General features: G+C 39.9%; 48 protein-coding genes, 7 tRNA genes, 3 rRNA genes and 8 pseudogenes (2 of these 66 cut by a window edge). 11 read left to right on the forward strand and 55 right to left on the reverse strand.

From position 1 onward, the window contains the following. The 15 genes from MHH90_RS07970 to MHH90_RS08040 all read right to left on the reverse strand — a co-directional run. Positions 1 to 548: the 5' portion of a DUF1803 domain-containing protein gene (locus MHH90_RS07970; protein ID WP_011225520.1), read on the reverse strand. The gene continues 112 nt to the left of window position 1, outside the view; only the first 548 of its 660 coding nucleotides appear in the window; the start codon lies at positions 546 to 548; the stop codon falls past the left edge of the window. A gap of 53 nt (positions 549 to 601) precedes the next feature. Continuing rightward, positions 602 to 1,534 carry a manganese-dependent inorganic pyrophosphatase gene (locus MHH90_RS07975; protein ID WP_011680773.1) on the reverse strand — a complete coding sequence of 311 codons (933 nt, stop codon included), beginning with the start codon at positions 1,532 to 1,534 and terminating at the stop codon, positions 602 to 604. An 89-nt stretch (positions 1,535 to 1,623) separates the two neighbouring features. Further along, positions 1,624 to 1,695, reverse strand: a tRNA-Glu gene (locus MHH90_RS07980). Positions 1,696 to 1,702: 7 nt separating this feature from the next. Beyond that, a tRNA-Thr gene (locus MHH90_RS07985) sits at positions 1,703 to 1,775 on the reverse strand. Between the two features lie 15 nt (positions 1,776 to 1,790). Beyond that, a tRNA-Leu gene (locus MHH90_RS07990) sits at positions 1,791 to 1,872 on the reverse strand. A gap of 5 nt (positions 1,873 to 1,877) precedes the next feature. After that, positions 1,878 to 1,950: transfer RNA gene (locus MHH90_RS07995), tRNA-Lys, on the reverse strand. Positions 1,951 to 1,969: 19 nt separating this feature from the next. Then, positions 1,970 to 2,042, reverse strand: a tRNA-Asp gene (locus MHH90_RS08000). A gap of 2 nt (positions 2,043 to 2,044) precedes the next feature. Then, positions 2,045 to 2,117 (reverse strand) — tRNA-Val (locus MHH90_RS08005). 5 nt (positions 2,118 to 2,122) lie between these two features. Then, positions 2,123 to 2,238 (reverse strand): 5S ribosomal RNA (gene rrf, locus MHH90_RS08010). An 83-nt stretch (positions 2,239 to 2,321) separates the two neighbouring features. Continuing rightward, positions 2,322 to 5,221 (reverse strand): 23S ribosomal RNA (locus tag MHH90_RS08015). A gap of 146 nt (positions 5,222 to 5,367) precedes the next feature. After that, positions 5,368 to 5,440, reverse strand: a tRNA-Ala gene (locus MHH90_RS08020). Positions 5,441 to 5,494: 54 nt separating this feature from the next. Further along, positions 5,495 to 7,042 (reverse strand): 16S ribosomal RNA (locus MHH90_RS08025). Together the 16S, 23S and 5S rRNA genes with 7 tRNA genes alongside form the textbook arrangement of a ribosomal RNA operon. 402 nt (positions 7,043 to 7,444) lie before the next feature. Beyond that, positions 7,445 to 7,993, reverse strand: a complete 549-nt coding sequence (gene hpf, locus MHH90_RS08030; RefSeq protein ID WP_011680772.1) for a ribosome hibernation-promoting factor, HPF/YfiA family — start codon at positions 7,991 to 7,993, stop codon at positions 7,445 to 7,447. Between the two features lie 78 nt (positions 7,994 to 8,071). Continuing rightward, the gene (locus MHH90_RS08035) at positions 8,072 to 8,734 is read right to left on the reverse strand and encodes a ComF family protein (RefSeq protein ID WP_011680771.1); all 663 of its coding nucleotides are present in this window, start codon (positions 8,732 to 8,734) and stop codon (positions 8,072 to 8,074) included. Then, on the reverse strand, positions 8,715 to 10,034 hold the full coding sequence (locus tag MHH90_RS08040; RefSeq protein WP_011680770.1) for a DEAD/DEAH box helicase: 1,320 nt from the start codon (positions 10,032 to 10,034) through the stop codon (positions 8,715 to 8,717). The genes MHH90_RS08035 and MHH90_RS08040 overlap by 20 nt, the downstream gene beginning before the upstream one ends. Before the next feature lie 54 nt (positions 10,035 to 10,088). Here MHH90_RS08040 and MHH90_RS08045 point away from each other — a divergent pair, with 54 nt between their 5' ends. Together MHH90_RS08045 and cysK are read left to right on the forward strand one after the other, a co-directional pair. After that, positions 10,089 to 10,715, forward strand: a complete 627-nt coding sequence (locus MHH90_RS08045; RefSeq protein WP_011225515.1) for a YigZ family protein — start codon at positions 10,089 to 10,091, stop codon at positions 10,713 to 10,715. Positions 10,716 to 10,816: 101 nt separating this feature from the next. Then, entirely contained in the window at positions 10,817 to 11,743 is a 927-nt protein-coding gene (gene cysK / locus MHH90_RS08050; RefSeq protein ID WP_011680768.1) for a cysteine synthase A, read from the forward strand. A 166-nt stretch (positions 11,744 to 11,909) separates the two neighbouring features. Here the strand turns inward: cysK and MHH90_RS08055 are convergent. The 16 genes and pseudogenes from MHH90_RS08055 to MHH90_RS08130 all read right to left on the reverse strand — a co-directional run bounded on the left by MHH90_RS08055 (position 11,910) and on the right by MHH90_RS08130 (position 25,090). After that, a pseudogene (locus tag MHH90_RS08055) lies at positions 11,910 to 12,570 on the reverse strand (CBS and ACT domain-containing protein). Positions 12,571 to 12,705: 135 nt separating this feature from the next. Continuing rightward, a complete protein-coding gene (locus tag MHH90_RS08060; protein WP_011680767.1) occupies positions 12,706 to 13,416 on the reverse strand; it encodes an ABC transporter ATP-binding protein in 711 nt (236 codons plus the stop codon). Next, positions 13,416 to 14,180, reverse strand: coding sequence for an ABC transporter ATP-binding protein (locus MHH90_RS08065; protein ID WP_002949740.1), 765 nt, complete (start codon positions 14,178 to 14,180; stop codon positions 13,416 to 13,418). The genes MHH90_RS08060 and MHH90_RS08065 overlap by 1 nt, the downstream gene beginning before the upstream one ends. A gap of 2 nt (positions 14,181 to 14,182) precedes the next feature. Then, entirely contained in the window at positions 14,183 to 15,133 is a 951-nt protein-coding gene (locus MHH90_RS08070) for a branched-chain amino acid ABC transporter permease (RefSeq protein ID WP_011225510.1), read from the reverse strand. 3 nt (positions 15,134 to 15,136) lie between these two features. Then, the gene (locus MHH90_RS08075) at positions 15,137 to 16,021 is read right to left on the reverse strand and encodes a branched-chain amino acid ABC transporter permease (RefSeq protein WP_011225509.1); all 885 of its coding nucleotides are present in this window, start codon (positions 16,019 to 16,021) and stop codon (positions 15,137 to 15,139) included. A 43-nt stretch (positions 16,022 to 16,064) separates the two neighbouring features. After that, positions 16,065 to 17,240 (reverse strand): ABC transporter substrate-binding protein, encoded by a 1,176-nt coding sequence (locus tag MHH90_RS08080; RefSeq protein ID WP_087009689.1) that lies wholly within the window; start codon positions 17,238 to 17,240, stop codon positions 16,065 to 16,067. 156 nt (positions 17,241 to 17,396) lie between these two features. After that, on the reverse strand, positions 17,397 to 17,678 hold the full coding sequence (locus MHH90_RS08085; RefSeq protein WP_002949736.1) for a YlbG family protein: 282 nt from the start codon (positions 17,676 to 17,678) through the stop codon (positions 17,397 to 17,399). Next, entirely contained in the window at positions 17,671 to 18,120 is a 450-nt protein-coding gene (locus MHH90_RS08090) for a YlbF family regulator (protein WP_011680764.1), read from the reverse strand. Before MHH90_RS08090 ends, MHH90_RS08085 begins: the two co-directional genes overlap by 8 nt. Before the next feature lie 86 nt (positions 18,121 to 18,206). Continuing rightward, on the reverse strand, positions 18,207 to 18,797 hold the full coding sequence (locus tag MHH90_RS08095) for an ATP-dependent Clp protease proteolytic subunit (RefSeq protein WP_002949732.1): 591 nt from the start codon (positions 18,795 to 18,797) through the stop codon (positions 18,207 to 18,209). 137 nt (positions 18,798 to 18,934) lie between these two features. Then, complete coding sequence (gene upp / locus MHH90_RS08100; RefSeq protein ID WP_002946740.1) at positions 18,935 to 19,564, reverse strand: uracil phosphoribosyltransferase; 630 nt, start codon at positions 19,562 to 19,564, stop codon at positions 18,935 to 18,937. A 269-nt stretch (positions 19,565 to 19,833) separates the two neighbouring features. After that, positions 19,834 to 19,968, reverse strand: coding sequence for a hypothetical protein (locus tag MHH90_RS08105; protein WP_014607987.1), 135 nt, complete (start codon positions 19,966 to 19,968; stop codon positions 19,834 to 19,836). A 40-nt stretch (positions 19,969 to 20,008) separates the two neighbouring features. Continuing rightward, positions 20,009 to 20,176 carry a hypothetical protein gene (locus MHH90_RS08110; RefSeq protein ID WP_014607986.1) on the reverse strand — a complete coding sequence of 56 codons (168 nt, stop codon included), beginning with the start codon at positions 20,174 to 20,176 and terminating at the stop codon, positions 20,009 to 20,011. Positions 20,177 to 20,251: 75 nt separating this feature from the next. After that, positions 20,252 to 21,415, reverse strand: a complete 1,164-nt coding sequence (locus MHH90_RS08115; RefSeq protein WP_011680761.1) for a MalY/PatB family protein — start codon at positions 21,413 to 21,415, stop codon at positions 20,252 to 20,254. Positions 21,416 to 21,425: 10 nt separating this feature from the next. After that, the gene (locus MHH90_RS08120) at positions 21,426 to 22,520 is read right to left on the reverse strand and encodes a cystathionine gamma-synthase (RefSeq protein WP_064355975.1); all 1,095 of its coding nucleotides are present in this window, start codon (positions 22,518 to 22,520) and stop codon (positions 21,426 to 21,428) included. A 303-nt stretch (positions 22,521 to 22,823) separates the two neighbouring features. Then, positions 22,824 to 23,417, reverse strand: a pseudogene (locus MHH90_RS08125) (cation transporting ATPase C-terminal domain-containing protein); the annotation flags it as partial. 41 nt (positions 23,418 to 23,458) lie between these two features. Then, on the reverse strand, positions 23,459 to 25,090 hold the full coding sequence (locus MHH90_RS08130) for a putative polysaccharide biosynthesis protein (RefSeq protein WP_113870429.1): 1,632 nt from the start codon (positions 25,088 to 25,090) through the stop codon (positions 23,459 to 23,461). A gap of 94 nt (positions 25,091 to 25,184) precedes the next feature. Between MHH90_RS08130 and MHH90_RS08135 the strand changes: the two genes are divergently transcribed. After that, the gene (locus MHH90_RS08135; RefSeq protein WP_084828498.1) at positions 25,185 to 26,630 is read left to right on the forward strand and encodes a UDP-N-acetylmuramoyl-L-alanyl-D-glutamate--L-lysine ligase; all 1,446 of its coding nucleotides are present in this window, start codon (positions 25,185 to 25,187) and stop codon (positions 26,628 to 26,630) included. Between the two features lie 69 nt (positions 26,631 to 26,699). Here the strand turns inward: MHH90_RS08135 and MHH90_RS08140 are convergent. After that, positions 26,700 to 27,281: pseudogene (locus MHH90_RS08140) on the reverse strand (peptidoglycan bridge formation glycyltransferase FemA/FemB family protein); the annotation flags it as partial. A 90-nt stretch (positions 27,282 to 27,371) separates the two neighbouring features. Between MHH90_RS08140 and MHH90_RS08145 the strand changes: the two are divergent. Next, entirely contained in the window at positions 27,372 to 28,547 is a 1,176-nt protein-coding gene (locus MHH90_RS08145; protein WP_340725732.1) for an IS256-like element IS1191 family transposase, read from the forward strand. Positions 28,548 to 28,596: 49 nt separating this feature from the next. Here MHH90_RS08145 and MHH90_RS08150 read toward each other — a convergent pair. The 12 genes and pseudogenes from MHH90_RS08150 to MHH90_RS08205 all read right to left on the reverse strand — a co-directional run. After that, a pseudogene (locus MHH90_RS08150) lies at positions 28,597 to 29,256 on the reverse strand (peptidoglycan bridge formation glycyltransferase FemA/FemB family protein); the annotation flags it as partial. A gap of 289 nt (positions 29,257 to 29,545) precedes the next feature. Continuing rightward, positions 29,546 to 30,109, reverse strand: a pseudogene (locus MHH90_RS08155) (LOG family protein). Between the two features lie 64 nt (positions 30,110 to 30,173). After that, entirely contained in the window at positions 30,174 to 30,527 is a 354-nt protein-coding gene (rbfA, locus tag MHH90_RS08160) for a 30S ribosome-binding factor RbfA (RefSeq protein WP_002949692.1), read from the reverse strand. A gap of 92 nt (positions 30,528 to 30,619) precedes the next feature. After that, positions 30,620 to 33,451, reverse strand: coding sequence for a translation initiation factor IF-2 (infB, locus tag MHH90_RS08165; protein WP_340725880.1), 2,832 nt, complete (start codon positions 33,449 to 33,451; stop codon positions 30,620 to 30,622). A gap of 18 nt (positions 33,452 to 33,469) precedes the next feature. Continuing rightward, complete coding sequence (locus MHH90_RS08170) at positions 33,470 to 33,772, reverse strand: YlxQ-related RNA-binding protein (protein ID WP_002947460.1); 303 nt, start codon at positions 33,770 to 33,772, stop codon at positions 33,470 to 33,472. Further along, a complete protein-coding gene (rnpM, locus tag MHH90_RS08175; RefSeq protein WP_002947461.1) occupies positions 33,765 to 34,061 on the reverse strand; it encodes an RNase P modulator RnpM in 297 nt (98 codons plus the stop codon). The genes MHH90_RS08170 and rnpM overlap by 8 nt, the downstream gene beginning before the upstream one ends. A 20-nt stretch (positions 34,062 to 34,081) precedes the next feature. Beyond that, complete coding sequence (gene nusA, locus MHH90_RS08180; RefSeq protein WP_014621164.1) at positions 34,082 to 35,269, reverse strand: transcription termination factor NusA; 1,188 nt, start codon at positions 35,267 to 35,269, stop codon at positions 34,082 to 34,084. Positions 35,270 to 35,334: 65 nt separating this feature from the next. Continuing rightward, a complete protein-coding gene (gene rimP / locus MHH90_RS08185) occupies positions 35,335 to 35,808 on the reverse strand; it encodes a ribosome maturation factor RimP (protein ID WP_011680755.1) in 474 nt (157 codons plus the stop codon). 140 nt (positions 35,809 to 35,948) lie between these two features. Further along, a complete protein-coding gene (gene lytR, locus MHH90_RS08190) occupies positions 35,949 to 37,175 on the reverse strand; it encodes a glycopolymer--peptidoglycan transferase LytR (protein WP_023909411.1) in 1,227 nt (408 codons plus the stop codon). Between the two features lie 8 nt (positions 37,176 to 37,183). Then, on the reverse strand, positions 37,184 to 37,705 hold the full coding sequence (locus MHH90_RS08195) for a GNAT family N-acetyltransferase (RefSeq protein ID WP_011680754.1): 522 nt from the start codon (positions 37,703 to 37,705) through the stop codon (positions 37,184 to 37,186). After that, positions 37,698 to 38,141, reverse strand: a complete 444-nt coding sequence (gene tsaE, locus MHH90_RS08200; RefSeq protein WP_002949675.1) for a tRNA (adenosine(37)-N6)-threonylcarbamoyltransferase complex ATPase subunit type 1 TsaE — start codon at positions 38,139 to 38,141, stop codon at positions 37,698 to 37,700. The genes MHH90_RS08195 and tsaE overlap by 8 nt, the downstream gene beginning before the upstream one ends. A gap of 271 nt (positions 38,142 to 38,412) precedes the next feature. Then, positions 38,413 to 39,834, reverse strand: coding sequence for an NCS2 family permease (locus MHH90_RS08205; protein ID WP_014621163.1), 1,422 nt, complete (start codon positions 39,832 to 39,834; stop codon positions 38,413 to 38,415). Positions 39,835 to 40,042: 208 nt separating this feature from the next. On the opposite strand from MHH90_RS08205, the gene MHH90_RS08210 reads away from it, so the two are divergent. Further along, on the forward strand, positions 40,043 to 40,855 hold the full coding sequence (locus MHH90_RS08210; protein WP_011680752.1) for a Cof-type HAD-IIB family hydrolase: 813 nt from the start codon (positions 40,043 to 40,045) through the stop codon (positions 40,853 to 40,855). A gap of 44 nt (positions 40,856 to 40,899) precedes the next feature. Here MHH90_RS08210 and MHH90_RS08215 read toward each other — a convergent pair whose 3' ends face one another. Then, positions 40,900 to 41,631: a cyclase family protein gene (locus MHH90_RS08215; protein WP_011225491.1), complete on the reverse strand. Its 732-nt coding sequence runs from the start codon at positions 41,629 to 41,631 to the stop codon at positions 40,900 to 40,902. A gap of 376 nt (positions 41,632 to 42,007) precedes the next feature. Between MHH90_RS08215 and MHH90_RS08220 the strand changes: the two genes are divergently transcribed. The 5 genes from MHH90_RS08220 to serS all read left to right on the forward strand — a co-directional run bounded on the left by MHH90_RS08220 (position 42,008) and on the right by serS (position 46,760). Beyond that, positions 42,008 to 43,000 carry a PTS sugar transporter subunit IIB gene (locus MHH90_RS08220; protein WP_014607982.1) on the forward strand — a complete coding sequence of 331 codons (993 nt, stop codon included), beginning with the start codon at positions 42,008 to 42,010 and terminating at the stop codon, positions 42,998 to 43,000. Positions 43,001 to 43,067: 67 nt separating this feature from the next. Then, positions 43,068 to 43,895, forward strand: coding sequence for a PTS mannose/fructose/sorbose transporter subunit IIC (locus MHH90_RS08225; protein WP_014621162.1), 828 nt, complete (start codon positions 43,068 to 43,070; stop codon positions 43,893 to 43,895). Between the two features lie 14 nt (positions 43,896 to 43,909). Beyond that, positions 43,910 to 44,821: a PTS system mannose/fructose/sorbose family transporter subunit IID gene (locus tag MHH90_RS08230; protein WP_014607980.1), complete on the forward strand. Its 912-nt coding sequence runs from the start codon at positions 43,910 to 43,912 to the stop codon at positions 44,819 to 44,821. 78 nt (positions 44,822 to 44,899) lie between these two features. Then, positions 44,900 to 45,274 carry a DUF956 family protein gene (locus MHH90_RS08235; protein ID WP_340725881.1) on the forward strand — a complete coding sequence of 125 codons (375 nt, stop codon included), beginning with the start codon at positions 44,900 to 44,902 and terminating at the stop codon, positions 45,272 to 45,274. A gap of 208 nt (positions 45,275 to 45,482) precedes the next feature. Continuing rightward, positions 45,483 to 46,760 (forward strand): serine--tRNA ligase, encoded by a 1,278-nt coding sequence (serS, locus tag MHH90_RS08240; RefSeq protein ID WP_340725882.1) that lies wholly within the window; start codon positions 45,483 to 45,485, stop codon positions 46,758 to 46,760. A 317-nt stretch (positions 46,761 to 47,077) separates the two neighbouring features. Here the strand turns inward: serS and MHH90_RS08245 are convergent, their stop codons facing one another. Further along, positions 47,078 to 48,253: an IS256-like element IS1191 family transposase gene (locus MHH90_RS08245; RefSeq protein WP_340725732.1), complete on the reverse strand. Its 1,176-nt coding sequence runs from the start codon at positions 48,251 to 48,253 to the stop codon at positions 47,078 to 47,080. 399 nt (positions 48,254 to 48,652) lie between these two features. Beyond that, positions 48,653 to 48,827, reverse strand: a pseudogene (locus tag MHH90_RS08250) (HlyD family efflux transporter periplasmic adaptor subunit); the annotation flags it as partial. A 196-nt stretch (positions 48,828 to 49,023) separates the two neighbouring features. Between MHH90_RS08250 and MHH90_RS08255 the strand changes: the two are divergent. Then, positions 49,024 to 50,147 (forward strand): annotated as a pseudogene (locus MHH90_RS08255) (IS3 family transposase). Positions 50,148 to 50,156: 9 nt separating this feature from the next. Here MHH90_RS08255 and MHH90_RS08260 read toward each other — a convergent pair. The 8 genes and pseudogenes from MHH90_RS08260 to MHH90_RS08295 all read right to left on the reverse strand — a co-directional run. Further along, positions 50,157 to 50,651: an isochorismatase family protein gene (locus MHH90_RS08260; RefSeq protein ID WP_445330289.1), complete on the reverse strand. Its 495-nt coding sequence runs from the start codon at positions 50,649 to 50,651 to the stop codon at positions 50,157 to 50,159. Between the two features lie 87 nt (positions 50,652 to 50,738). After that, a pseudogene (locus tag MHH90_RS08265) lies at positions 50,739 to 51,398 on the reverse strand (HI_0552 family protein). A 63-nt stretch (positions 51,399 to 51,461) separates the two neighbouring features. Next, positions 51,462 to 52,772 (reverse strand): ribosome biogenesis GTPase Der, encoded by a 1,311-nt coding sequence (gene der / locus MHH90_RS08270; protein ID WP_011680741.1) that lies wholly within the window; start codon positions 52,770 to 52,772, stop codon positions 51,462 to 51,464. A gap of 105 nt (positions 52,773 to 52,877) precedes the next feature. Then, positions 52,878 to 53,780 carry a primosomal protein DnaI gene (gene dnaI / locus MHH90_RS08275; protein ID WP_011680740.1) on the reverse strand — a complete coding sequence of 301 codons (903 nt, stop codon included), beginning with the start codon at positions 53,778 to 53,780 and terminating at the stop codon, positions 52,878 to 52,880. Positions 53,781 to 53,783: 3 nt separating this feature from the next. After that, positions 53,784 to 54,959, reverse strand: a complete 1,176-nt coding sequence (locus tag MHH90_RS08280) for a DnaD domain protein (protein WP_180474498.1) — start codon at positions 54,957 to 54,959, stop codon at positions 53,784 to 53,786. Beyond that, positions 54,956 to 55,435 carry a transcriptional regulator NrdR gene (gene nrdR / locus MHH90_RS08285; RefSeq protein ID WP_002949642.1) on the reverse strand — a complete coding sequence of 160 codons (480 nt, stop codon included), beginning with the start codon at positions 55,433 to 55,435 and terminating at the stop codon, positions 54,956 to 54,958. The genes MHH90_RS08280 and nrdR overlap by 4 nt, the downstream gene beginning before the upstream one ends. 122 nt (positions 55,436 to 55,557) lie before the next feature. Beyond that, the gene (locus MHH90_RS08290) at positions 55,558 to 57,075 is read right to left on the reverse strand and encodes a HAMP domain-containing sensor histidine kinase (protein WP_084828485.1); all 1,518 of its coding nucleotides are present in this window, start codon (positions 57,073 to 57,075) and stop codon (positions 55,558 to 55,560) included. Continuing rightward, a protein-coding gene (locus tag MHH90_RS08295; protein ID WP_084828484.1) for a response regulator transcription factor crosses the window boundary here: on the reverse strand, positions 57,072 to 57,671 show its 3' portion. The gene runs 90 nt beyond the window's last position; only the last 600 of its 690 coding nucleotides appear in the window; the start codon falls outside the window, past its right edge — the gene reads right to left on this strand; it ends in the stop codon at positions 57,072 to 57,074. Before MHH90_RS08295 ends, MHH90_RS08290 begins: the two co-directional genes overlap by 4 nt.

Below are 57,671 nucleotides of genomic sequence, written 5' to 3' on the forward strand. Positions count from 1 at the left end.
AAAATATTCCTCCTCTTTTGAAGAGCGTACTCCCTTCTTACAAATTTTAAAAGAAATGTTGTGACATGCTTTAAGAAATATTCAGGATTAAGATCACCTAATAAGTTATATAATCTGTTTTGTTCTTCCGTTAATGAAAGATTTTCTCTTAACTTATAAAAATAATTTGAAATCGTAAGATCGTTTCTCGTGATACTTGTGTGTTCAATAATAATCACTTCATTAGTAGAGTTAGTCATCTCAGTAACAAATCTACGCTCTAATAGTTCTTGATAAGAAGGAGAATCACTTTCAATAAAGAAATGCTGGTATAAATCAATTGTAGAAGGATCTGAAACTAAAGAAATTAATAAACGGTAACGTTTCTCAGACCTCTCAATATAACCAACTTTAACAAACTCCTCAATCAATTTATCTATATTCTTTTGTAATGGAAACTGATTTTTTATTTCTCTCAAAGTTACAGGCTGATAGTGATATAGATAATTCAGCAATTCCATAAAAAAAGGCTGATTACTTAATTTATTTGGGTTAAATTGTATTATCATAACAAGTATTATACCATTAATCAGCACACTAAAAAAAGGCCTACAGAGCCTTTTTACACATTGAAACTTTCAGTCAATTGAGGAACAACTTGCTTCTTACGAGAAACTGCTCCTTTAAGGAAAGCATGGTTATTTTCTAAAACAAAGTTAAAAGCTTTTTCAATTTTATCAGTATTTGATCCGAGTGCGAGAATTTCTGAATTTGAGTTAAGAATATCAGTAATCATTAACACAAAGTCAGAGTACCCGTTACTTTTAATTGAGCTATTGATAGCTTCTTCAATTTCCGCTTGACGTGAAAGAACATCAGAAATATCAACAGTATTCACCTGAGCAACGCGAACTTGATTCCCATTCAATTCAAATGTTTTTGCATCAATATCAATGAGTTCTTCAGCTGATTTAGAAGAAAGATTAGTACCAGCCTTAAGCATGGCAAGACCATATTCTTCTAAATTGACTCCAGCAAGTCGAGCAAGTTCTTCAGCTACTGCAGGATCTGAAGCATGTGTCGTTGGTGATTTAAGTAAAAGAGTATCAGAAATCAAACCTGACAAAAGCAAACCAGCTACATCTTTAGGAATTTCAACATTATTTTCTTTAAACATGCGATAAACAATCGAAGAAGCTGAACCTACAGGTTCTAAACGCATCATTAATGGATTAGCCGTCTCAAAGTTAGCCACACGGTGGTGATCCACTACTTCAATAACTTCTACATCCTTAATATCTGAAATAGATTGTTGAAACTCATTATGGTCAGTAAGAATAACTTGATTTACCCCCTCAGACCGTGCTGACTCAACAACACGAGGAGCATTTACAGAAAAATAGTCAAGTACAAAAGCAGTCTCTTCATTTGGAGTACCCAAAGCAACAGCCTCAGCCTCAACACCAAGTTGACGTTTCAAATAAGCGTATCCATAAGACGAACCAATAGCATCAGAATCAGGATTTTGGTGACCAAACACAAAAATTTTAGACATAAATTCACCTCAAAAAATTTTACTATATAATATTATAACATATAAGAAAAAGAAACAAAATAAAAAGAGTAACCTAAGTTACTCAAATATAGTCCGTACGGGATTCGAACCCGTGTTACCGCCGTGAAAAGGCGGTGTCTTAACCCCTTGACCAACGGACCATCTTAATGCCGGCTACATGACTTGAACACGCGACCCTCTGATTACAAATCAGATGCTCTACCAACTGAGCTAAGCCGGCAAACTTTTTTTCTAATGCGGGTGAAGGGACTTGAACCCCCACGCCGTTAAGCGCCAGATCCTAAATCTGGTGCGTCTGCCAATTCCGCCACACCCGCATATATGACCCGTACTGGGCTCGAACCAGTGACCCATTGATTAAAAGTCAATTGCTCTACCAACTGAGCTAACGAGTCTCAAATATTTCTACTTGAACGGTCCCGACGGGAATCGAACCCGCGATCTTCGCCGTGACAGGGCGACGTGATAACCGCTACACCACGGGACCTATGGGAGTTAACGGGATCGAACCGCTGACCCTCTGCTTGTAAGGCAGATGCTCTCCCAGCTGAGCTAAACTCCCTATTTGCTAAGCGACTACCGTATCTAACAGGGGGCAACCCCCAACTACATCAGGCGTACTAGGGCTTAACTTCTGTGTTCGGCATGGGAACAGGTGTATCTCCTAGGCTATCGTCACTTAACTCTGAGTATTCTCAACTCAAAATTGAATATCTATACTGTATCAAGAAACCAAATCGTTGTCAATATATCTCAGTTACATTCGTTGGATAAGTCCTCGAGCTATTAGTATTAGTCCGCTACATGTGTCACCACACTTCCACTTCTAACCTATCAACCTGATCATCTCTCAGGGCTCTTACTGATATAAAATCATGGGAAATCTCATCTTGAGGTGGGCTTCACACTTAGATGCTTTCAGCGTTTATCCCTTCCCTACATAGCTACCCAGCGATGCTCTTGGCAGAACAACTGGTACACCAGCGGTAAGTCCACTCTGGTCCTCTCGTACTAGGAGCAGATCCTCTCAAATTTCCTACGCCCGCGACGGATAGGGACCGAACTGTCTCACGACGTTCTGAACCCAGCTCGCGTGCCGCTTTAATGGGCGAACAGCCCAACCCTTGGGACCGACTACAGCCCCAGGATGCGACGAGCCGACATCGAGGTGCCAAACCTCCCCGTCGATGTGAACTCTTGGGGGAGATAAGCCTGTTATCCCCAGGGTAGCTTTTATCCGTTGAGCGATGGCCCTTCCATACGGAACCACCGGATCACTAAGCCCGACTTTCGTCCCTGCTCGAGTTGTAGCTCTCGCAGTCAAGCTCCCTTATACCTTTACACTCTGCGAATGATTTCCAACCATTCTGAGGGAACCTTTGGGCGCCTCCGTTACCTTTTAGGAGGCGACCGCCCCAGTCAAACTGCCCGTCAGACACTGTCTCCGATAGGGATAACCTATCTGGGTTAGAGTAGCCATAACACAAGGGTAGTATCCCAACAACGCCTCACTCGAAACTGGCGTCCCGAGGTCATAGGCTCCTACCTATCCTGTACATGTGGTACAGATACTCAATATCAAACTGCAGTAAAGCTCCATGGGGTCTTTCCGTCCTGTCGCGGGTAACCTGCATCTTCACAGGTACTAAAATTTCACCGAGTCTCTCGTTGAGACAGTGCCCAAATCATTACGCCTTTCGTGCGGGTCGGAACTTACCCGACAAGGAATTTCGCTACCTTAGGACCGTTATAGTTACGGCCGCCGTTTACTGGGGCTTCAATTCATGCCTTCGCTTACGCTAAGCACTCCTCTTAACCTTCCAGCACCGGGCAGGCGTCACCCCCTATACATCATCTTACGATTTAGCAGAGAGCTGTGTTTTTGATAAACAGTTGCTTGGGCCTATTCACTGCGGCTGACCATCAGTCAGCGCCCCTTCTCCCGAAGTTACGGGGCCATTTTGCCGAGTTCCTTAACGAGAGTTCTCTCGCTCACCTGAGGCTACTCGCCTCGACTACCTGTGTCGGTTTGCGGTACGGGTAGAGTATAATTAACGCTAGAAGCTTTTCTCGGCAGTGTGACATCACTAACTTCGCTACTAAACTTCGCTCCCCATCACAGCTCAATGTTAAAGATATAAGCATTTGACTCATATCACACCTCACTGCTTGGCCAGACACTTCCAATCGTCTGGTTTAGTTAGCCTACTGCGTCCCTCCATCACTATATACTCTAGTACAGGAATATCAACCTGTTGTCCATCGGATACACCTTTCGGTCTCTCCTTAGGTCCCGACTAACCCAGGGCGGACGAGCCTTCCCCTGGAAACCTTAGTCTTACGGTGGACAGGATTCTCACCTGTCTTTCGCTACTCATACCGGCATTCTCACTTCTATGCGCTCCAGCACTCCTCACGGTACACCTTCTTCGCACATAGAACGCTCTCCTACCATACCTATAAAGGTATCCACAGCTTCGGTAATATGTTTTAGCCCCGGTACATTTTCGGCGCAGGGTCACTCGACTAGTGAGCTATTACGCACTCTTTGAATGAATAGCTGCTTCTAAGCTAACATCCTAGTTGTCTGTGCAACCCCACATCCTTTTCCACTTAACATATATTTTGGGACCTTAGCTGGTGGTCTGGGCTGTTTCCCTTTCGACTACGGATCTTAGCACTCGCAGTCTGACTGCCGATTATATCTCATTGGCATTCGGAGTTTATCTGAGATTGGTAATCCGGGATGGACCCCTCACCCAAACAGTGCTCTACCTCCAAGAGACTTAACATCGACGCTAGCCCTAAAGCTATTTCGGAGAGAACCAGCTATCTCCAAGTTCGTTTGGAATTTCTCCGCTACCCACAAGTCATCCAAGCACTTTTCAACGTGCCCTGGTTCGGTCCTCCAGTGAGTTTTACCTCACCTTCAACCTGCTCATGGGTAGGTCACATGGTTTCGGGTCTACGACATGATACTAATGCGCCCTATTAAGACTCGGTTTCCCTACGGCTCCGTCTCTTCAACTTAACCTCGCATCATATCGTAACTCGCCGGTTCATTCTACAAAAGGCACGCTCTCACCCATTAACGGGCTCGAACTTGTTGTAGGCACACGGTTTCAGGTTCTATTTCACTCCCCTCCCGGGGTGCTTTTCACCTTTCCCTCACGGTACTGGTTCACTATCGGTCACTAGAGAGTATTTAGGGTTGGGAGATGGTCCTCCCAGATTCCGACGAGATTTCTCGTGTCTCGCCGTACTCAGGATACTGCTAGGTATAAAGACTATTTCGAATACGAGGCTATTACTCTCTTTGGCCTACCTTCCCAGGTAGTTCTTCTATAATCTTTAAGTCCACGTTGCAGTCCTACAACCCCGAAGAGTAAACTCTTCGGTTTGCCCTCTTGCCGTTTCGCTCGCCGCTACTAAGGCAATCGCTTTTGCTTTCTCTTCCTACAGCTACTTAGATGTTTCAGTTCACTGCGTCTTCCTCTACATTACCTTAACAGTAATGAGTGACAGGCATTACCTGCCGGGTTCCCCCATTCGGACATCTCTGGATCATTGCTCACTTACAGCTCCCCAAAGCATTTCGTCGTTAGTCACGTCCTTCATCGGCTTCTAGTGCCAAGGCATCCACCGTGCGCCCTTATTAACTTAACCTTATTTTGGCCTTTCGACCTAACTCATTAAATATTCACAGCGTTTCGGTTTATTTTCTTGTTACTATCTATATGTAATTACTTACATATGGAATTTGATATAGATATTCAATTTTCAATGGACAATACTTGAATCTTTCGATTCAATGGAGCCTAGCGGGATCGAACCGCTGACCTCCTGCGTGCAAAGCAGGCGCTCTCCCAGCTGAGCTAAGGCCCCACAAGACCTCTCAAAACTAAATAAGAAACTCAAGTACATTCCGTTTTTCCTTAGAAAGGAGGTGATCCAGCCGCACCTTCCGATACGGCTACCTTGTTACGACTTCACCCCAATCATCTGTCCCACCTTAGGCGGCTGGCTCCAAAAGGTTACCTCACCGACTTCGGGTGTTACAAACTCTCGTGGTGTGACGGGCGGTGTGTACAAGGCCCGGGAACGTATTCACCGCGGCGTGCTGATCCGCGATTACTAGCGATTCCGACTTCATGTAGGCGAGTTGCAGCCTACAATCCGAACTGAGATTGGCTTTAAGAGATTAGCTCGCCGTCACCGACTCGCAACTCGTTGTACCAACCATTGTAGCACGTGTGTAGCCCAGGTCATAAGGGGCATGATGATTTGACGTCATCCCCACCTTCCTCCGGTTTATTACCGGCAGTCTCGCTAGAGTGCCCAACTGAATGATGGCAACTAACAATAGGGGTTGCGCTCGTTGCGGGACTTAACCCAACATCTCACGACACGAGCTGACGACAACCATGCACCACCTGTCACCGATGTACCGAAGTAACTTTCTATCTCTAGAAATAGCATCGGGATGTCAAGACCTGGTAAGGTTCTTCGCGTTGCTTCGAATTAAACCACATGCTCCACCGCTTGTGCGGGCCCCCGTCAATTCCTTTGAGTTTCAACCTTGCGGTCGTACTCCCCAGGCGGAGTGCTTAATGCGTTAGCTGCGGCACTGAATCCCGGAAAGGATCCAACACCTAGCACTCATCGTTTACGGCGTGGACTACCAGGGTATCTAATCCTGTTCGCTCCCCACGCTTTCGAGCCTCAGCGTCAGTTACAGACCAGAGAGCCGCTTTCGCCACCGGTGTTCCTCCATATATCTACGCATTTCACCGCTACACATGGAATTCCACTCTCCCCTTCTGCACTCAAGTTTGACAGTTTCCAAAGCGAACTATGGTTGAGCCACAGCCTTTAACTTCAGACTTATCAAACCGCCTGCGCTCGCTTTACGCCCAATAAATCCGGACAACGCTCGGGACCTACGTATTACCGCGGCTGCTGGCACGTAGTTAGCCGTCCCTTTCTGGTAAGCTACCGTCATAGTGTGAACTTTCCACTCTCACACCCGTTCTTGACTTACAACAGAGCTTTACGATCCGAAAACCTTCTTCACTCACGCGGCGTTGCTCGGTCAGGGTTGCCCCCATTGCCGAAGATTCCCTACTGCTGCCTCCCGTAGGAGTCTGGGCCGTGTCTCAGTCCCAGTGTGGCCGATCACCCTCTCAGGTCGGCTATGTATCGTCGCCTAGGTGAGCCATTACCTCACCTACTAGCTAATACAACGCAGGTCCATCTTGTAGTGGAACAATTGCCCCTTTCAAATAAATGACATGTGTCATCCATTGTTATGCGGTATTAGCTATCGTTTCCAATAGTTATCCCCCGCTACAAGGCAGGTTACCTACGCGTTACTCACCCGTTCGCAACTCATCCAAGAAGAGCAAGCTCCTCTCTTCAGCGTTCTACTTGCATGTATTAGGCACGCCGCCAGCGTTCGTCCTGAGCCAGGATCAAACTCTCATTAATACTTTAATAATTGTTCGAGCGTTAACTCATTACCGTCGTCTGACGATTTATTCTTGTAAATTGACAGGTTATAATTCTTCTATCATAACCCTGCACTTGGTTTCTTATTCAGTTCTCAAAGGTCTTTGCCTCTCTTGAGACAACTTCTATATTCTAGCAAAGACAGAATATCTTGTCAACACTTTTTTTGAAGTTTTTTCTCCTCTTCGTGCTGGCCGTCTCTCACGAAACAGCTTATTTATAATATCATCCCTTCTTAAACTTGTCAATAACTTTTTTAAAGTTTTGGAACCTTTACGAGTTAGAGACAAATCGCTTAAGACAACTTTTATATCTTAGCACCCTTTTGGATAGATGTCAAGAGGTTTTAAAAAAATAATAAGCAGGTTTATATCCTACTTATTATTTTGCTTCAATCAAGCCATAGTTACCATCTTCACGCTTATATAGTACGTTAGTTGTATGATCTTTGCTATCAGTATAGATAAAGAAATCGTGTCCCAACAACTCCATTTGAAGAATTGCTTCTTCAACATCCATTGGTTTCAACTCAATATTTTTAATTCTCACAACTTCAACAGCTGGTGCTTCTTCAACTTCTTCTTTATTGAATTCAGTCGAGAACATTTCACCGGTTGGAACTTTCTCACGATACTTACGTGCAATTTTTGTTTTATTTTTACGGATTTGTCTTGCAATCTTATCGACCACTAGGTCAATAGAACCATACATATCTAGTGAAACATCTTCTGCACGTAGTGTTACAGAACCTGTAGGGATAGTAACTTCTACTTTAGCTGTCTTTTCGCGATAAACCTTAAGATTTACTCGTGCATGTAGTTCTTGGTCTTCGTGGAAGTATTTTTCAACTTTGCTAAGTTTACTTTCAACATAGTCACGAAGTGCTTCAGTTACTTCGATGTTTTCACCACGGATACTATATTTAATCATAAAAGACCTCTTTCTCGCTTGTTAGCGTTTTCTTTATCTTTATTATATCCTTTTCATGAAAATTTGCAAGGTTTTTTATTATCTAGCTAAGGAAAATGTCAAAACTTCTTTGACATCTAAATCCTCTAATAGTTTGACCATTTGATACAGGGTAGATCCTGTTGTGTAAATATCATCGATTATGATGATCTTACTTGGTAGCTCAATACCTTTCTTCAAACTGAAAGAATTATCTTGACTTAACCGCTCTTCGCGTGTTCTCGAGGATTGCTTCTCGATCTCTCTTTTTTCAAAAATGTTTTTATAGGGGATTCCCTCTAGTAATCCTTTAACTTGATTGAATCCTCTCTCTTCCAGGCGTTCTTCCGACAAGGGGACAGGTACTAAGATATAACCTTTCTTTAAAAAAGACTTTAAATTGGCTTTAATTTCTTGTTGAAATATTTTTCTAAGACAATAATCTCCCATAAATTTATAGCGACTAAAATACTCTTTCATGTTTTCTTCATAACGATAAATGGCAAAATGTTTTGGAATATAGCCTTTTTTCGCCCAAATTTTGCAATCAAAGCAACTATTTCCATCTATTATTTTATAACAATTTGAACATCTCGCCTTCCCAAGCTTTTTAAATTGAGCTTTACAATCTTCACAAGAATACTCTCTTCTTTGTTTAAACATAATTAAATCACTTAATTGAGCTACTGGTTCAATCCATTCATTACATAGTAGACACTTCATTTTCAAACCCTCCTTTTTTATTCATTGCATTTATTTCTTTCCGACATTGCAACATTGATTTAGATAATCCTTCATGAAAGAAATAGAGTTTCCCTGTAGGTCTCTCGGGCGAACGCCCCACCCTACCACCAATCTGAATAAGACTCGAACTAGTATATAAGTGATGATTTGCCATACAAACAAAAACATCTACTTGTGGAAAGGTAACACCACGTTCGAGAATAGTTGTCGTCACTAAGATTGTCAATTCTTTTTTTCGGAATTTCTCTACGATGGTTGAACGCTCCTCGCTTTTTGATGAAACAAAGGCTATGTTTTCAGTAGGGAGATATTTTTTTAGGGTAATACTAAACTTTTCACCTAATGCTATATTGGGGAAAAAGATTAATAGAGGAAAATTTGATTTACGCTGCTTCTTAATCTGGTGAATTAGAGGCCTTGGAAGCTTCTCGCTCGTCAACGACTTTTGTAACCTTCCTTGCCAAAAGAAACGAGGAAGGACTAGAGGATTTCCGTGGAAACGACTAGCAAGGTGATGCTTTTCTATAGCTCCAAGGCGCACTTGCTCTTCTAAAGCTAATGTAGAAGTTGCTGTCAAGTAAATATACCGGCCTGTTTCCGTCTTTGCCTGTTTAACAGCATGATTTAACATGACATTCCCTACAAATGGAAAGGCATCAACTTCGTCAACAATAATCAAGTCAAAGCTATGATAAAATTTTAGTAATTGATGAGTGGTAGCTATAACGAGCGGACTACCATCATATGGTTCACTATCAGCATGAAGCAGAGAAATACTACAAGTAAAATCTTTCTGCATGCGTAGAAACAATTCTCGACAAACATCAACTCGGGGACTTGCGATGACGACACGATTTTTATTTTCAAGAACATAGGCAACAATATTATAAATCATCTCTGTCTTGCCAGCACCAGTCACTGCATGAACAAGACTGTGTTTTTGATTTTTATAAGTCTTTAAAAGCTTTTCCGAGACCTCATTTTGATAAGGAGTCAGTTTTCCTGACCATTTCAAGACAGGAAAATCTACTTCTGATTTTTCTGAGGGAAAGTAATAGAGTTCTTTTCCTTCTTGGTTTCGACCAAAGACAATACACGCTCTACAATAATACTGACCATTCGGTAATTGCCAATCTTCCTCTATTCGACTATAACATCTTTTACATCTAAGTTTTTTATCAACCTTTATCATACTTTCTAATTTTACAGCCTCTGAGAGATAATCCACTGGTAACTGTTCTTTCGTAAATAGTCGTCCATAATATTCTTTAGGTATCATATCTTTCTATTCGAAAATATGTTTGAATTCACCTTTTTATGATAAAATTTTTTTATGGATTACAAAACAATTGCCAACGATGGAATCGTTGAAGAAGAAATCAAAAAATCTCGTTTTATTTGTCACTTGAAACGCATTAGCAATGAAGAAGAAGGAAGGGAGTATATCGCTCAGATTAAGAAAGAGCATCACAAGGCCAATCACTCTTGCTCTGCAATGATTGTCGGAGAAGATGGTCAAATTAAGCGTTCTAGTGATGACGGTGAACCTTCTGGAACTGCTGGAGTGCCCATGCTCACCGTTCTAGAAAAACAAGGACTTACCAATGTCGTAGCAGTTGTGACTCGCTATTTTGGTGGGATCAAGTTAGGTGCTGGTGGCCTTATTCGCGCTTACTCAGGTAGTGTTGCCCATGCAATCGAAGAAATTGGTCGAGTTGATGTCAAGGAATTAACTGGGCTAACCGTAGAGTTAACCTACTCTCAATATCAAGTCTTCTCCAATTTCCTTGAAAAAGAAGGGATCCAAGAATTTGATACAACTTTCCTATCCGATGTTTCTACAACCTTGTTTGTTGAAGAGTCTGAGATTGAAAGACTTGGTCAAGAGCTTACTGAATTCTATCAAGGAAAAGTAAATTATAAAAAATCCGGTAAGAAAATTGTTGAGATTCCTATCTGATAGTCAAACATTATCACAGTGATAAAGAAGATGTATTTTACAAGTTAGGTCTACCGTCGTATACTTAAAACCATCAATTAAAGATTAAGAGGATTTTGAATATGACAATTTATAATTCAATTACCGAACTTGTTGGAAGAACACCAATTATTAAACTTAATTCTATTGTCCCAGAAGGATCAGCAGATGTTTATGTTAAACTCGAAGCATTTAATCCTGGTTCTTCAGTTAAAGACCGTATTGCTCTTCGTATGATTGAAGATGCTGAAAAAGCTGGAATAATTAAACCTGGTAATACTATTATTGAACCAACTTCTGGTAATACAGGTATCGGTCTTGCTTGGGTTGGCGCTGCTAAAGGTTACAAGGTAGTCATCGTAATGCCTGACACAATGAGTGTTGAACGTCGTAAAATCATCCAAGCCTACGGTGCTGAACTTATTTTGACTCCTGGTAGCGAAGGAATGAAAGGTGCTATCGCTAAGGCTAAAGAAGTTGCTGCTGAGCGCGATGGTTGGGTGCCACTCCAATTTGCTAACCCTTCAAATCCAGCTGCCCATGCTGATACAACTGGTCAAGAGATTCTTGAAGACTTTGGGGCAGATGGTTTGGATGCATTCGTAGCTGGTATCGGTACCGGTGGTACTATTTCGGGTGTTTCTAAAACTCTGAAAGCTGCTAATCCAAACATCAAAGTTTATGGTATTGAAGCTGACGAATCTGCTGTCTTGAACGGTGATAAACCAGGACCACACAAAATTCAAGGTATCTCAACTGGCTTTATCCCTGACACATTGAATACAAAATCATATGATAGCGTTATACGTATTCCTTCTGATGAGGCTATCTCAACATCACGTACATTGGGTAGCAAGGAAGGTTTCCTAGCTGGTATCTCATCAGGTGCTGCTATTGCTGCTGCTCTTAAAGTTGCTGCTGAACTCGGCGAAGGTAAAAAAGTATTGACACTTTTGCCTGATAATGGTGAACGTTACCTTTCTACAACACTTTATGATTTCCAAAACTAACAAAAACAGAAGCTGACATTTAATGTTCTAGCTTCTGTTTTTATTGTTAAAAACTTATAGCCAGCTGTGCTGATCGTTCCAATAGAAAAACAACCCGTTGCTAATATACTGACCTATGGGAGTAGGACACCGAAATAAACTCGTTTAGTCTTGACTCCTTTTCTTATTAGTCTAATTCTTTTGCTTCTGTTTCAGCAATTTCAGTAACTGTAACCCCTGCTTCTACAAAAACTTCTTTAAGGTATTCTGGTTCTACATCCCCTTCAACTTGTAGTTCGACGCAAAGCATGGTATCAGTTTTTGGTGCAACAATTGTACGTTCAATGTTGAGATTTTCACTAGAAATGAGGTTAGCAATTTTTTCCAAAACATGTGGATTATCTGGCACTTCAAGTCCAATACGGATTCCGTCTTGACCATATCCTGAGATTTCCAAAAAAAGCATGGAATACATCTTTATCTGTAATAATTCCAGAAATTTGGTCATTATCTACTACTGGAAGAACTCCAACCTTGTTTTGAAGCATTATGCAGATAGCATCCTCAAGGCTAGCATATTTGGAAACAGTAAGGACATTTTTAATCATGATATCTCCTACTTTTGTCTTGTTAAGGAGATAGTTCATTTCATAAATTGATAAACTTGTTGCTTTTGATGGTGGAGCCTCCGCCATTGTACCTTCTGTAATAAGACCAACCAGTTTGTCGTGTTCAATTACTGGCAAACGACGCAAACCTTTATCACGTATAATGTCTGCAGCAGTTGCAACTGTTGTTTCTGGTGAGACGTAAACCACACGTTTTGTCATAAAATCTTTTACTGCTATGTTTCATTTTCCTCCGAATGATTTCTTACTTGTATTATACCACACTAGTTGTAACCGATTGCATTATTTTGCTGAAAAATTAGTACCTTACAATCAGTCTGAGACTATAGAAAAAACGCCCTTGGGCGCTTTTTCTTATCCTCCAAGATAGGCTTTACGAACTTCGTCTGATGCAAGAAGTTCTTTACCAGTACCTGAAAGAACCACTTTTCCAGTTTCAAGAACGTAACCACGATCCGCAATTGATAATGCCTTATTGGCATTTTGTTCAATCAAAAGAACTGTAGTTCCTTGCGCCTTGATGTCTTCAATAATATCAAAGATTTCTTGAATAAAGATTGGAGCAAGCCCCATTGAAGGTTCATCCAAAAGCAAAAGTTTCGGACGACTCATGAGGGCACGACCCATCGCTAGCATCTGTTGCTCACCACCAGAAAGTGTTGCAGCGTCTTGATTCTTACGTTCTTCTAGACGTGGGAAACGTTGGAAGACTTTTTTCAATAGAGCTGCATTTTCTTCTTTATTTGTATGAAGGAAAGCGCCCATTTCAAGATTTTCCATTACAGTTAATCCTGCAAAGACGTGACGTCCTTCAGGCACTTGAGCCAAACCTTCTGCAACAATCTTTCGAGCAGGTATTTTGTGAATTTCATTTCCAAGGTAAGAAATCGTTCCTTCAGTCGGACGAATAAGACCCGAGATTGTACGAAGAATAGATGTTTTACCTGCTCCATTGGCTCCGATAAGAGTTACAACTTCACCTTCATTAACTTCAAAACTAACGTTTTTAACAGCTTCGATAGATCCATATTTAATTGAGAGATTTTCAACTTTTAACATAGCCATTATGCTTCACCTCCCAAGTAAGCTTCGATAACACGCTTGTTATTCTTAATTTCATCAGGGGTTCCTTCTGCAATCAAGCGTCCATATTCTAAAACATAGATACGCTCAGTGACATCCATGACCAAACTCATATCGTGCTCAATCAAGATAATTGTAATACCGAAATCTTTTTGAATTTGACGAATATGAGCAGTCAACTCAGCTGTTTCTTGTGGGTTCATACCAGCAGCTGGTTCATCAAGGAAAAGAATTTTAGGTTCCGTTGCAAGCGCACGAACAATCTCCAAGTGACGTTGTTGTCCATAAGCCAAGTTTTTCGCAAGCGTATCTGCCTCACCATCCAAGTTAAAGATAGCCAAGAGCTTCATAGCTTTGTCTTTCAACTCTTCCTCACTTGAATAGTACTTAGGCAAGCGCAAAAGAGATGCAAAGAAATTTGAAGGTTGCTTATTTGATAAACCAACAAGAACATTTTCAAGTACAGTCATGTCTTTGAAAAGGCGGATATTTTGGAAAGTACGTGACAAACCGAGTGACGCAATCTTGTAAGGTGCTTTACCGTTGAGAACTATACCATCAAGCGTTACAGTCCCTTCACTTGGCTCATAGACACCAGTCAAAAGGTTGAACAAGGTTGTTTTACCAGCACCGTTTGGCCCTATTAGCCCAACCAACTCACCTTCATTGAGTTCCATTGAAACATCACCAACAGCAGTCAAACCACCAAAGTTTTTAGTTAAATTTTTAACTTCAAGAAGTGCCATTTTTATTTGCCCTCCTTAGATTTATTGAAGAATTTTGAGAGATAGAGTTCTTTTGTTCCAAGAAGCCCACCTGGACGGAAGAGCATTACAAGAATCAAAGCCAATGCGTAAATAATCATACGAAGGTTTGAAACGTTTTGGAGGAACATGTTGATAATACCAAGAACAACAGCAGCAATGATAGTACCTGTAATTGATCCAAGACCTCCAAGAACGGCAATGATAAGGTAATCAATTGATTTCATAATTGCGAAGTCTTTTGGCACAACAGTCCCGATATAGCTGACATAAAGTGAACCAGCAATCGCTGAAATCATGGCACCGATAACGAATATAATAACCTTCAGTTTTGTAACATTGACACCCATTGACTCTGCAGCAATTTCATCTTCACGAATAGTAATTGCTTGGCGACCAGTTGCTGAACGCAAGAAATTGAGTACCAAGATTGTAATAATAACCACAAAGAAATAGATGACAGGCCAGCTTGTATAAGGAAGAATTCCAGTCAAACCAGCGGCACCATTGGTCAATTCACCACCATTAACGATAATGATACGGATAATTTCAGCCATACCAAGAGTTGCAATGGCAAGATAGTCACCTTTCAAACGAAGGGTAGGTATACCAAAAATAAGGGCAACGACAGCTGCGATGATGACACCTACAACCATGGAGAGATAGAAACCATCATAAGTTGGCATCATGCCAGTGATGATAGCTGATGAGTACGCACCGATTGCCATGAAACCGGCTTGTCCTAGTGTAAATTGTCCGGAGAAACCAAGAACTAAGTTAGTACCAAGTCCCATAAGGATTGAAATCCCAATCCCCATTAAGATTTGGATGTAGTAAAGATTCATGATACCTGAAAGTTCAAGACCTTTCAAGATAAGGAAGAGTCCAATGATAAGACCAAACCAAATAAGGTTTACTTTTAGATTTTTCTTCATGTCTTACACCTTCTCTTTCACATTTTTACCAAGAATACCCGCTGGACGAAGCAATAGGATAACTATCAAGACACCATAAACGATGGCATCACGGTAGCTTGATAAACCAATTGCAGTTGACAAAGTTTCCAAAATACCAATAACAAAACCACCGAGTGCTGCACCAGGAATAATACCGATACCACCAAGAACAGCGGCAACAAAAGCTTTAATACCTGGAGTCATCCCCATAAGAGGTTCAATTGAGTTATAGTAAAGACCAATGAGGACACCGGCAGCCCCTGCAAGTGATGATCCAAGAGCAAAAGTGAAGCTAATCGTATTATTAACACTAATACCCATCAACTCCGCTGCATCGCTATCAACAGACACAGCACGCATAGCTTTACCCATCTTAGTCTTCTTAACGATCAATTGAAGAGCAACCATAAGCACAAGAGCAACTACCAAAATGAGCAATTGCACATTTGTAACAGAGATTGAACCAAGATGATAAGTATGCACCTTGATTGATTGTGGGAATGAACGTGTATCTGCACCTACAAAGTAAACCATGATGTACTCAAGAAAGAATGACACACCAATGGCCGTAATCAAGGCAGAAATACGTGTCGAATTACGGAGTGGGCGATAAGCCAAGAACTCGATAACAACCCCTAAAATGGCACATACAATCATGGAAAACACAAGGGCAATCCAGAAGTTCATCTTCAAGCTGTTAATCGCATAGTAACCAACGAAGGCACCTATCATGTAGATGTCTCCATGGGCAAAGTTAATCAATTTGATAATCCCATAAACCATAGTATAACCAAGGGCAAGTAGTGCATAGATACTACCCAAGATGATACCATTGACTAGTTGTTGTGGAAGTTGTTCAAAAAACATATATAACCAAACTTTCTAGTTTATTTTTAGTAAAGATAAGAGCTTATTTTTCAATTTCAACGGCTTCCGCTGAAACCTCTTCACCATTATCTCTTTTAACCATAAGAGCTGCTTTAATAGGGTTATGATCCTTGTCAATTGTCATTTTACCAGTAACCCCAACAAAGTTTTTCAGATTTGCTAAGTTATCAGCAATATCTACTGATGTTTTTGCACCTTTCGATGCTTCTGCAACCATATAAACAGAATCGTAGGCTAGAGCCGCAAACATATTTGGTTCAATTTTGTAAGCTTTCTCATATGCTTTAATGAAACCAGATGCCTTGTCAGAAAGAGCAACATTTGTTGAATATCCTGATACATAGTAGACATTTGAAGCATTCTTTTTACCTGCAAGCTCAGTAAATTTCTCATCACTGAATCCGTCAGGTCCTAAAATTGGTTTATCAATTCCAAGGTCACGTGCTTGTTTTGTAATAATACCAGTCTCAGTATAGTAACCAGGCATTACAACCGCATCATAATCTAGGTCTTTAAATTTAGTCAAAGCTGACTGATAGTCCTTGTCACCTGAAGCAAAGGTAGCTTCAGTAACGATTTGACCTTTATATTTACGCTTGAATTCATCCGCAATTCCCTTTGCATAATCCGAAGCATTATCATAGTAGAGAACTACTTTCTTAGCATTCAAATTATTGTAAGAATAAGCCGCCAAAACTTCACCTTGGTAGCTATCTTTAAAGGTTGTACGAAAAACAAATTTCTTAACTCCGTTAGCATCTACCGTAAGGTCATCCTGTGTACCAGAAGGTGTTATCAAAGGAACCCCTGTTTTTTGTGACACGAGGCTAGCAGCAGCAACGGCTCCTGATGTCGATGGACCAACGATAGCATTTACATTACTCTGAATAGCCAAGTTCGTTGAAGATGTTGAAGCCTCAGCATTTTCAGATTTATTATCTTTTGTGACGAGCTCTATCTTTTTGCCGTCAACGCCACCTGCTTTGTTAATTTCATCAACAGCCAACTTAATACCATTCTGCTCAGACTTACCATAGGCCGCAACAGCACCTGTCAACTCCATGTTAACACCAATTTTGATTGTATCCCCAATCTTAGTACCTTTGGCATTAGCAGTCACATCAGGTGACTTGCCACAGGCAACCAAAAAAATGGAGGCAAAAAAGGCTAGCACAATAAGTGTGATCTTTTTATACATAAGATTTCTCCTTAATATTTTCTTAAAAAAGTCTACCTTATAGGTTACAGAATTATCAGAAAATTGTCAATCATATACAATTATGTTTTATCCCTGGTAATCGATTACATTGCTTTTAAACTAACGTTTAAGTTAAGAAAAAAACTTTTCTCCTAGCTAAAGAGAAAAGTTTTTTAAATGTTCAGGGACCGAGGTGTCGTAACGTTCCAGACTACCTACAAAATCCATATCAATATCAGAATAATAAGAAGGGAGAACTTTTTTGACTGCCTTCATTCCTTCAAGCTCTGTCAAGATGTCCTCAACCCTGTCTTGATCTACATAAAGGTGCACATAACGCATCTTATAAGAATGGTAGACAACATCGCCAAACTTGGCAATTTTACGTAAGTCTCTATTATAGTATAAATAAACAATAATACCTTGGCGCTTAATCACGACTCCTCTCCTCCTTTATGTTAGTGCCACCCTTTTTATGATGAGGTTTATGAGGGGCAAGAGGTAGGCCAGTATCAATGAAAATCTGATTTGAGATAGCTTGAGCAACCTCCTCTCCAAGTGAAGCTAGTATTATCTGCAAATCGAACTCCGCCTGACGATAGCCTATAACCACCTCGTTTAGATCAATTTGGCGCTTCATTCGTAAAACCTGACGTTTCAAGTCTCTCACATCTGCTCTAAAAGCCTCATACCCCTTAGCTTTATCATAACTTTCCTTTAATTCCTGAAATTCCAAGAGTAGCTCTTGAAGTTCTCTGGCATTTTTGAATCTCTGCTGTTTTAAACGGTAATTCTCTACTTCTGGCAATCTTAAAAAATGTAAAACAAGACTGTCTATTGCTTGATCAATAGCAAGTAGCTCCTCATTGATTATTAACATGTTTCCTATTATAACACAAAAAGCCAGATGAAACGGTTCTTATATAAACCGATTAGCATCTGACTTTTATCTTAGATAAGCTAGACTTATTTTAATTGGTTGTTGGTCATGATTTCATCAATGAAGCCATATTCAAGTGTTTCTTGGGCACTCATCCAATTATCACGTTCAGCATCGACATGAACCTTTTCAATTGGCTGACCAGAATTATCAGCCAAGATTTGCTCCAAGTTATTACGAGTCTTGAGCAAGTGTTCAGCAGCGATAGCCATATCTGTTTGTTGAGTACCACCACCAGTACCACCCATTGGTTGGTGAATCATGTATTCTGCATTTGGCAACATGAAACGTTTACCTTTGGTACCGCTTGAAGCGATAATTGTACCCATTGATGCTGCCATCCCCATAACGATGGTTTGAACATCAGACTTGATGAAGTTCATTGTATCAACAATGGCAAGGCCTGCTGAAACTGACCCACCAGGTGTATTAACATACAGATAGATATCTTTTGTATTGTCTTGAGCATCCAAGAACAAGAGTTGAGCGATAATTGAGTTTGCCATATTATCTTCTATAGGACCTGTTAACATGATAATACGATCCTTGAGCAAACGTGAGTAAATGTCATAAGAACGTTCACCACGTGATGTTTGTTCAATAACTACCGGAATCATATGAATTCTCCTTTTAATATTGTCTTGATGTTATTATATGATTTTAGTCAAATTAGGTCAAATAAAAAGTATATTCCTTATCACTCATTTAAAAAGAGTGCTAAATAAGCAAAAAAGGGAAAATTTCCCTTTTCAACTTATTTTGTACCAAACAGACGGTCACCTGCATCTCCAAGACCTGGAACAATATAGCCATTCTCATTAAGTCTCTCATCCAAAGATGCTGTGTATATATCAATATCTGGGTGAGCATCTTGCAATTTTTTTACACCTTCTGGTGCGGCAACTAAACATACAAACTTGATATTAGCTGCTCCACGTTTTTTAAGTGAATCCACCGCCAAAATTGCTGAACCACCAGTTGCAAGCATTGGGTCCATTACAAAAATCTGACGTTGATCAATATCTTCTGGCAATTTAACCAAGTACTCAACTGGCTCAAGTGTTTCTTCATCACGGTACATACCAATATGACCAACTTTTGCTGCAGGTACGAGGCTAAGGAAACCATCTACCATACCAATACCCGCACGAAGGATTGGAACAATTGCCAATTTTTTACCAGAAAGTTGTTTTTGAACTGTTTTTATAATTGGTGTTTGAATTTCAACCTCTTCAAGAGGAAGATCACGCGATACTTCATAACCCATAAGCATAGCGATTTCATTAACCAACTCACGGAAGTCCTTGGTAGACGTATCCTCACGACGTAAGATTGACAGTTTATGTTGAATCAATGGATGTGAAATAACTTGAAATTTACCCATAATAGTTTCTTCCTTTGCTTTATATTCACTCTATTATATCAAAAACACAAGAAAAACGCTTGCTTTACTTGCAAACGTTTTTGGAAAGGATCCAATTTTATTTTTTAGACAGATGAATCTTACCTGTTACTAAACCATAGCCAAGAAGTGCCGAGCTACCAATAGCCGCAAAGATAGCTGCCAAGATTGACAGTTGACAGCAACTTTAATGTGGTTGTCTTTACTTGTCTCATCAGACTTAGCTGATTTTGGAGTTTCTGTATCAGTAACTACCTTTTCTTCAATAGCATCACTGGAATAGATGGTCCAATTGAAACAATAGCTTCTGGTACTGTTGTCGCAATCTCTGTAGCTTGAGATACTTGACGACGGTCACCGACAGAACCCTCTGTTGAAAGTTTCACAGGAACCTCTACCTGATAATCATCTGATGAATTATTATCATTAGCTGAGCGGTCTACGAACTGGAAAACCTGTATTCGTCGGTGTTTCTGCTTTATCTTCTTTATCAGGTGATGGCTGATTATTATCTGCTGATTTAGAAGTCTTATCATCAGTAGAATGGTTTCCACCTGTTGGATTTACTGGAACTTCGAAGACGGTCTCAGACATCTGATATCGTCTAAGTAAAGTCTCAAAAGAAGAGTCTGCCTCAAATTTAAAGTGATGCCATTTGCATCACTTTTCTTATTTTCCAAAGACAGAAACCAAACGTTTCACACCTTCAGCAACAACTTTAGTTGGCGTAGCTACGTTAAATCGGAAATGTTTTTCTCCTTCGGAACCAAAAGTAATACCGTTATTTAGCACTACCTTCGCTTCTTCTTTAAGCAAACGTCCAAGTTCATTGTGATCTTGATCATAGGCTGAAAAATCAAGCCAGACCAAATAAGTGCCCTCAGGTTTCATAACTTCGATATTAGTCTTTTCACTAAGTTCCTTAGTTAAAAGGTCAATATTAGTTTCAAGAACTGTCTTCAATTCCTCTAACCAAGGTTGACCGTAGGTAAAGGCAGCTTGTGTTGTAATCAAACCAATAGTTGGAATTTCGTTTTGATTATTAGCCAATTGTTTTTGTTTAAAGGATTTACGCAAGTCTTCATTTTCAATAATGGTGAAACTGTTTTTGGTACCAGCAATATTAAAGGTTTTAGTCGCCGAACTAAGCACCAGGGTAAAATCCTTATAAGCGTTTGAAATCGTATTTAGAGAGATATGCTTATTCCCATATAAGGCCAAGTCTTGATGGATTTCATCAGATACCAAGAGAACACCATGTTTCTGGCAAAGGTCTGCTACCATGGTCAATTCTTCCTTAGTCCAGACACGACCACCTGGATTATGTGGACTACAGAAGACATAGAGTTTAACATCATTGTCTACGATATCACGTTCCAATTGCTCAAAATCAATTTCAAAATGCCCGTTAACCTTAACAAGACTATTCTCAATCAACTTGCGATTATTCAAGCGAACAGAACGAGCAAAAGATGGATAAACTGGTGTGTTGATAAGGACAGCATCGTCTTCTTTGGTAAAGGACTGAATAGCTGTTGAAATAGCTGGGACAACCCCTTCAATAAGGACAATACTCGCCTTATCAACTGAATAGCCATGTTGATTTTTTTCCCAATCTATGATGGATTGGTAGAGCTCATCACTTGGATAAGGGTAACCAAAGATATGCGTTTCAGCATAGTTAATCACCGCATCTCTAATTTCAGGAACAGGTAAGAAGTCCATATCAGCAACCCAAAGCTCAAGTAGTTCAGGATCACTTTCAGCTTCATGCCATTTCATAGTGTTTTGATTTAAGCGATTTGGTTGTGTTGTAAAATCATAACGTGTCATAGATAACTCCTTAAAGACTAAGGGCATTTTCCAAGTCAGCAATCAAATCCTCTGCTGCTTCAATACCAATTGAAAGACGAAGCAAGTCATCCGTTAATCCATACGAAGCACGTACTTCACTTGGAATATCTGCGTGAGTTTGTGTTGCTGGGTAAGTAATCAAACTTTCAACACCACCCAGACTCTCCGCAAAGGTAAAGACCTTAAGAGTATTGATAATAGTTGGAATCTTATCTTGGTTAGCCACTTTGAAGGAAATCATCCCACCCTTACCTGGGTAGAGAACCTCTTTAACAGCTGGGGACTTTTCTAAGAACGCCACAACTTCTTTAGCATTAGCCGTTGATGCCTCCATACGAAGTTTTAGGGTCTTAAGTCCACGCATGAGCATATAGCTATCAAATGGGGACAAGTTCGGACCAGTCGTATTGAGGTTATAATAAAGTTTATCGTAGAATTCTGGATTGCTAGTCACAACAACACCAGCTAAAACATCATTATGCCCTGATAGGTATTTAGTAGCTGAATGTACAACGATATCAGCACCTTGAGTAATCGGGGTTTGGTAGATTGGGCTATAGAAAGTATTATCAACAATAACCACCGCACCCTTTTCATGGGCAGTCTGAGCTACTTTCTCAATATCAAACTCAATCATAAGTGGGTTTGTCGGTGTTTCAATGTAGACAATATCGGTATCTTCTGCAATAGACGCAATCATCTCATCTTCTGTATTGGTGTATTCAAAGAAGAAACGTCCTTCTTTTTCTTTATCGTTGAACCAACGGAAAGAACCTCCATAAAGGTCACGGGCAGCAACAACCTTGCTACCTACAGGGAAAATTTCAAAGGCCAAAACAATAGCGCTCATCCCTGAACTTGTCGCAATAGCATAATCCGCTTTTTCAATAGCTGCTAGCGTTTTTTCCACTGTTGCACGCGTTGGATTTTTAGTTCGTGTATAGTCAAAACCAGTAGACTGTCCGAATTCTGGATGTTGGTAAGTTGTTGAAAAATGAATCGGTGAAGCTAAAGCTCCTGTTGCTTCATCAGAATTGATTCCTGCATGTGCCAAAATAGTTTCTAATTGATAATCTTGTGTCATATTGCACCCTATCTACATGATAAAATAGATATTCTCCATATCTATGCCCTCTATTTTATCACTATTTTCTGAAAAGAATGGAAAGTTCATCATACGAATTCTTGATAGTTAGATATAGTTTATTACTATAACCTCAAAATATAGAACAGACAAACTTTCTGAGATGATTAAAAGTGACTTTTCAGACACCGAAAAAGCCTGAAATTTAAAAGTTCCAGGCTTTTTGAGATGACTAATGTCCTTACTCTCCTAAGAAAGACATAGATCAAAATTTTTTTCTTAAATCTAAGGTAAACCACTGACTTACTTTTTATCAAATAAGCGATATCTGATTTCTTCCAAAGTCATAATAACAAATGGACAAGCAAGTAAATAGAGCCAATCATCAAGTCCAATTGGGGCTGTGTTAAATAGCGTGTGGAAAAGAGGTACATAGGACAAGATAATAAAGAGAACAATTTCTAGAACAATTCCTAGGCTAATAATCCTATTAGTAAAATGTTTAACTTGGAATATAGAGCCCCTGCCCTTACGACTATTCATAACCATACCAATCTGAGTAAAGATAATAGCTCCCAAAGTCATGGTGGTCGCCTCCCGGTAGAGGGGCCCTGAGCTAGCCAGATGGTTCAAATTTCCTTGATTTACCCAATAATTAAGTAAGAAAGCACCCATAGCCAAGGCTGCTTCAATCAATCTATACCAGACAAAAGCTTTAAGCAACAGTTGGCGATTGAGTAAGCGGCCCAATAAACGTCTTGGTGGCTTGTCCATCACTCCTTCTTCAGGTGATTCAACCCCCAATCCCAAAGCAGGTACCATATCTGTTCCCAAGTCAATAGCTAGGATTTGCATAACGGTTAAAGGAAGAGGAATGCGCCCCAAAGAGAACAAGAAGTTGAAAAGAAAAACCAAGCCACATGACTTGGTTTCAAATACTATTTAATATGTAATTTAGCTCGTAATCTACCTGCTCGTGCGCCAAGCAATTGATCAGCCATATGTGTCACAAGAGCAAGCACTCCATAGACCAAAACGCCAAGACCTCCTCCAATCACTAAGTAAATCACACTACCCATACGACTTGTTGGAGATAGGACAAATTGGAATAACCAATAGAAAACAGCAACTGGAATAACCATGAGCATTGTAATAATACAAATGAGTAGAGCTTTTCTAAAGACTATCTTACGACTAAAGTGAGTAACTGTGTGAAGGCGATTATACATCAAAGCAATAGGAACTCCTAACCCAATGGCTGTTGAAATAACCGGACCGAGGGCTCCTAAAAAAATAATCAACGGTAGCTGTAGAATGGCCTTAATCAGCACCCCAATCGCAAAATAATTGATAGCTTTACGGGTCTCAAAGATAGCCTGAAGCATTGGTGCTAAAACACTATACAAAGCTAAGAAAATCACTTGAATCAAACTAGCTACGAAGAGTAAAAGAGCCTGACTGTCTGGTGCTCCATAAAAGACAGTGTATAATGGCTTGGCCAAAATCACAGAACCCGCAATGGCTGGTATAATAAAGAGCAAAAGTAACTGGAGATTATTAATAATGAGTTTGGCTGCTCCCCCAAGGTCCTTTTTAACCATATTTTCTGTCAGAAGTGGGATGCCGACCCCAGCAATAGAAATAGCAACGGCAATCAAAATCATAGTAATCTTACTTGGGTTTGAAGACAAATAAGCATAGAGAACCTGAAGCTGACTATTACTATAGCTTGTAAACCTCTCCATAGTACGGATAAAAGTCCATTGATCAATCAACTGGAAAAGTTGAACCGCTGATCCAGTAATAATGAAGGGAATGGCTTCCTTAAATGTCTCAATAACAATTGCAGTTGGATTGATATTAGGATGAACGGCCTGCTTACCAAAAAGGCTCTTGAGCTTGCCTTCTTTCCAAAGATAGAAGAAAAGTACCCCATAACTAGCCAACATACCGATGAAAGCAGCAAAAGTCGATTGGACAACTGCAGTCACATAGTCACCTGTACCAATTTTCATGATGAAGAAAGTCGCCAACAGCATCCAAATGACACGGATAATCTGCTCCGCAATCTGACTTAGGGCATAAGGCTTCATGTTGTTAAAGCCCTGGAAAAAGCCTCGTAAAACAGACATCGATGGAAAAATGACAACCGCCCAAGAAAGGCTGCGCATTACTCGAACCAGGTCTTCGTCTCCCCCAGAAAGATATGACATCCACGGAGAAGCAAAATACATGAAAACACCAAAAATTAGTCCAAGCCCAATCATATAATACAAGATACGTTTGAGTAAGAAGAAACTCGTTTCCATCTTTCCAAGTGTGTTATATTTTGATACCTGCTTGGCAATGGCAACTGGAATCCCTGCTGTCGAAATCAAAAGGAAAAGGGCATAAATATTATATCCCTGACCAAAGAGAGCATTGGCTTGGTCACCCTGTTTGCCCATCCAAGCATACCAAGGAATAATATAGAGTGCCCCTAAGAGACGACTGATAATATTGGATGCTGTCATCCATGCCGTCCCTCTTAGCATTTGCTGCTGCTGCGTGTCAGTTTTAGTTTCAGTCATAATTCTCTTTCTAGATAATAAAATACAATCTAGTTAATTATAAACTTTTGGCTCTGACTTGTAAAACAAGAACATTAAGGCTAAAATAGGAACTATGATTACTATTGAACAAGTTCTAGAGGTTCTCAAAAAGGACCATAATTTTAGAGATATTATCAACCAAGAGCACTACTACTATTCATGGACTGGGGTGACTTTTGATCATCTTTCTTACGACAGTCGTGATATCACACCATCTACCCTATTTTTTGCCAAGGGAGCTGGCTTCAAACTTGAGTTTTTGGAGAGTGCTGTCCAGGCTGGATTAGGCTTCTACGTGGCTGAAAAAGATTACCAAGTAGGAATCCCTGCAATTCTCGTTTCAGATATCAAGCAAGCCATGAGTCTCGTTGCTCAGGCCTTCTACCAATACCCTCAAGACAAACTAAAACTACTAGCCTTTACTGGTACAAAAGGGAAGACAACAGCGTCTTACTTTGCCTTTAACATACTTAAGCAAAGTCATAAGCCCGCCTTGCTCTCAACCATGAACACGACACTAGACGGAAAAACCTTCTTCAAATCTAACTTAACTACACCTGAAAGTTTGGACCTTTTCCATATGATGGCTGAAGCTGTATCTAACGGCATGACCCACCTGATTATGGAAGTTTCAAGTCAGGCCTATCTAACCAAGCGTGTCTATGGTTTGACCTTTGATGTAGGTGTCTTTCTTAACATCAGTCCAGACCACATCGGACCTATTGAACACCCAACCTTTGAAGACTACTTCTACCACAAGCGTCTCCTCTTGAAAAATAGTCAAGCAGTTATTGTCAATAGTGGTATGAATCACTTCGATTTTGTTGCTGAAGAAGTCGCTGATAAAGACCACGACTTCTATGGTAAGAACTCTGAAAATACCGTTAAACATAGCTCAGGTTTTAGCTTTAAAGCCAAAGGTAAACTAGCTGGTGATTACGATATCCAACTCATTGGTGACTTTAATCAGGATAACGCCATGGCTGCTGGTTTAGCCTGCCTACGTCTTGGAGCCAGTCTTGAAGATATTAAAAAAGGAATTGCTCAAACCTCTGTTCCAGGCCGTATGGAAATTCTCACTCAGGCAAATGGTGCTAAGGTATTCGTCGACTATGCTCACAATGGTGACAGCCTAGACAAGCTCTTGCAAGTCGTAACTGACCACCAAAAAGGTAAGATTACTTTAATTCTAGGAGCTCCTGGGAATAAGGGCGAGAGCCGTCGTCAAGACTTTGGTCACGTCCTCAACACTTACCCCGAAATAAATGTCATCTTGTCTACTGATGACCCTAACAAGGAAGACCCCCTTACCATCTGTCAAGAAATTGCTAGTCATATCAATCGTAAGATTCGTATCATTGTCGATCGAGAGGAAGCCATCAAAACAGCCATGTCTGAAACCACAGGATCAAGCGATGCCCTTGTTATCGCCGGTAAGGGAGCTGATGCCTTTCAAATTGTGAATGGTAAACGCACTGATTATGCTGGTGATATTGAAGTCGCTAAGAAATATTTGTAAACAAATAACTCAAAAAGCCAATTGAGATGATGATTTTCATCTCAATTGGCTTTTTTTGCTATCGAAACACTAGTCTTTACCTAGTATCTTCTTAAAAACATCATAGAAGGGATTGAGGGTCTTATCAAATGAACCAACAAGCGTCTCTAATTGTCCGCCAAACTGACGCTTAAAATTAAAGTTTCCTTTGCCAGAACTAGCTGCCTCAGTTTCAATAGTACCGTAAAAGTTAAAACGCTTTTTAGACTTACTTTTAGCATATTTTAGCATCTCCCAATGAAGCAAAACCGCTCCACCGAAATTAAGGTAGGCTTCATCATTACCCCCGTAAAAGCTGACAATTTCTGGACCATAATCCATGAAAAGATAAGCTGAAAGCGGTAATTTGTCAGTCTTGATTTGGTAAGACTTGAATTGTTCTAACCGCTTATAGTAGCTTCTCAATTGATCCTCCGCATCTGCTATTTGACCCTTGGTACGTTTTTTCTGAGGACCTTCTTTTAAATCCTGAATTTTGGCTTCAAAAGACTGAATATTCTCATCAAGATAAGCTAGATAAGCTGGACAATCCAAATAAGCTAACATAAACTTGGCAGATTTGCCAAAACATTTTTTTAGATTTTGAAAATAAACTAGCGGATGAACAGAAAATGGTAGTGTAAAATAAGTTGTGTAAACACAAAAAGGAATAAATCCGTTATAGTAGAGTTGCAAAACATTACTAGAAAGAGATTTATTCCTATGACTCAGTTTACCACAGAACTACTTAACTTCCTAGCCCAAAAGCAAGATATTGATGAATTTTTCCGTACTTCTCTTGAAACAGCAATGAATGATCTGCTTCAAGCAGAGTTATCAGCCTTTTTAGGGTATGAACCTTACGATAAATTAGGCTATAATTCTGGGAATAGTCGTAACGGAAGCTATGCACGGAAATTCGAAACCAAATATGGGACTGTTCAGTTGAGTATTCCTAGAGATCGTAATGGGAACTTTAGTCCAGCTTTGCTTCCCGCTTATGGACGTCGAGATGACCACTTGGAAGAGATGGTTATCAAACTCTATCAAACCGGTGTAACGACTCGAGAAATTAGTGATATCATCGAGCGAATGTATGGTCATCACTATAGTCCTGCCACAATTTCTAATATCTCAAAAGCAACTCAGGAGAATGTCGCTACTTTTCATGAGCGAAGCTTAGAAGCCAATTACTCTGTTTTATTTCTTGACGGAACCTATCTCCCCTTAAGACGTGGAACCGTTAGTAAAGAATGTATTCATATCGCACTTGGCATTACACCAGAAGGACAGAAGGCTGTTCTTGGATATGAAATCGCCCCAAATGAAAACAATGCTTCTTGGTCCACCCTGTTAGACAAGCTTCAAAACCAAGGAATCCAACAGGTTTCTCTTGTAGTGACCGATGGCTTCAAGGGGCTTGAACAGATTATCAATCAGGCTTACCCATTAGCTAAACAACAACGTTGCTTAATTCATATTAGTCGAAATCTAGCTAGTAAAGTGAAACGAGCAGATAGAGCGGTTATTCTGGAGCAATTTAAAACGATTTATCGTGCTGAAAATTTAGAAATGGCAGTGCAAATTTTAGAGAACTTTATCGCCGAATGGAAACCAAAGTATAGGAAAGTCATGGAAAGTCTGGAGAATACGGATAATCTTTTAACTTTTTATCAGTTTCCCTACCAGATTTGGCATAGCATTTATTCGACAAACCTCATTGAGTCTCTTAACAAAGAAATCAAACGTCAAACGAAAAAGAAGGTTCTTTTTCCTAACGAGGAGGCTCTGGAACGTTATTTAGTTACCCTGTTTGAAGATTATAATTTCAAGCAAAATCAACGCATCCATAAAGGGTTTGGCCAATGTGCTGACACACTTGAAAGCTTATTTGATTAACATTCTTCAACTCTACTTGAGTGTTTACACATAATTATTGACAGTATCCAGAAAATCCCTTTCGCTCTGCTGTTCGACTTAAAATATCGTAGAACTGGTCAAGTTGATGCTCATCAAGTTCTTCAGTCTTGACATTCAGAGCAGTGAATTTTTTGAGGTCTCGCTTCAATGATGGAGAAAAGGCAGCAAGGATTTCATCAGAACTAGCAAAACTTTCTATTGATTTTACGAACATCTGGTTAACCACAAGAGATTGTTCCGAATCTAGAGAGTGTTCAAAACCTAATGTTTCAAATACCTCTAGCACATCACTGGCCTTATCCACTTCAATATTTTCAAGTTTTTCATTTCTAATAAGATTTGTCAGATAAGGGTGTATAGAAAGTGTGGCAATATTTTTCTTTCTTAAATAAAGTATTAAAGCTTCGAGTATCTCTCTGTCAAACCAGCAAGAGGAGTGGTAATCTAGCAGGGGTCCATGTAACAAGAGGGCCTTTTTAAATACACGAAAGCTTTTCTTATAAACGACTATTGCTTGTGCTACCCTTAAGCCATCTCTTTCAAAAACCAGAGCTTCTACCTTTTCTATATGGTCTTGACTTTCCTGAAGCTTAGCCATCTCAGCAGACTGCAGAAAATTAGCACACTTTTCATTTAGCTGTGTGTTTCGATAATCATCAAAACTAACACTTTTAACAAAAATAGACATTACTATCATCCCTTTCTGTTTCATCCTATATCCCACATTTCCCTAAATCATTAAATACTTTTAATGATGGAAAATTTTTCCAAACCAAGAGGGGTATTGGGTGATCATGAACATTACTCACATATAATGAGAAAAACTAGTTGAATTATTAAAAATATAAACATCATTATATACAAAATTACCACTTTTGTTAAGAATTTTGCGATATTTTTTGAAACCTACACGACTTTTCATTTGATTATAAAAAGTCCTTCCACTTGAATGTGGAAGAACCTTTCTTCATTGATACTTACCTATAACGTCTCAATTGAGGTGGGGTATAAGACTGAACAAAGGCCTCAATTTCAGAAAAATCATCCGTAAAGAGAAATTTTGCAGCCGTTTCAGTCTCTAAAAAATCAAGAGCAACCAATGGTATCTAACATGGCCTTCATGGCATCGTAATAGCCGTTGAGATTAAAGAAAACACAGGGTTTGTCCAACTTACCCACACGAGCAGCAGCAATAGCTTCTGAGATTTCTTCAAGGATTCCAAGACCTCCTGGAAGGGCGATAAATACTCACCTTGCTCTAACATGGCAGTCTTACGCTCTGCCATCGTTTCTACTATAGTCATTGAGGTCAATCCCTCATAAGCAATTTCCCTATCTTTGAGAAACTGTGGCATGATACCATGAGCCTGACCTCCATATTCCAAAACCGTATCACCCAGAACTCCCATAAGTCCCATCTTACTGCCACCATAAACTAGGATAAGACTATTTTTAGCAATCCATCTCCCCAAGGCAATCGTTGCTTCTTTAAAGCTAGGATTGTCACCCATATTAGCTCCCAAATAGACTGTTACTTTCATCGAAGTCCTCTTCTTATTCTATTATAACGCAAAAATTCCTGCCATAACTGACAGGAGTTTTCGCTTAGTCTTTACGCTCCAAATTACGAAGCATCTCATCAATTTTATTACCGTATTCGATAGACTCATCCTTTATAAAGATCAAATCTGGAATCTTATACATAGTCAGATTTTTACCAAGTTCTCGCTTAATGGTACCTGTCGCTTTTTCAAGACCAGTTTGCGCTTTTTGGTTGTCTGACGCTAAAGTAGAGTGAATGGTATAGAAAACCTTAGCCGCCGACAAATCACCAAGCATTTGAACATCCGTGATGGTTACATTTTGAACACGTGGATCACGAACCTTCTTTTGAAGAATTTCGTTGACTTCACGTTTGATTTCCATTCCAACACGATCTACACGAAATGAATTTCCCATAATCTTATCCTTTCTTTTTTATAATGGAACAAAAGCCAGGCAGATGACCCAGCTTTGTCCCCTAAATAAGCTTCCTTAGAAATATGACGTGATTACCGTTTGATTTCTTCCATGATGTAAGCTTCGATAACGTCATCAACTTTAATATCGTTATAGTTTTCAATCGTCAAACCACCCTCTTGAGCGTTTCCGACTTCTTTAACGTCATCTTTATAGTGTTTCAAGCTTGCCAATTTACCATCAAAAATAACGACACCATCACGAATGACACGGGCACTTGAATCACGAGTGATTTTACCATTAGTAACCATGAATCCACCGATTGTTCCGACTTTAGAAACTTTGAAGGTTTCACGGATAACTGCTTCACCAATGATTTTTTCTTCAAATTCAGGATCAAGCATCCCTTTCATGGCATCTTCGATTTCTTCGATAACCTTATAGATGATGCTATGAAGGCGAATTTCAACTTCATCAGTTTCCGCTTGTTGACGCGCCTGTGGTGTAGGACGAACGTTAAATCCGATAACAACAGCATCTGAGGCTTCGGCAAGCGTAATATCAGATTCGTTAATAGCACCTACTGCTGAGTGAACAACATTTACACGAACCCCCTCAACATCAATCTTAAGAAGAGATGCTGCCAAGGCTTCAACTGAACCTTGTACGTCAGCCTTGATAATAACATTAACAGTTTTCATTTCACCAGCTTTAAGGGTATCAAAGAGGTTATCAAGACTAACACGGTGTGTTTGTTGACGTTGTTTCATAAGAGCACGTTTTGCACGCTCTTCGCCAGCAGCACGAGCTGCCTTTTCATCTTCATAAACCGCAAAATGGTCACCAGCCATTGGTGCTTCATTCAAACCAGTAATTGAAACTGGTGCTGATGGTCCTGCAGTCTTAATGCGACGACCAAGGTCATTGGTCATAGCACGAACACGTCCGAAAGTGTTACCAACAACGATTGGATCTTGAACATTCAAAGTACCTTGTTGTACAAGAAGGGTAGCAACCGCACCTTTACCTTTATCCAAGCGAGCTTCGATAACAGTGCCGATGGCTCGAACTGTTGGATCAGCCTTAAGTTCTTCAACTTCTGCGACAAGAAGAATAGTTTCAAGTAATTCTTCAATGTTTTGACCAAATTTCGCTGAAATCTCAACGAATTCGCTATCACCACCCCAAGCTGTTGAGATAACGCCATGCTCTGCTAATTCACCGATAACACGTTCTGGGTTCGCATCTGGTTTATCAATCTTGTTAATCGCAACAATGATTGGAACACCCGCAGCTTTAGAGTGGTTGATGGCTTCAATCGTTTGTGGCATAACACCATCATCCGCAGCTACAATCAAGACAGTAATATCTGTAACAGAGGCACCGCGAGCACGCATAGATGTAAAGGCCGCGTGTCCAGGGGTATCAAGGAAGGTAATCTTCTTACCAGCCTCTTCAATTTGGTAGGCACCAATGTGCTGTGTGATACCACCTGCTTCACCTGTAGCAACACGAGAATTACGAAGAGTATCAAGAAGGGTTGTTTTACCGTGGTCAACGTGTCCCATGATAGTAACAACTGGTGCGCGCTCTACCATAGCATCTTTATTGAGGTAATCTTCATCAACAAAGAAACGTTCGATATCAGCATTATCGACCTCTTCTTTTTTGGTTGCCTCAATACCATAGTCAACCATCAACAACTCAATTGTATCGCCATCAAGAGATTGGTTTTGAGTTGCCATAACACCCATCATGAAGAGTTTCTTAACGATTTCAGCTGGCTCACGTTTAATACGTTTTGCGATTTCTGCAACCGTCATACCTTCTGTGTATTCAAATTCTTTTGGTAATTCATGGAATTTACGCTCTGTTACTAGTTTCGGAGCTGAATTACCACGGTTATTTTTACCTTTTTTATTTTTGTTTTTATTCCAATTACTATTTCGTTGATTTCTCACTTGGTTTTGATTATTCCACTTATTATTTCTAGTTTGCTTTGGTCCATCTTCATTCACGCGATGATTATCACGTGATTTATTTGGACGTACTTTTTTACGACGTGTATCTTGTACTTGTGCAGTTGGAGCTGATTGGGGAGCCACTGGTGCTGGTTTTGGAGCTGGCTTAGTTTCAGCAGCGGCCTTTTGAACTGCTACTTCAGCTTGTTGTTTTTCTTTTCTTGCCTTTTCCTGTTCTTTTGCACGGCGTTGCTCTGCAGCTTTTTCTTCACGGAAACGTGTTTCACTTTGACGTGAATACTCTGCGTTTTGCTCTGCCTTCAAGGCTGCTGCACGCGCTTTTAAGTCAATGCGCGGACCTGCCTGATTATTTCGAGCATTATCTCTACGGTTATTTTGATTCTGATCATTACGCAGTTTCCCTTGGAAATTACGGTCATGATTAGTACTGTTATCGCGATTTCCTTTGTTATGGTCCCCTTGACCATTTCCTTTTTGATTGCGACGATCATTATTGTGACGCTTACCTTGATCGTTTCCTTGTTGATTTCGGTTACGGTTATCTCGTCCCCCACCGTTTTTACGACGTTCTGCTTCTGCCTTGGCACGTGCTTCTCGTTCGGCCTTAAAATTACGGCTTTTCGGTTTTTTCAGAGCCACAGAGGCTTCTTTGACTTCAGCCTTTGATGTTTCTTTAGCAGGAGCTGATTTTGCAACAGATGCCTTATCAACCTTAGGCTCTACCTTCTCCTCTTTAGGGGTTGGTGTCGCTTTAGGTGCTGGCTTACTTTCATCCTTGGCTGTACCCGCTTTTAAACTTGAAGTGATACGATTAGCATCTGCTTCTTCAACTGATGAGGAGTGGCTCTTAACAGAAAGGCCTAGTTCCTGAGCTTTCGCAACAATAACCTTGCTTTCTACACCAACCTCTTTTGCGATTTCATATAATCGTTTCTTTGACACGTGATGTCCTCCTATTCTTTATTCCATAAGAGTCCTCATTTTCTTTGAAAATCCAGCATCTACTACAGCAACCGTTTTCCTTGGTTTACCAATAGCCATGCTTAATTCCAGTGCGTTAAACACTGTGGAGACTTCTATATTATAGTAGTTACATTTATCAGTCGTCTTTTTAGTCACGTTACTACCAGCATCATTGGCAAGAAAAACTAGTCTCGCCTGCCCTGATTGAACTGCCTTGATGACAAGTTCTTCACCAGAAATAAGCTTCCCAGCTCTTTGTGCTAGTCCCAACATATTTGACAATTTTTCTGTGTTATTCAAGACCTAATTCTCTTCTTTTGACCTTGTGATCCACATAAGCAATGAGTTCATCGTAAAAACTTTCGGGAACATCCATGGAAAAACTATGGTTGAAAACTTGTTTCTTTTTAGCTTGTAGGGCTTCCTCATTATCCAATTTAATGTAGGCGCCTCGCCCATTTTTCTTTCCTGTTGGATCGATGAAAATTTCACCATCTTTAGTTTTCACAATGCGGAGCAAATCACGTTTATCGATGATTTCTCCTGAGACAACTGATTTTCGTAAAGGTATTTTTCGTGTTTTAGCCATCAAACACCTCTATTTTCTTCTTATTCTGCTTCTGGTGCTTCTTCCGTTGTTACATCTACAGGTGTAGCTTCTGCAACGATTTCTTCGACAACTTCATCTACTTCAGCCTCAGCTTTCTCAGCTTCTAGTGCTTCATATTCAGAAGCTGACTTGATATCAATACGGTAGCCAGTCAAATGCGCTGCCAAACGAACGTTTTGTCCACGACGACCAATTGCAAGAGACAATTTGTTATCTGGTACAACTACTGTCGCACGTTTGCTATCATCTTCGTCGAAGAGAACATAGTCCACTTCAGCTGGTGCAATAGCATTGTAGATAAATTCAGCTGGATCTTCCACCCATTGAATAACATCAATATTTTCCTCAACAGGAACCTCAATACCTGTCTTAGCATCCAAACGTGTTGGGTGGAAACGGCTGACAACTTTCTTGATGTTGCTTCCACCACGACCGACGATAGTACCAATAGCATCAACATTCGGATTATGGCTGCGAACAGCAACCTTAGTACGATCACCTGCTTCACGGGAAACGCTCATGATTTCTACAGTTCCATCAAATACTTCCGGAATTTCTTGTTCCATGATGCGTTTGATGAATTCTGGATGGCTACGGCTCACAAAGACGTTAACACCTTTAGGATTGTTTTCAACTTTATAAACATAAACATCGATAACGTCGTGTGACTTAAAACTTTCACCAGGAATTTGATCTTGGCGTGACAATTGAGCTTCGAGCGTTCCAAGATTAACATAAATGAAACGTTGGTCAAAGCGTTCAACTGTTCCTTGCATGATTTCACCTTCATGTTGCTTATACTCATTATAAGTAATCTCACGCATTTGCTTACGCATTTTTTCCATAATCGTTTGTTTAGCAGATTGAGCTGCGACACGACCAAATTCGTCGACTGACTCTTCAAAGCGAATCTTGTCACCAAGTTCGTAAGCTGAACTAATAGCAAGCGCATCTTTCAAGCTGATTTCCAAACGACTATCGAAGACTTCATCTACAACTTCACGAACGGTAAAAACTTGAAAATCACCTGTTTTTTCATTGAATTCAACAACTGCTGATTCAGACTGACCATAACGACGCTTGTAAGCTGATTTAAGTGATTCAACCACAGCATCGATGATGTCTTCCTTGTTAATGTGTTTTTCTTCTTCCAAGACACGGAAGGCTTCTAGCATTTCTGTGCTCATATTCTTTGTTGTTTTAGCCGTTAAGGGCCAAAACTGGCATCCTTTCTTTATTTACACTAAGAGTTTTAGAGTTTGACTGCCAAACGAGCTTTAGCAACTGTTTGATAGGGAATCTCAACAGTCTTATGGCGAGTCTTATCAAGATAATCAATTGTTAGAGTTTCGCCATCGAAGGCCAACAAGTCGCCTTGGAAAATCTTGATTTTATCAATAGCCTTGTAAAGGCTAACATTGATATACTGACCAACAGCATTCTTCAAAGCTTCTTTAGTCTTCAAGGGACGCTCTAATCCAGGGCTAGACACTTCCAACATGTATTGATCCGGGAAAGGGTCAGGCTGAATAGTATCCAAGAGAGGGCTGATAATTTCAGTCAGGTCTGCAGTATCTTCTACAGTAATTCCACCTGGCTTATCAATCAAAACGGACAAAATATAGTCACTACCAATCTTTTCATACTCGATATCGACCAATTCGTAGGGATCAGGAATTGCTGGAGCTACGACAGCCGTCACGAGATCAATAATTTTTTGCGACATTATGACCTCCTTACACACACAAGAGACGAAGTTTCTACTCCGCCTCTCTTTCATTATTTCTTCATATTATAGCATAGCTTAAAAACTATTGCAAGTAATAATCATATGACAGCCAAAAGGCTGGGAATCTCTCAACAGTTCTATTGTGCTGCTGGAACCAAGTTATAAGTAGTTACACCTGAACCATTATAATTAATTGTAGGGGCAGTTGTAGCTTGGTCCTGAACATAATTACTAGTATTCTCAGTGTAGCTATTGCCGTAGGTGGTACCTCCATAGTAGGTACTTACTGATCCACCACCTGTTGCCTCAGATGGTCCAGCCTCATAACTTCCAGTAGAGTTAACGAAATCATCTGAAACATAGCTAGAAGTCGCAAAATCATTGAGTACCAAACTAGTCTTAAGTTTAGATTCAGAAACTCCCTTCTTGCCAACTTCCTTCTTAATACGGTTTTGGACCTTAAGAATATCCTCAGTTGAGGCTACTTGGTAGCTTCCACCATTGATCATTGCATCCGAACCAGCCAACTGGTAAGACTTGATATTTTTAAGGGCCTCACTATAACCCATCAAACCACGCAGAGTAGTGCTATCACCAAGATTGATACTTGTTTGTACATTCGAACTGACAGCAGACAAAATTTTCTTATAAGAACCTATCGAGTCCATCTTCAAGAGCTTAGCCACAATCTTTTGAATAACCTCACGTTGACGTTTTTGACGACCGTAATCACCATCGGGATCATCATAACGCATACGTGAATACACTAAGGCCTGTTCTCCATTGATTTTATGGGTTCCAGGCTCTACTTTCGCCTGAAATTCTGGTTCATTTTCTGCAATCGAAATTGGGAAATCAAAATGGTTCGTTACCTCGATACCACCAACGGCATCCACCAAATCAATCATACCATGCATATTAATCAGCGCATAGTAGTCAATATCAATATCTAAAACCTTTTGAATGGTTGAAATAGCTAAGTCAGCCCCACCCTCAGCATAGGCTGAGTTTAGTTTTGCTTCACCCGATCCCTCAACATCTGCCAAAAGGTCACGTTCCAAACTGGTCATGGTAGTTCTCTTAGTCTTAGGATTCACTGTTACCAAAATCATAGTATCAGAATTTCCTTCCCAGGTTTCCTTACGTCCTTTGGATCCTGTATCCACCCCCATCAAAAGAATAGTTATAGGCTTTGTCTGTTGAATAGCCTTACTATTCCCTGACGTTACCTTTGATACTCTAAAGGTTTTTGACAATTCTCCTGTAGCATAATTATAAGTTGTCGTTAGATAAATACCAGCAGCTACTACTGTGGTGGCAAGAATTGCCGACAACATCAATAAAATTTTTCGTCCAAGTTTCATGTTTTTTCCTAATCTATGAGTTTAGCCATCAGGTAAACATCTAGAAATTCTCCATTTTTAGTTCTGGCACCACGTTTCTTAGTGCCTTCAATATCAAATCCAAATTTTTGATAGAGATGTACCGCCCGTTCATTACGTGCTTGAACAGTCAACTCTAAGCGACGGATAGCAGGTGTATTGACTGCCCAGTCAATCATTGTTCCCATAAGAAACTGACCAATACCATTGCCCCAATAAGGTTTAGCAACCGCAATGAAAATATCACCGATGTGACTGGTCTTCGTGTCTTGATTAGAAGTAACATTACAAACACCAATAACCTCATGACCCAATTTTGCGACTAAGCAAATCTCATTTGGGACACTCTGACGGCTATCAATATAAGAGGCTAACTGTTCGCCATTCAGTACAGAGCTCCTATCATCCTGAGCCAAAAAATCTGACTCTAGAGTTACCGTCTCTAGTAATTGTGCTAAGGATACGGAATCCTCTCTTTGGGCTTCCTCAATGACTAATTCGTACTCAGCCATTTACCATCTCCTCCTGGATTTCTTTACTTCTAGGACCAAAAGATTCCAGAAGCAGTTGACGTCCATCACCATGATGAGTTATCGAAATTAAGAGATAGTCTCCCAGGAGACTTTCATCTAAGAGTTCTCCCCACTCAATAATCGTCACACCGTCACCGTATAGAAAATCATCTAAGTCAATAGAATCTGGATCATCACCAATACGATAAACATCTAAATGATATAGCGGCAAACGCCCCTCATATTCTCTAACAATAGTATAGGTTGGGCTCTTGATCATCTGTGAAACATCCAAACCTTTAGCAATTCCCTTAGTTAAAGTGGTTTTACCAGCTCCCAGATCACCTGATAGAACAATTATATCTCCAGAATTGAGCAATCGACCTAACTTTTGCCCTATACTAATCAATTCCTCTTCATTTTGACTGTAAATCATGTTTTCATTATATCAAAAAATAAAAATCTGGACTATAGTCCACTGTAAAAATCCATAAAAGCTTATAAATACTAAGATAGCAAGAATAATTTAGATATAACACCCTGTCTTAATTTAATACTTTTGTACATTAAATTAAACCTCCATAAAGTTAATATTTCTAACAAGATTTCAATCTTAACTTAAAACAGTCGTGAAAGTAAACCTCAAATCATCACTCGTAAAAAACTAAAAAAGCCTGACAAATGTACAGACTTTTAACTTTCAAGTTTTAGAACACAGCCATACTAATGAAGTTAAGGATAAACAAGATATCCAAAATCCACATAATAAAGTGGATATCCTTAGCTTGACCTTTGACGACTTTGACCAAAGTATAAGTAAGGAAACCAGCTGCGATACCATAGGTAATGCTATATGAGAATCCCATGAAAATAGAAGTGAAGAAGGCAGGAATAGCTTCAGACAAGTCTTCCCAATCAACACTCTTAAGGTTAGAGAGCATCATAACACCTACAATAATAAGGATAGGCGCTGTGGCAGCATTAGGAACGATTGATACCACTGGACTAAAGAAACTAGAGATGGCAAAGAGTACAGCAACCACAAGAGCTGTCAAACCAGTACGTCCACCAGCACCAATACCTGCTGCAGATTCAACGTAAGTTGTAACATTTGAAGTCCCTGCAATGGCACCAATACTTGTACCGACAAGGTCAGAGTAAAGAGCACGGTCAAGAGCTTTTGATTCGTTGTTATCACCTGTTGAAGCAATGATACCAACCTTCTCACCAGTACCAATCAAGGTACCGATAGTATCGAAGATATCAGTCAATGAAAAGGCAAGAATAGCCATAAAAACACCAGGCAAACGAGAAACATCTGCAAAGAGCAATCCCAATCCCTTAGATCCAAGCGCTGCACCAAAGATCTTACCAAGATCTTTAATAGATGATGTCAAGCTAGCTGCGTGCCAGTCAATGCTTCCAAGATCAACGACACCAGCAAAAATAGCAATGATAGTCGTTACAAGGATTGAAAGGAGAACACCTCCACGAATACCTTTAACAATAAAGAAAATCGCAATCGCAAGACCAATCAAACCTACAATTACAGTTGGGTTATTGAAGGCAACCAAACCTGGTGTAGCTGACGATGAAGCCGTAATTGAAGCCTTGGCCATATCAGCACCTTTACCTGCTACAGTATAGGTATGTGGATTAATTGAGAATTTCAAGAAACCAGCATTTTTAATCCCAACATAGGCAAGGAAAACACCGATACCTGCTGAAATAGCAGATTTAAGAGCTGTTGGGATAGACTCAATAATCATCTTACGTACTTTCGTTACCGTGATGATTAATGAAATAACACCACATAGAAAGACCATTGCTAAGGCCTCTTGCCAAGTGTAACCCAAAGAAAAAACCACTGTGTAGGTGAAGAAGGCATTAAGACCCATACCAGGCGCTTGGGCGTATGGTAGGTTAGCATAAAATGCCATCATCAACGTCCCTGCAACCGCACCAATAATTGTTGCTAAGAAAACACCTTGTGCAGGCATTCCTGTTTGGGCCAACATCGCTGGGTTAACAAAGAGGATGTAAGACATGGCAAAGAAAGTTGTCAATCCGGCAGTCACTTCTGTGCGGACGTCAGTACCATGTTCTTTCAATTTGAAAATCTTTTCCATGAAAGTTTAGACTCCTTAGTAAAAAATATTGTCAAAATCCGAATAATTTCGGAACATTCTCACGTAGAATGCAACATTACTATTCTACATAAAATTATTTGACTGTGCAAGGTTTATTTCCTGAGACTTTTCTTATGAAAACCCGAACGTTCTTAGAGAACTCTTTCTCAATCACCAACAAAGGATAGATTTTTGCTATAATAGGAACATGACAAAAAAATTGATTGTACTAGATCTTGATGGAACGCTCTTGCGCCCAGATGGAACTATTTCAGAATTCACACAAAAAACGATTAAAGATGTACAAAATAAAGGACACCAAGTTGTTATTGCTACAGGTCGTCCTTATCGTATGGCTATTGACCATTACAAAACACTAGGGTTAGAAACACCACTCATCACTTTTAATGGCTCCTTGACCAATCTTCCAGACCAAAACTGGGCCTATGAGCATTCGGTTAAATTAGACAAAAAATATCTGATTAACCTCTTACAACGACATGATGAGTTAGAGATGGATTTTCTGGCTAGTGAATACCGAAAACACTTCTATATCTCTATGAATCACCCAGAGCGTATTCAACCACAACTCTTTGGTGTTGATAAAATCATTGAGGCTATGCGTTTGGAACCAGCAAAAATTACACGCAACCCAAATGCTCTTCTTATGCAAACTCGTCACGAAGATAAGTACCAGCTAGCCGATGATATCAAGAAAGACTTCAAGGAAGAAATTGAAGTTGATTCTTGGGGTGGCCCACTTAATATTTTAGAGTTTTCACCTAAAGGTATTAACAAGGCTTATGCCCTAAACTACTTACTTAAGGTTATGCGCAAATCAACGGATGATTTGATTGCCTTTGGGGACGAACACAATGATACAGAGATGTTGGAACTTGCCAAGACTGGTTATGCCATGAAGAATGCTAGCTCTGTCCTTCTTCCCCACGCTAACGAACAAATTGAATGGACTAATGAGGAAGACGGCGTTGCTCGCAAACTTCAGGAACTACTTTTATAAACAAGAAAAGACACCGAAAATTTCTTCGGTGTCTTTTCTTCTGATTAAGGTAAAATAGCCACTGCACGCACTGGGGAACCTGTCGCCTTGTCCCAGTGTGGAAATGCAATTGAAATCAAAGCACCAACAGCTGGAACTTGATCCAATTGATTCAAGACTTCTACCTGATAAATGTCTTGTTCCAAGAGGTAGTATTCGTTAACCAAACCATGTTCTGCTGCTGGAATACCGGCATCTGTGTCAAAAGTCTCATGCCCCACTGCCTTGACATGACGCTCATGGATTAAGAATTCCAAAGCTTCGTGGCTCCAACCAGGACTTTGCTGAACACCATTCTCATCAAGGTTGCGCATGGCATCTTGATCTGGCCAACGCTTCGACCAATCACTACGAAAAGCAACAAAGGCTCCTTCTGTAATTTTTCCATGCTCTGCTTCAAAGTCTAAGATATCTTGTTTGCTCAAGATAAAGTTTGGATTCTCAGAGACTTCTTTAGACTTGTCGATAACATAGAGTGGCAAAAGGAGATCCTTGAGGGCAATCTCATCTAGCCAGCGACCTCCTTCGACAAAGTGAATAGGTGCATCAATATGAGTTCCGTATTGACCAACCACTGTAAATTTTTGAACATGGAAACCATCTTTTAAGGTAAAAAGGTCTTCTTGTTTCAAAGCAGGGAGGGCTGGAAAATGTGGACTTTCCGCATTAATTTTGTGGGTCAAGTCAACCCATTTTTTGGATTGCAATTCATTATAAATACTTAGTAAATCTGACATAAGGAGGTCCTCTTTTCTTATAGATTTAACCTTAAATAGTTAATTGAAGCAATTATAGCAGTTGTAACTACGCATTACAAGCATTTATCTGATTTCCCCTTAATCCCATTTCCTCTATTTAGATATAGCTTTAAGCTATATCTAAATTCTTTTATCTGAAAAGAAAGTATATTTGCAAGAATTTGATGTTTTTTTCAATTTTATGATACTTTTGTTACGAAACTATTGACAAACCAATGATAACGCTTTATAATTAGATTGTTCTAATTTTCAAGGGGCTAAAAAAATATTGTTGTCATTTTCATGTCATGAATGATAATATCAATAATCATTTTTCTATTCCTAAGAAGCAATATATAAAAGGAGGAGAACACGAATGGGTATCGGTATTATTATTGCCAGCCATGGTAAGTTCGCTGAAGGAATCCACCAATCAGGCTCTATGATTTTTGGGGACCAAGAGAAAGTTCAAGTTGTGACTTTCATGCCAAGTGAAGGTCCTGATGATTTGTACGCTCACTTCAACAACGCCATTGCACAATTCGATGTTGATGATGAAATTCTTGTTTTGGCTGACCTTTGGAGTGGTTCACCATTTAACCAAGCTAGTCGAATCGCTAGGGAAAACCCAGATCGCAAGATTGCTATCATCACAGGACTTAACTTGCCAATGCTAATCCAAGCATACACTGAACGTATGATGGATGCTAACGCTACTGTAGAGCAAGTTGCTGCTAATATCATCAAGGAAGCTAAGGCTGGTATCAAGGCACTTCCAGAGGCGCTAAATCCAGCTGAGGAAACAACTGCAGCTCCTGTAGAAGCTGCAGCACCTCAAGGAGCTATCCCTGAAGGAACAGTCATCGGAGATGGTAAACTCAAGATTAACTTGGCACGTTTGGACACACGTCTCTTGCATGGTCAAGTAGTAACTAACTGGGTACCTTATTCTAAAGCAGACCGTATTATTGTTGCTTCGGATGACGTTGCCAAAGATGAGCTTCGTAAGGAATTGATCAAACAGGCTGCACCAAACGGTATTAAAGTAAACGTTGTTCCGATTCAAAAATTAATTGATGCTTCTAAAGACCCACGTTTTGGAAATACACATGCGCTTGTCTTGTTCGAAACTGTTCAAGACGCGCTTCGTGCTATCGAAGGTGGCGTGCCAATAAAAGAACTTAACGTTGGTTCTATGGCTCACTCAACTGGTAAAACAATGGTTAACAACGTTTTGTCTATGGATAAAGATGATGTTGCTTGTTTTGAAAAATTACGTGACCTTGGCGTTGAATTTGACGTCCGTAAGGTTCCAAACGATTCTAAGAAAGACTTGTTTGAGCTTATCAAGAAAGCTAACGTTCAATAATCTTCATTCGGATAAATTAGTTGATAAATTCAACTAACGACAACTCAATAGAAAAGGAATTATAACCATGTCAGATATGTCAATTATTTCTGCGATTTTGGTCGTAGCTGTTGCCTTCCTTGCTGGTCTTGAAAGTATCCTTGACCAATTCCAATTCCACCAACCACTTGTTGCATGTACCCTCATCGGTGCTGCCACAGGTAACCTCACTGCAGGTATCATGCTTGGTGGTTCTCTTCAAATGATTACCCTTGCTTGGGCAAACATCGGTGCTGCCGTAGCTCCTGACGTTGCCCTTGCATCTGTTGCCGCTGCCATCATTTTGGTTAAAGGTGGTAAATTTACAGCTGAAGGTATCGGTGTTGCGATTGCAATAGCTATCCTGCTTGCAGTTGCAGGTCTCTTCCTAACTATGCCTGTTCGTACAGCATCTATTGCCTTTGTTCATGCTGCAGATAAAGCTGCAGAACACGGAAACATCGCTGGTGTTGAACGTGCATACTACCTCGCTCTCCTTCTTCAAGGTTTGCGTATTGCTGTGCCAGCAGCCCTTCTTCTTGCCATCCCGGCCCAATCTGTTCAACATGCCCTTGGCTTGATGCCTGACTGGCTCACCCATGGTTTGGTTGTCGGTGGTGGTATGGTCGTAGCCGTTGGTTACGCCATGATTATCAATATGATGGCTACTCGTGAAGTTTGGCCATTCTTCGCCATTGGTTTTGCTTTGGCAGCAATTAGCCAATTGACACTTATCGCTCTTAGTACCATTGGTGTTGCCATCGCCTTCATCTACCTCAACCTTTCTAAACAAGGTGGCGGAAATGGTGGCGGAAATGGTGGCGGAACTTCATCTGGTTCAGGCGACCCAATCGGCGATATCTTGGAAGACTACTAGGAAGGGGTGCTCTCATGGCTGAAAAAATTCAATTATCTCAAGCGGATCGTAAAAAGGTTTGGTGGCGCTCACAATTCTTGCAAGGTGCATGGAACTATGAACGTATGCAAAACTTGGGTTGGGCTTACTCACTCATTCCTGCTATCAAAAAACTTTATACTAACAAAGAGGACCAAGCCGCAGCTCTTAAACGTCACTTGGAATTCTTCAACACTCACCCTTACGTAGCTGCTCCTATCATAGGGGTTACCTTAGCTCTTGAAGAAGAAAAAGCTAATGGTACTGAAATCGAAGATGCGGCTATCCAAGGGGTTAAAATCGGTATGATGGGTCCACTTGCCGGTATCGGTGACCCTGTCTTCTGGTTCACAATTCGTCCAATTCTTGGTGCCCTTGGTGCATCATTGGCACAAGCTGGTAACATTGCTGGTCCACTTATCTTCTTCATTGGTTGGAACCTTATCCGCATGGCCTTCTTGTGGTACACTCAAGAACTTGGTTACAAAGCAGGTTCAGAAATCACTAAAGACATATCTGGTGGTATCTTGAAAGATATTACTAAAGGGGCATCAATACTTGGTATGTTCATCTTGGCCGTCCTCGTTGAACGTTGGGTATCTGTCGTCTTCACTGTAAAGCTTCCAGGTAAAGTTTTGCCTAAAGGTGCTTATATTGAATGGCCAAAAGGATATGTTACTGGTGACCAACTAAAAACTATCCTTGGTCAAGTCAACGATAAGCTTAGCTTTGATAAGATTCAAGTCGATACCCTACAAAAACAATTGGATTCATTAATTCCAGGTTTGACGGGACTTCTCCTTACTTTTGCATGTATGTGGTTGCTTAAGAAGAAAGTTTCACCAATCACAATCATCATCGGACTCTTTGTAGTTGGTATTGTTGCAAGCTTCTTCGGAATCATGTAAAAAGAGCAAGAGTTTAGCAAAGCTGAACTCTTTTCTTATGCTATAATAAAAATACTACAGTCAAAAAGAAAGATAGATATGGCACAATCATTAAACAAAACAGTTGAATTACATACAACGGGTGTTTCCTACATGGCTATCGGAGGAAAGGTCGGTAAATTTCTAATCGGAGATATGGCTCTTGAATTCTACCCAGATGTCAATGTCGAGCAATATATTCAAATCCCTTGGACCAGCATCACTCAAATTGGTGCAAATGTATCAGGAAAGAGGGTTAGTCGTCACTTTGAGATTCTAACAGACCAGAGCAAATTCCTCTTTGCCTCAAAAGATTCTGGGAAGATTCTAAAGATTGCTAGGGAACATCTTGGCAATGAAAAAGTTGTTAAATTACCTACTCTCATCCAAACCATAGGTGCTCGTATCAAAAGTTTATTTGCCAAAAAATCATAATTTTTGTATAATGTAAAGGACGGATAAGTAATAGCTAGACCTTTCCAGAAAGCCTGCGGTTGCTGTGAGCAGGTAGGGTTGACCTACGAAATTCTACCGTTTCTAATAATTAAAAACATAAACAAGTGCACTCCTGTGAAGTTGGATGGAACCGTGGCCCATGTCACTCCAACACTTTTACTGGGTGTTTTATTTTTTGGAGGAACTTATGTTAGATGTAAAACGTATTCGTAACGACTTTGATGCCCTTTCCGAAAAATTGGCTACACGTGGTGTCGTTGCTGAGACTTTAAATGAACTAAAAGAGCTTGATGTTAAACGCCGTGAGCTTCTTATCAAATCTGAAGAACTCAAAGCTCAACGTAATATCGCTTCAGATGATATTGCTCAAGCTAAGCGTAACAAAGAAGATGCTTCAGAACAAATTGCAGCCATGCAAAAAGTTTCTGCAGAGATTAAGGAAATTGATGCCGAACTTGCTGCTATCGATGAAAAGCTTAACACTATCATTGTGACACTTCCAAACATACCAAATGATTCTGTTCCAGTAGGTGCTGACGAAGATGAAAACGTAGAAGTTCGTCGTTGGGGAACACCTCGTGACTTTGATTTTGAAGTTAAAGCTCACTGGGATTTAGGGGAAGATATTGGTATTCTTGACTGGGAACGTGGTGCAAAAGTTACAGGTTCTCGTTTCCTTTTCTACAAAGGTCTCGGAGCAAGATTGGAACGTGCAATCTACAACTTCATGTTGGATGAGCACGCTAAAGAAGGTTACACTGAAATGATCACACCTTACATGGTTAACCACGACTCTATGTTTGGTACTGGTCAATATCCAAAATTCAAAGAAGACACTTTCGAACTTGATGGTACTGACTACGTCCTTATCCCAACAGCCGAAGTTCCTTTGACCAACTACTACCGAGGTGAGATTCTTGACGGTAAAGAATTGCCAATCTACTTCACAGCCTTGAGCCCTTCATTCCGTTCAGAAGCTGGTTCAGCAGGTCGGGACACACGTGGTTTGATTCGTCTTCACCAATTCCACAAGGTTGAAATGGTCAAATTCTCAAAACCTGAAGACTCTTATGATGAATTGGAAAAAATGGTAGTTAATGCTGAAAACATCCTTCAAAAACTTAACTTGCCATACCGTGTCATCACTTTGTGTACTGGCGACATGGGATTCTCAGCTGCGAAAACTTACGACTTGGAAGTTTGGATTCCAGCACAAAACACTTACCGCGAAATTTCTTCATGTTCAAACACAGAAGATTTCCAAGCTCGTCGTGCACAAATCCGTTACCGTGACGAAGCTGATGGCAAAGTAAAACTTCTTCACACTCTCAACGGTTCAGGGCTTGCTGTTGGACGCACAGTAGCCGCTATCCTTGAAAACTACCAAAATGAAGATGGTTCAGTAACTATCCCTGAAGTTCTTCGTCCTTACATGGGTGGTGCTGAAGTGATTTTACCAAAATAAATAAATGAGGTTGAGACAATTGTTCCGACCTCGTTTTTATTTTACTTTATACCAATGATGCAGTAGTAAACTGAACTTTTCGTCCACTTTCTAGCTCAGGAGAGACCAAGTTAACCTTGTGGGGCTGGTATTACGAAAGGGATACCTTTGGGTGCTAATTTAAAGTTCTCATTCAAAAAAGAACCTGACTCTAATATGATAAGTCAAGTTCCTCGTATATTTTTGGAGATATAACCCATTACATTTCAGATTATTATATCTGATAAAAAGATACTGTCAATAATTATGTGTAAACACTCAAGTAGAGTTGAAGAATGTTAATCAAATAAGCTTTCAAGTGTGTCAGCACATTGGCCAAACCCTTTATGGATGCGTTGATTTTGCTTGAAATTATAATCTTCAAACAGGGTAACTAAATAACGTTCCAGAGCCTCCTCGTTAGGAAAAAGAACCTTCTTTTTCGTTTGACGTTTGATTTCTTTGTTAAGAGACTCAATGAGGTTTGTCGAATAAATGCTATGCCAAATCTGGTAGGGAAACTGATAAAAAGTTAAAAGATTATCCGTATTCTCCAGACTTTCCATGACTTTCCTATACTTTGGTTTCCATTCGGCGATAAAGTTCTCTAAAATTTGCACTGCCATTTCTAAATTTTCAGCACGATAAATCGTTTTAAATTGCTCCAGAATAACCGCTCTATCTGCTCGTTTCACTTTACTAGCTAGATTTCGACTAATATGAATTAAGCAACGTTGTTGTTTAGCTAATGGGTAAGCCTGATTGATAATCTGTTCAAGCCCCTTGAAGCCATCGGTCACTACAAGAGAAACCTGTTGGATTCCTTGGTTTTGAAGCTTGTCTAACAGGGTGGACCAAGAAGCATTGTTTTCATTTGGGGCGATTTCATATCCAAGAACAGCCTTCTGTCCTTCTGGTGTAATGCCAAGTGCGATATGAATACATTCTTTACTAACGGTTCCACGTCTTAAGGGAAGATAGGTTCCGTCAAGAAATAAAACAGAGTAATTGGCTTCTAAGCTTCGCTCATGAAAAGTAGCGACATTCTCCTGAGTTGCTTTTGAGATATTAGAAATTGTGGCAGGACTATAGTGATGACCATACATTCGCTCGATGATATCACTAATTTCTCGAGTCGTTACACCGGTTTGATAGAGTTTGATAACCATCTCTTCCAAGTGGTCATCTCGACGTCCATAAGCGGGAAGCAAAGCTGGACTAAAGTTCCCATTACGATCTCTAGGAATACTCAACTGAACAGTCCCATATTTGGTTTCGAATTTCCGTGCATAGCTTCCGTTACGACTATTCCCAGAATTATAGCCTAATTTATCGTAAGGTTCATACCCTAAAAAGGCTGATAACTCTGCTTGAAGCAGATCATTCATTGCTGTTTCAAGAGAAGTACGGAAAAATTCATCAATATCTTGCTTTTGGGCTAGGAAGTTAAGTAGTTCTGTGGTAAACTGAGTCATAGGAATAAATCTCTTTCTAGTAATGTTTTGCAACTCTACTATAACGGATTTATTCCTTTTTGTGTTTACACAACTTATTTTACACTACCGATAAAAACACTAGTAAAATAAATATAAACTTATATAGTTTTACTACTTATGTATCATTATCATTTAGAAAATAGAAGGGAAATAAGTAACATTTCATATATACAGAACAATAGAAAAATTACGAAACAAATTATCTTTATCTCACCACTTTTACTCTTTATAGCTATAATCGGTAAGTATTACCATAAAGAAGAATGTATAGTAATCTAACTGATATATTATTTCCCCCTTTTATTTTAATTCCTGTAAATATACTTATTAGGAGTTCCAAAATGGACCTCCACCGCCAAATATTTACATTTTTACTAATCAAGGTGTCATCTTATATAACAGCTTATCTTTAAAATAGTTAAAATAAGTTTTTTCAGCAACAACTGTTACAGTTTTGCCCATCATACCATATTTTACAAGTTGTGCTTTTATAAAGACTTCCTTTTTTAGTTGCGGTTAATGAAGATTCTACGGTAGTAATTTTTCCTTTTATTCTTTCGAACAGTAATATTTCAGCACTTACAATTCATTATTTCTAACTTTTTCAAAGATTTTACCACAAGCATAAAATCCTTGAAGAAAATAGAAATATAATAAAATTTTTCTGGAATACCTAAAAAAGTAATGAGCAATATGAACTGCACCCCAAAAGTTAGATAGAAAAATCTAACTTTTGGGGTGTTTTTATTATGAAACTAACTTATGAAGATAAAGTTCAAATATATGAATTGAGAAAGCAAGGAGAAAGCTTTAAACGACTTTCAAAACGATTTGGTGTGGATGCTTCTGGATTAAGATATATGACGAGATTAATTGACCGTTATGGAATAAACATCATCAAAAAAGGAAAGAATCGTTATTATTCTCCTAAATTAAAACGAGAAATGATTGATAAAGTGCTACTTGAAGGTCGTTCACAAAAAAGTGTAAGTCTTGATTATTGTCTTCCAAGTGGTGGAATGTTGCCTAACTAGATAGCACAATATAAAAAAATGGGTATACAATTCTTGAGAAAAGAAGAGGCAGAGTACCTAAAATGGGGCGTAAACGTAAGAAAACTTGGGAAGAAATGACAGAACTAGAGCGACTCCAAGAGGAGAATGAACGCTTACGTACCGAGGTGGCCTACCTAAAAAAGTTAAAAGAGTTAGAGGAAAGGGACGAAGCCTTACAGCGAGAAAGGCAGAGACAATTAGAGAAATGGTTTCAGGAGGATTTCGACTAGATTTACTTCTTGAAACAGCACGTTTAGCTCGCTCGACTTACTATTATCAGTTGAAACAAACTAGATGGGCACGACAAAGATAAAGAGACTAAAGGCGAAATTCAAGAAATTTATTATGAGCATAAAGGAAATTATGGCTATCGCCGAATAACTCTGGAATTGAGGAATCGTGGTTTTGTAGTGAACCAGAAGAAGGTCCAACGTCTGATGAAGCTCCTTGGTTCAAGTTCCCAAATTCGTCGTAAACGCAAGTATTCTTCATACCAAGGAGAAGTTGGCAAGAAAGCAGATAACCTTAGTGACCAAGGTTGGCAATACCAACATCAGTATTAACATCAATTTCTAGAGGATAAAGGGATCCAGACGTCCATGTCACGTAAGGGAAATAGTCCAGACAATGGTATGATGGAGTCCTTCTTTGGCATTCTTAAGTCTGAGATATTTTATGGTTACGAGAAGACGTTTAACTCACTTGAGCAATTGGAACAAACTATTGTAGACTATATTGATTATTACAACAACAAACGCATTAAAGTAAAATTAAAAGGACTTAGTCCTGTGCAGTACAGAACTAAATCCTTTGGATAAATTATTTGTCTAATTTTTTGGGGTCAGTACAGAAGGCATAGAGCTCTTCATTATCATCCCCATGAACTCCTCTATTGTCATTACTTGAGCAAATTCATCGTGTAAGTATACTAGATTTATGGTATGCAGGACCTCTGGATCTATCAAATGACCATCTAAATTGGGTAGGGCAAAACTGGCCGTTGCATCTGAAATAAGTGACGTCTTAAACACTAAATTAGCCGCCATGCGAGTTGTGGTAGACACACAGTGTGGCAAGGTAAAGCCTGCAATAACTAACTTATCAATTCTTTTATCTCTTAAATAGCTCTCTAAATTCGTCCTAATGAAAGCACTATTAACTATCTTTTGGAAAACAGGTTCACTTGGGTATGGTTGAAAGCCATCTTTAAAATATTGACCTTGAGATTCGTGAAAACGTGATTGAGTATTCGTGTATACATGTTGAACATGAAGTACTGGCCAATACCCTTTCTCTAAAAAAATTAAGCAATTTTTGGGAATTCACTTCAAGCTGAGGGTTATTACGTTCTCCCCATGAACTATTATCAAAGGCCCTTTGCATATCAATCATTAATAATCCTTGCATTTTTATTCTCCTCTTTTACACCAATCTTCCAACAACTTATTTGCATCCTGACAACTATCAAAATAAGGAGTTATCAGTTGAAAGCCTTCCATTAGTTGATCTAGTAAGTTATCCCTAGTCAAGCTATCCGTCACAGGGACATCATATTTAACCAAGACCTTTCGAACACGACCAGCTTTGACTGCTTCTTTGAGCATCTGACGATTCGCTTCAGTCCCTTCCACACGAAGACTGACACCATCTTCCCATCTTATTGAGCAAGATAGTAAAGTGGAAAAGTAATCGGTAAGTCTTAGGACCTTATATTGCTTCGCTAGAGTAGTATCAGATTTTTTCCGTTCGACAAAGCTCATTTCAACTGATATTCCCCAATCTTCAGCTTAACCGTATAGTCGAATCGCCATAGCAACATCATCTAAACTGCTCCTCAGGAGCTCTGTAATAGCACCAGAAATGTGGACGGCATACTTTTTGACACGATCCATTTTCATGGGGTCTAGACGCTCCTCTAGAGCTTTTGATAAGAAACTGTATTTCCCTTATGAGCAGCTTGTCCCAAAGTTTTGAGAGCTTCCATATCAAACCTGATGTGGCTCCGCCTTCTCAGGTTTGATATACTTAACTCCTTGTTTGGATAAATAAGTTTGAACATTTTCTAACATCGTTTTCTCCTTACAATACCAAAAGACCAACCCGTAAAGATTCTATTCTGGTTGGTCTCTTTTTTATTTACGTTTACGAGCAATCAAGTGGATTGGTGTTCCCTCAAAGCCAAAGGCCTGACGAATTTGATTTTCCAAGAAACGCATGTATGAGAAGTGCATAAGCTCTTCTTCATTGACAAAGATAACAAATGTTGGTGGTTTAACCGAAACTTGTGTCCCGTAGAAAATCTTAAGGCGTTTCCCTTTGTCAGTTGGTGTTGGGTTGATGGCGATGGCATCCATGATAACATCATTCAAGACAGCCGATGAAATACGACGGTTTTGACTCTCACTGATGCGTTTGATCATCTCTGGTAACTTGTTAAGACGTTGTTTCGTCTTAGCCGATACAAAGACAATTGGGGCATAGCTCAAGAATTGGAACTGATCACGGATATCTGCTTCCCAGTTGGCAACGGTGTGGTTGTCCTTCTTAATCGTATCCCATTTGTTAACTACGATGATAATCCCTTTACCAGCTTCATGGGCAAAACCAGCAATACGCTTGTCATACTCACGGATACCTTCTTCGGCATTGATAACCATAAGGACAACATCAGAACGATCAATGGCACGCATAGAACGCATAACAGAGTATTTTTCTGTATTTTCATATACCTTACCAGATTTACGCATACCAGCGGTGTCAATCATAGTATACTCTTGACCTTCACTGTCCACAAAGTTTGTGTCAATGGCATCACGAGTCGTACCAGCAATAGGACTCGCAATCACTCGGTCCTCGCCTAAAATGGCGTTAATCAAACTTGATTTTCCGACGTTTGGACGCCCAATCAAACTGAAACGAATGATATCTGGATTTTCTTCTTCGACTTCTGTTGGAAGATTTTCAACGATAGCATCGAGAACGTCCCCCGTACCAATACCATGAACAGATGAAACTGGATATGGATCGCCAAGCCCAAGAGAATAGAAATCATAGATATCTGCACGCATTTCAGGGTTATCCACTTTATTTACCGCCAAGATAACTGGCTTGTTTGTCTTATAGAGAATACGGGCAACGTACTCATCCGCATCTGTCACGCCTTCCTTACCTGAAACGACAAAGACAATAACGTCTGCTTCAGTCATGGCAATGCCAGCTTGGTGCTTAATCTGTTCCATGAATGGGGCATCGACATCATCGATACCACCTGTATCAATCAAGCTAAACTGACGATTAAGCCACTCAGCAGAGGTATAAATACGATCACGTGTTACCCCTTCAACGTCTTCGACGATAGAGATACGTTCACCCGCAATTCGGTTAAATAGGGTCGACTTCCCAACATTTGGGCGACCCACGATAGCAACTGTAGGTAATGTCATATATTTAAGTCCCTGATTAAATTAGGGATTCCTTTCTTCATTTAGCAATCTAACTTCCAACAAGGAAAGCAAACACGCTTGTTCTTTATCATTATTAGAATCACCTTAACGGCGATTAACACCTCTCAAGTGAACCTCTTTAGCTAGAAAACGAATACGTTCCATCACACGTTTGGCCTGCCAAGTCTCGTCTCCCTGACGTCCATTTGATAGCTTAGCTTCTAAGTCTGCAAAACTATAGTTGGATGTGAAGAAGGTCGGTAGCTCCTCAATCATGCGATACTGGAGAATGACTTGCAAAACATCGTCCCTAATCCAAGAAGAGAATTGCTCTGCACCAATATCATCTAAAACTAGAACTTCTGCTTCTTTGACAGCATCAATTTGTTCCTTCACAGAGCCGTCCTTGATCCCATTTTTAACATCAATAGTAAAAGATGGGTAATGAATAATGGTCGTAGCAACCTTCTTCGTCTCTGAAAGTTCGTGGGCCATAGCAGCCAACATGAATGATTTCCCAACCCCCATATCTCCGTAGATATAGAGGCCTTTCTGGTCTGGACTAGGGTAATTAGCTACAAAATCAACAAGTGTCTCAAAGGTATCAACACGAGCGACATCATCTAGTGCAATATCAGCAAAGGTAATCTTGCGATAGGACTGAGGCAAGCTCACCAAGTTAATCCGCTTAGAAATAGCCTGTTGTTCTTGTTGCTCCTTAAGCTGACGCGTTTCCTTATAGGTTACGTCAGCGTAGCCTTCATTCATGGTCAGAATCGGCTCATACCCTTTGGCAATGTAGCTGACATCACCTTCTTTGACCTTACGGCATTCCACCAAGAATTGATTAAACTTTGGAAGACTACGCTTGATTTCGTCCTGGCTTAAGCCATGTTCTTGAATAAAGTCAGCCACTCTTGGATCCGCCAAGATTTGCTTGGTCAAATCTGTTGCATTACCAGACCCATGATATCCTGTTCGGTTCAAGGTTTGTCCAACTCTTTCCATAGGCTACTCCTTTCCTTTTTCTAGTTTGGCCAAAGCACGGCGTCTAATTTCGTCTAACTTGGCTTGGTCGGCCTGACTGGTTTGATTATCGTAATCAGGATCACTCCAGCTAGGTACATTTGTTTTCTTCTTAGAATCATCTTTTGCCCGCTGTGATTTTTTGTCGTAACCACTACGCAAAGCCAAAAGCCCTTGTTCAGCAGTAACAATCTTCTTAAAGTCAAAATCGTTGGCAACTTTAGAGATATACTCTCGATTCACATTTGTTGAACGTGTCCGTCCCAAACTGTAGGCAACCATGAGATTAATGACCTCATCCATAAAGCCTCTTTGTGCCAAGTCTGTGAGAATTTTTTTCTCAGAATTAGTCACAGTCCCGCCTGGACCCTTAGCACTCTGTAAGTAATCAACAGGTTTTCCAGATTTAACAGCTTTAAGAATCTTTTTCTCTGTCTCCGTCAATGCAGAATCACCACCCAATTTTTGAGCTTGAGCTTGCTCTAATTGCACTTGCATACGCTTAACAATAATCCGGTGGTTCACGGCTGTCTTTTTTGACAAGAGATAGGTATCATACCAATTCATGTCATAGGTTTCAGACAACTTATAGATTTCTGGAACATCTGTCTTTTCATCTGTAAATACAAGTCCATCAGCCTGCATACGATTCCTAAAACTGATTAAATCAAATGAATTTTTAGGCTTAATTTCAGAAACAGACTTTTGAGCCAAACGCTCATCAGTAAAAACATCCGAAAAACGTTTAGATAAGTCTTGTAAACCATGTAAACTCGTCGGTTTTAAAGCATCCACTGCTGGCTCACCAATTTTTTGCTCTAGAAGTGAACTATAAACCGCATGTTTTAGAAACTGCTCGATAGATAGGGGAGACTTAAGCTCCACAACATAAATTCCCTGAGGAGAATGATAGAAAGCCAACAAGTCTACCGCTGTCAGGACCGCCAGGGATTCCTGAAGAGGCTGCATACCAAAGTTAAGATGATTCAGAATAGTAGCAAATTTATGACGATGATTACCATTATCATAGAAAGCCACAAAATACTGATAGAGTGCGTATCCCTCACCCCCAATAATGGGATAATAACAACGCATCAAACTTGCCTGATCGGGAACGATAACCTGATTGCCAACATAGACAAATTCGTCAATAGGTCTCATTTTTTAGACTCTTTTTTCGCACGGACAGTCTTGGTGATTTCTTGAAGCAATTCTTCAATCTCATCAACATCTTTGAAAGAACGGTAGACACTAGCAAAACGGACATAGGTAATTTCATCAAGATCTGCTAGTTCTTTCATGACTAAATTCCCAATGACCTCACTATCAACCTCTCCATCATGGTTACGGCGAATGTTTTGCTCTATACGGGTGATGGCATTTTCAATATCCTCACTTGAAACTGGACGCTTCTGAGCACTCATCAAGATACCATTGAAAATCTTATCGCGAGAGAATTGTTCACGAGTACCATCTTTTTTGACAACTAAAAGTGGAACTTCTTCCACACGCTCAAATGTAGTAAAACGGGCATGACAAGCATCACACTCTCGACGACGACGAATGGTATTTCCATCCTCTGCCTGACGGCTATCGATAACATTAGATTTATTATGTTGACATTTTGGACAACGCATGCACTTCACCACCAATCTTCGAAATTCAGTACTCTATTTTACCATAAAAACACATAAAAAGCACGCCCTTAACGAGACGTGCTCATTGATTGAGAGTTAGTATAAATCTCTTGTAAATTGACTTAACCTTCAATTTGAGGTGTCGTAGTTTCTGACTCTGCAAAAGGAATGTAGAGGTCAAAACGTGTACCCACACCAAGTTCTGAACTGACATCGATATGGCATCGATAAGCTTCCACAATTTGATAGAGGATTGATAAACCAATACCCACACCAGATTGGGTTGTCGTACGATTACGCGCCTTATCTGAACGATAGAAGCGTTCAAATATATGTTCAATATCTTCTTTAGAGATACCCTCACCATTATCCTGTACCTGTACCAGCATCTCATCTTCCAGAGCCTTGATAGTAACCTGGATTTTCTTATTAACAGGCGAATACTTGACCGCATTATCAATCAAAATAGTAATAACCTGTTCAAAGTGCTGGCTGTAAATCTGTGCTGGACGATCTGAACCCTCAGAATCATTGAGGTAGAATTGGTAGTCGTCATGTAGGACACGGAAATTCCCAATAACCGTACGGATTGAAGAATTCAAATCACATGTATCATTTCTATGATTGTCAAATGACCCTTTAACACGAATAGAATCCAACATATCGTTAATCATAATCGTCATACGGTTGGCTTCGTGACTTGCAGCTTCAAGACTTTCTTCAAGGATTTCAGGATCATTTTTACCCCAACGTTGCAAGAGGTCCATATGTCCTTTAATAACTGCAATGGGAGTACGTAATTCGTGACTGACGTCACTCAAGAAACGCATCTGCATCTGATTATTTTCTTGAATTTTATCCATCATACAGTTAAAGTTAAGTGCCAAAGCACCAATCTCATCATGACTCTCAATCTTAGATCGAAGCTCCAAATCACTTGGCGAATCGATAATAATACCCATTGTTTCGTGTAACTGCCTCATCGGACGAAGAATAGATGTCAAGACAACTACAATTACTGCAATAACTAAGACCGTCATTCCTACTTCAAGGAATATCAATAGGAAAATTAAACGCTCTTTTAACGCATAGTAGAATTTCAAATCATGGAAAACTTGAGCATACCCAACAATGGTCTTCTTATCCTTGCCATAGATTGGAACTTGTAGTAAGAAACCACGTTTACCTTTATAGGAAACCAACTTCAGTTTATTGACCTCAGACATGCCTGGAGGTGAGTCTGTATCCTCCTCAGAAGTAAAGATAAAAGTTCCCTTTTTGTCATAAACATAGACAGACTGGTTGGAATATAATCTATTAGAAACCGCAACTTGACCATCTAAGGAACGCTTTTCAGAAAGCACTCCATTAATGATTGATGGATAGATATTTTTCGGTGAATAAAAGGCCGCTAAAAGCGGCTCTGGACTCAACTCTTCATCAGAGTCCCAGTCCTTTTCGATATAAGTAACAACTTTTGAGATTGTATTATTTACATTTTGACGTTCACGTTGCAAAAGAAGCGTATTGGCTGAAAATACAACAACCAGAGTGAACATCGACAATACAAGAAAGAAGACCACAGCAGTTGTCATGGTCAACTTTTTTCTAATGGTTACTTTACCAAATAATTTACTCATCTTTCACGGATAACGTAACCCATCCCTCGTACTGTTTGAATGTATGATTCCTTACCTGGAATGTCGATTTTCCCACGTAAGTAACGAATATAAACATCTACAACGTTTGTTTCAATTACGTCATCATATTTCCAGACTTGAAGCAAGAGTTCCTCACGGGTCATTACTTGGTTCATATTGCTTAAAAGTGTGTTCAACAAATCAAACTCACGTTTTGTCAATGGAATTACCTCATCACCGCGAACAACTGCACGGTTTTGAACATCCAATTTTAAATCGCGATAGGTTGACGCTTTAGCTGGTACCTTCTTAGTAGCTTCGATATCTTGACGACGGAAGGTTGCACGAATACGTGCCAACAGTTCTTCAATCGCAAATGGTTTTATAATATAGTCATCAGCTCCACGATCCAAACCAGCAACAATATCCATGATTGAGTCGCGAGCTGTCATCATCATAATATAAGTATCTTTTTCTTGTTGGAGACGACGTGTCACTTCGAAACCGTCCATCTCAGGCAACATAAGGTCCAAGAGAATCAGATCGAAATCTTTCTCAAGTGCCATTTCAAGTCCTTCGCGTCCGTTGTCCGCTGT

The sequence above is a fragment of the Streptococcus sp. FSL E2-3488 genome, from assembly GCF_038003585.1.
Classification (GTDB): domain Bacteria; phylum Bacillota; class Bacilli; order Lactobacillales; family Streptococcaceae; genus Streptococcus; species Streptococcus thermophilus.

Coding starts and splice junctions, on each gene's coding strand:
- MHH90_RS07975 (WP_011680773.1), bottom strand. CDS start 1,534: ATGTCTAAAATTTTTGTGTTTGGTCACCAAAATCCTGATTCTGATGCT.
- hpf (WP_011680772.1), bottom strand. CDS start 7,993: ATGATTAAATATAGTATCCGTGGTGAAAACATCGAAGTAACTGAAGCA.
- MHH90_RS08035 (WP_011680771.1), bottom strand. CDS start 8,734: ATGAAGTGTCTACTATGTAATGAATGGATTGAACCAGTAGCTCAATTA.
- MHH90_RS08040 (WP_011680770.1), bottom strand. CDS start 10,034: ATGATACCTAAAGAATATTATGGACGACTATTTACGAAAGAACAGTTA.
- MHH90_RS08045 (WP_011225515.1), top strand. CDS start 10,089: ATGGATTACAAAACAATTGCCAACGATGGAATCGTTGAAGAAGAAATC.
- cysK (WP_011680768.1), top strand. CDS start 10,817: ATGACAATTTATAATTCAATTACCGAACTTGTTGGAAGAACACCAATT.
- MHH90_RS08060 (WP_011680767.1), bottom strand. CDS start 13,416: ATGGCTATGTTAAAAGTTGAAAATCTCTCAATTAAATATGGATCTATC.
- MHH90_RS08065 (WP_002949740.1), bottom strand. CDS start 14,180: ATGGCACTTCTTGAAGTTAAAAATTTAACTAAAAACTTTGGTGGTTTG.
- MHH90_RS08070 (WP_011225510.1), bottom strand. CDS start 15,133: ATGAAGAAAAATCTAAAAGTAAACCTTATTTGGTTTGGTCTTATCATT.
- MHH90_RS08075 (WP_011225509.1), bottom strand. CDS start 16,021: ATGTTTTTTGAACAACTTCCACAACAACTAGTCAATGGTATCATCTTG.
- MHH90_RS08080 (WP_087009689.1), bottom strand. CDS start 17,240: ATGTATAAAAAGATCACACTTATTGTGCTAGCCTTTTTTGCCTCCATT.
- MHH90_RS08090 (WP_011680764.1), bottom strand. CDS start 18,120: ATGTTAATAATCAATGAGGAGCTACTTGCTATTGATCAAGCAATAGAC.
- MHH90_RS08095 (WP_002949732.1), bottom strand. CDS start 18,797: ATGATTCCGGTAGTTATTGAACAAACATCACGTGGTGAACGTTCTTAT.
- upp (WP_002946740.1), bottom strand. CDS start 19,564: ATGGGTAAATTTCAAGTTATTTCACATCCATTGATTCAACATAAACTG.
- MHH90_RS08110 (WP_014607986.1), bottom strand. CDS start 20,176: ATGTCTGAGACCGTCTTCGAAGTTCCAGTAAATCCAACAGGTGGAAAC.
- MHH90_RS08115 (WP_011680761.1), bottom strand. CDS start 21,415: ATGACACGTTATGATTTTACAACACAACCAAATCGCTTAAATCAAAAC.
- MHH90_RS08120 (WP_064355975.1), bottom strand. CDS start 22,520: ATGACACAAGATTATCAATTAGAAACTATTTTGGCACATGCAGGAATC.
- MHH90_RS08130 (WP_113870429.1), bottom strand. CDS start 25,090: ATGACTGAAACTAAAACTGACACGCAGCAGCAGCAAATGCTAAGAGGG.
- MHH90_RS08135 (WP_084828498.1), top strand. CDS start 25,185: ATGATTACTATTGAACAAGTTCTAGAGGTTCTCAAAAAGGACCATAAT.
- MHH90_RS08145 (WP_340725732.1), top strand. CDS start 27,372: ATGACTCAGTTTACCACAGAACTACTTAACTTCCTAGCCCAAAAGCAA.
- rbfA (WP_002949692.1), bottom strand. CDS start 30,527: ATGGGAAATTCATTTCGTGTAGATCGTGTTGGAATGGAAATCAAACGT.
- rnpM (WP_002947461.1), bottom strand. CDS start 34,061: ATGGCTAAAACACGAAAAATACCTTTACGAAAATCAGTTGTCTCAGGA.
- nusA (WP_014621164.1), bottom strand. CDS start 35,269: ATGAGCACAGAAATGCTAGAAGCCTTCCGTGTCTTGGAAGAAGAAAAA.
- rimP (WP_011680755.1), bottom strand. CDS start 35,808: ATGTCGCAAAAAATTATTGATCTCGTGACGGCTGTCGTAGCTCCAGCA.
- lytR (WP_023909411.1), bottom strand. CDS start 37,175: ATGAAACTTGGACGAAAAATTTTATTGATGTTGTCGGCAATTCTTGCC.
- MHH90_RS08195 (WP_011680754.1), bottom strand. CDS start 37,705: ATGGCTGAGTACGAATTAGTCATTGAGGAAGCCCAAAGAGAGGATTCC.
- tsaE (WP_002949675.1), bottom strand. CDS start 38,141: ATGATTTACAGTCAAAATGAAGAGGAATTGATTAGTATAGGGCAAAAG.
- MHH90_RS08205 (WP_014621163.1), bottom strand. CDS start 39,834: ATGGAAAAGATTTTCAAATTGAAAGAACATGGTACTGACGTCCGCACA.
- MHH90_RS08210 (WP_011680752.1), top strand. CDS start 40,043: ATGACAAAAAAATTGATTGTACTAGATCTTGATGGAACGCTCTTGCGC.
- MHH90_RS08215 (WP_011225491.1), bottom strand. CDS start 41,631: ATGTCAGATTTACTAAGTATTTATAATGAATTGCAATCCAAAAAATGG.
- MHH90_RS08220 (WP_014607982.1), top strand. CDS start 42,008: ATGGGTATCGGTATTATTATTGCCAGCCATGGTAAGTTCGCTGAAGGA.
- MHH90_RS08225 (WP_014621162.1), top strand. CDS start 43,068: ATGTCAGATATGTCAATTATTTCTGCGATTTTGGTCGTAGCTGTTGCC.
- MHH90_RS08230 (WP_014607980.1), top strand. CDS start 43,910: ATGGCTGAAAAAATTCAATTATCTCAAGCGGATCGTAAAAAGGTTTGG.
- MHH90_RS08235 (WP_340725881.1), top strand. CDS start 44,900: ATGGCACAATCATTAAACAAAACAGTTGAATTACATACAACGGGTGTT.
- serS (WP_340725882.1), top strand. CDS start 45,483: ATGTTAGATGTAAAACGTATTCGTAACGACTTTGATGCCCTTTCCGAA.
- MHH90_RS08245 (WP_340725732.1), bottom strand. CDS start 48,253: ATGACTCAGTTTACCACAGAACTACTTAACTTCCTAGCCCAAAAGCAA.
- der (WP_011680741.1), bottom strand. CDS start 52,772: ATGACATTACCTACAGTTGCTATCGTGGGTCGCCCAAATGTTGGGAAG.
- dnaI (WP_011680740.1), bottom strand. CDS start 53,780: ATGGAAAGAGTTGGACAAACCTTGAACCGAACAGGATATCATGGGTCT.
- MHH90_RS08280 (WP_180474498.1), bottom strand. CDS start 54,959: ATGAGACCTATTGACGAATTTGTCTATGTTGGCAATCAGGTTATCGTT.
- nrdR (WP_002949642.1), bottom strand. CDS start 55,435: ATGCGTTGTCCAAAATGTCAACATAATAAATCTAATGTTATCGATAGC.
- MHH90_RS08290 (WP_084828485.1), bottom strand. CDS start 57,075: ATGAGTAAATTATTTGGTAAAGTAACCATTAGAAAAAAGTTGACCATG.